At 64.7% G+C, this 56,053-nt stretch carries 55 protein-coding genes (1 of these 55 cut by a window edge); 23 read left to right on the top strand and 32 right to left on the bottom strand.

Features of this window, described 5'->3' with window-relative positions; all coding sequences use genetic code 11:
• Positions 1 to 317: 317 nt before the first annotated feature.
• The 4 genes from M7H45_RS06510 to argC all read right to left on the bottom strand — a co-directional run bounded on the left by M7H45_RS06510 (position 318) and on the right by argC (position 2,973).
• Complete coding sequence (locus M7H45_RS06510) at positions 318 to 770, bottom strand: phasin family protein (protein ID WP_298215438.1); 453 nt, start codon at positions 768 to 770, stop codon at positions 318 to 320.
• Positions 771 to 854: 84 nt separating this feature from the next.
• Complete coding sequence (locus M7H45_RS06515) at positions 855 to 1,358, bottom strand: TetR family transcriptional regulator (protein WP_298215439.1); 504 nt, start codon at positions 1,356 to 1,358, stop codon at positions 855 to 857.
• Between the two features lie 158 nt (positions 1,359 to 1,516).
• Positions 1,517 to 2,068, bottom strand: a complete 552-nt coding sequence (locus tag M7H45_RS06520; protein ID WP_298215440.1) for a gamma carbonic anhydrase family protein — start codon at positions 2,066 to 2,068, stop codon at positions 1,517 to 1,519.
• Entirely contained in the window at positions 2,065 to 2,973 is a 909-nt protein-coding gene (argC, locus tag M7H45_RS06525; RefSeq protein WP_298215441.1) for an N-acetyl-gamma-glutamyl-phosphate reductase, read from the bottom strand. The genes M7H45_RS06520 and argC overlap by 4 nt, the downstream gene beginning before the upstream one ends.
• Before the next feature lie 71 nt (positions 2,974 to 3,044).
• Here argC and secB point away from each other — a divergent pair, with 71 nt between their 5' ends.
• Complete coding sequence (gene secB / locus M7H45_RS06530; RefSeq protein WP_298215442.1) at positions 3,045 to 3,554, top strand: protein-export chaperone SecB; 510 nt, start codon at positions 3,045 to 3,047, stop codon at positions 3,552 to 3,554.
• A gap of 12 nt (positions 3,555 to 3,566) precedes the next feature.
• Here secB and M7H45_RS06535 read toward each other — a convergent pair whose 3' ends face one another.
• Complete coding sequence (locus M7H45_RS06535; RefSeq protein WP_298215443.1) at positions 3,567 to 4,181, bottom strand: TlpA disulfide reductase family protein; 615 nt, start codon at positions 4,179 to 4,181, stop codon at positions 3,567 to 3,569.
• Between M7H45_RS06535 and argH the strand changes: the two genes are divergently transcribed.
• Genes argH through lysA form a run of 3 tightly spaced genes read left to right on the top strand, consistent with a single transcriptional unit; the run spans position 4,165 to position 7,021 of the window.
• Positions 4,165 to 5,577, top strand: a complete 1,413-nt coding sequence (gene argH / locus M7H45_RS06540) for an argininosuccinate lyase (protein WP_298215444.1) — start codon at positions 4,165 to 4,167, stop codon at positions 5,575 to 5,577. The genes M7H45_RS06535 and argH overlap by 17 nt on opposite strands.
• On the top strand, positions 5,574 to 5,699 hold the full coding sequence (locus M7H45_RS06545; RefSeq protein ID WP_298215445.1) for a lipoprotein: 126 nt from the start codon (positions 5,574 to 5,576) through the stop codon (positions 5,697 to 5,699). The genes argH and M7H45_RS06545 overlap by 4 nt, the downstream gene beginning before the upstream one ends.
• Entirely contained in the window at positions 5,699 to 7,021 is a 1,323-nt protein-coding gene (lysA, locus tag M7H45_RS06550) for a diaminopimelate decarboxylase (protein ID WP_298215446.1), read from the top strand. Before M7H45_RS06545 ends, lysA begins: the two co-directional genes overlap by 1 nt.
• Here lysA and rnd read toward each other — a convergent pair.
• Positions 7,002 to 8,198, bottom strand: coding sequence for a ribonuclease D (gene rnd / locus M7H45_RS06555; RefSeq protein ID WP_298215447.1), 1,197 nt, complete (start codon positions 8,196 to 8,198; stop codon positions 7,002 to 7,004). The two genes, lysA and rnd, sit on opposite strands and share 20 nt — an antisense overlap.
• A 71-nt stretch (positions 8,199 to 8,269) precedes the next feature.
• Between rnd and aspS the strand changes: the two genes are divergently transcribed.
• On the top strand, positions 8,270 to 10,057 hold the full coding sequence (gene aspS / locus M7H45_RS06560; protein WP_298215564.1) for an aspartate--tRNA ligase: 1,788 nt from the start codon (positions 8,270 to 8,272) through the stop codon (positions 10,055 to 10,057).
• 51 nt (positions 10,058 to 10,108) lie between these two features.
• Here aspS and M7H45_RS06565 read toward each other — a convergent pair whose 3' ends face one another.
• Positions 10,109 to 10,600 carry a hypothetical protein gene (locus M7H45_RS06565; protein WP_298215448.1) on the bottom strand — a complete coding sequence of 164 codons (492 nt, stop codon included), beginning with the start codon at positions 10,598 to 10,600 and terminating at the stop codon, positions 10,109 to 10,111.
• A 159-nt stretch (positions 10,601 to 10,759) separates the two neighbouring features.
• On the opposite strand from M7H45_RS06565, the gene pstB reads away from it, so the two are divergent.
• The 3 genes from pstB to phoB are packed head-to-tail and all read left to right on the top strand — an operon-like array spanning position 10,760 to position 13,011.
• Positions 10,760 to 11,563, top strand: coding sequence for a phosphate ABC transporter ATP-binding protein PstB (gene pstB, locus M7H45_RS06570; protein WP_298215566.1), 804 nt, complete (start codon positions 10,760 to 10,762; stop codon positions 11,561 to 11,563).
• An 18-nt stretch (positions 11,564 to 11,581) separates the two neighbouring features.
• On the top strand, positions 11,582 to 12,301 hold the full coding sequence (gene phoU, locus M7H45_RS06575) for a phosphate signaling complex protein PhoU (RefSeq protein ID WP_298215449.1): 720 nt from the start codon (positions 11,582 to 11,584) through the stop codon (positions 12,299 to 12,301).
• A gap of 2 nt (positions 12,302 to 12,303) precedes the next feature.
• A complete protein-coding gene (phoB, locus tag M7H45_RS06580) occupies positions 12,304 to 13,011 on the top strand; it encodes a phosphate regulon transcriptional regulator PhoB (protein WP_298215450.1) in 708 nt (235 codons plus the stop codon).
• A gap of 3 nt (positions 13,012 to 13,014) precedes the next feature.
• Here phoB and M7H45_RS06585 read toward each other — a convergent pair whose 3' ends face one another.
• From M7H45_RS06585 to M7H45_RS06595, 3 genes are all read right to left on the bottom strand, one after another.
• The gene (locus M7H45_RS06585; protein ID WP_298215451.1) at positions 13,015 to 13,395 is read right to left on the bottom strand and encodes a response regulator transcription factor; all 381 of its coding nucleotides are present in this window, start codon (positions 13,393 to 13,395) and stop codon (positions 13,015 to 13,017) included.
• An 89-nt stretch (positions 13,396 to 13,484) separates the two neighbouring features.
• Positions 13,485 to 14,591 (bottom strand): FAD-binding oxidoreductase, encoded by a 1,107-nt coding sequence (locus M7H45_RS06590; RefSeq protein WP_298215453.1) that lies wholly within the window; start codon positions 14,589 to 14,591, stop codon positions 13,485 to 13,487.
• Positions 14,581 to 15,351: an alpha/beta fold hydrolase gene (locus tag M7H45_RS06595; protein WP_298215455.1), complete on the bottom strand. Its 771-nt coding sequence runs from the start codon at positions 15,349 to 15,351 to the stop codon at positions 14,581 to 14,583. The genes M7H45_RS06590 and M7H45_RS06595 overlap by 11 nt, the downstream gene beginning before the upstream one ends.
• A 66-nt stretch (positions 15,352 to 15,417) precedes the next feature.
• Here M7H45_RS06595 and M7H45_RS06600 point away from each other — a divergent pair, with 66 nt between their 5' ends.
• The 5 genes from M7H45_RS06600 (at position 15,418) to M7H45_RS06620 (ending at position 20,676) form a co-directional block, all read left to right on the top strand.
• Positions 15,418 to 16,629 (top strand): O-antigen ligase, encoded by a 1,212-nt coding sequence (locus tag M7H45_RS06600; RefSeq protein WP_298215457.1) that lies wholly within the window; start codon positions 15,418 to 15,420, stop codon positions 16,627 to 16,629.
• Positions 16,626 to 17,612 (top strand): YncE family protein, encoded by a 987-nt coding sequence (locus M7H45_RS06605; RefSeq protein WP_298215459.1) that lies wholly within the window; start codon positions 16,626 to 16,628, stop codon positions 17,610 to 17,612. Before M7H45_RS06600 ends, M7H45_RS06605 begins: the two co-directional genes overlap by 4 nt.
• 4 nt (positions 17,613 to 17,616) lie before the next feature.
• The gene (locus M7H45_RS06610; RefSeq protein WP_298215461.1) at positions 17,617 to 18,396 is read left to right on the top strand and encodes a hypothetical protein; all 780 of its coding nucleotides are present in this window, start codon (positions 17,617 to 17,619) and stop codon (positions 18,394 to 18,396) included.
• A gap of 78 nt (positions 18,397 to 18,474) precedes the next feature.
• The gene (locus M7H45_RS06615; RefSeq protein ID WP_298215462.1) at positions 18,475 to 19,437 is read left to right on the top strand and encodes a sterol desaturase family protein; all 963 of its coding nucleotides are present in this window, start codon (positions 18,475 to 18,477) and stop codon (positions 19,435 to 19,437) included.
• Positions 19,438 to 19,449: 12 nt separating this feature from the next.
• Entirely contained in the window at positions 19,450 to 20,676 is a 1,227-nt protein-coding gene (locus tag M7H45_RS06620; protein ID WP_298215463.1) for an argininosuccinate synthase, read from the top strand.
• A 12-nt stretch (positions 20,677 to 20,688) separates the two neighbouring features.
• On the opposite strand, the gene M7H45_RS06625 is transcribed toward M7H45_RS06620, so the two are convergent.
• On the bottom strand, positions 20,689 to 21,117 hold the full coding sequence (locus M7H45_RS06625; RefSeq protein ID WP_298215465.1) for a GFA family protein: 429 nt from the start codon (positions 21,115 to 21,117) through the stop codon (positions 20,689 to 20,691).
• Positions 21,118 to 21,390: 273 nt separating this feature from the next.
• On the opposite strand from M7H45_RS06625, the gene recA reads away from it, so the two are divergent.
• Both recA and alaS read left to right on the top strand, forming a co-directional pair.
• A complete protein-coding gene (gene recA / locus M7H45_RS06630; protein WP_298215467.1) occupies positions 21,391 to 22,437 on the top strand; it encodes a recombinase RecA in 1,047 nt (348 codons plus the stop codon).
• A 52-nt stretch (positions 22,438 to 22,489) separates the two neighbouring features.
• Positions 22,490 to 25,117: an alanine--tRNA ligase gene (gene alaS / locus M7H45_RS06635; RefSeq protein WP_298215469.1), complete on the top strand. Its 2,628-nt coding sequence runs from the start codon at positions 22,490 to 22,492 to the stop codon at positions 25,115 to 25,117.
• Positions 25,118 to 25,129: 12 nt separating this feature from the next.
• On the opposite strand, the gene M7H45_RS06640 is transcribed toward alaS, so the two are convergent.
• From M7H45_RS06640 to fusA, 3 genes are read right to left on the bottom strand one after another with little or no spacing between them, the layout of a single operon-like run.
• On the bottom strand, positions 25,130 to 26,458 hold the full coding sequence (locus tag M7H45_RS06640; protein WP_298215471.1) for a DUF2142 domain-containing protein: 1,329 nt from the start codon (positions 26,456 to 26,458) through the stop codon (positions 25,130 to 25,132).
• Positions 26,459 to 26,509: 51 nt separating this feature from the next.
• A complete protein-coding gene (locus M7H45_RS06645) occupies positions 26,510 to 27,814 on the bottom strand; it encodes a hypothetical protein (protein WP_298215473.1) in 1,305 nt (434 codons plus the stop codon).
• A 3-nt stretch (positions 27,815 to 27,817) separates the two neighbouring features.
• The gene (fusA, locus tag M7H45_RS06650; protein ID WP_298215475.1) at positions 27,818 to 29,899 is read right to left on the bottom strand and encodes an elongation factor G; all 2,082 of its coding nucleotides are present in this window, start codon (positions 29,897 to 29,899) and stop codon (positions 27,818 to 27,820) included.
• A gap of 152 nt (positions 29,900 to 30,051) precedes the next feature.
• Between fusA and M7H45_RS06655 the strand changes: the two genes are divergently transcribed.
• Positions 30,052 to 30,777, top strand: coding sequence for a DUF1345 domain-containing protein (locus M7H45_RS06655; protein WP_298215476.1), 726 nt, complete (start codon positions 30,052 to 30,054; stop codon positions 30,775 to 30,777).
• 88 nt (positions 30,778 to 30,865) lie between these two features.
• Complete coding sequence (locus tag M7H45_RS06660; protein WP_298215477.1) at positions 30,866 to 31,180, top strand: hypothetical protein; 315 nt, start codon at positions 30,866 to 30,868, stop codon at positions 31,178 to 31,180.
• Between the two features lie 12 nt (positions 31,181 to 31,192).
• On the opposite strand, the gene M7H45_RS06665 is transcribed toward M7H45_RS06660, so the two are convergent.
• From M7H45_RS06665 to M7H45_RS06675, 3 genes are all read right to left on the bottom strand, one after another.
• Positions 31,193 to 31,615 (bottom strand): hypothetical protein, encoded by a 423-nt coding sequence (locus M7H45_RS06665; protein ID WP_298215478.1) that lies wholly within the window; start codon positions 31,613 to 31,615, stop codon positions 31,193 to 31,195.
• A gap of 126 nt (positions 31,616 to 31,741) precedes the next feature.
• Entirely contained in the window at positions 31,742 to 32,356 is a 615-nt protein-coding gene (rpsD, locus tag M7H45_RS06670) for a 30S ribosomal protein S4 (RefSeq protein WP_298215479.1), read from the bottom strand.
• A 113-nt stretch (positions 32,357 to 32,469) separates the two neighbouring features.
• Positions 32,470 to 36,744, bottom strand: coding sequence for a Hint domain-containing protein (locus M7H45_RS06675; RefSeq protein WP_298215481.1), 4,275 nt, complete (start codon positions 36,742 to 36,744; stop codon positions 32,470 to 32,472).
• A gap of 96 nt (positions 36,745 to 36,840) precedes the next feature.
• On the opposite strand from M7H45_RS06675, the gene rnr reads away from it, so the two are divergent.
• From rnr to M7H45_RS06695, 4 genes are all read left to right on the top strand, one after another.
• A complete protein-coding gene (gene rnr, locus M7H45_RS06680) occupies positions 36,841 to 39,069 on the top strand; it encodes a ribonuclease R (protein ID WP_298215483.1) in 2,229 nt (742 codons plus the stop codon).
• On the top strand, positions 39,066 to 40,589 hold the full coding sequence (locus M7H45_RS06685; protein WP_298215484.1) for a S41 family peptidase: 1,524 nt from the start codon (positions 39,066 to 39,068) through the stop codon (positions 40,587 to 40,589). Before rnr ends, M7H45_RS06685 begins: the two co-directional genes overlap by 4 nt.
• A gap of 60 nt (positions 40,590 to 40,649) precedes the next feature.
• The gene (gene rpmG / locus M7H45_RS06690) at positions 40,650 to 40,817 is read left to right on the top strand and encodes a 50S ribosomal protein L33 (protein WP_048877824.1); all 168 of its coding nucleotides are present in this window, start codon (positions 40,650 to 40,652) and stop codon (positions 40,815 to 40,817) included.
• 70 nt (positions 40,818 to 40,887) lie between these two features.
• Positions 40,888 to 42,186, top strand: coding sequence for a putative zinc-binding peptidase (locus M7H45_RS06695; protein ID WP_366145521.1), 1,299 nt, complete (start codon positions 40,888 to 40,890; stop codon positions 42,184 to 42,186).
• Positions 42,187 to 42,191: 5 nt separating this feature from the next.
• Here M7H45_RS06695 and thiL read toward each other — a convergent pair whose 3' ends face one another.
• The 9 genes from thiL to rpiB are packed head-to-tail and all read right to left on the bottom strand — an operon-like array spanning position 42,192 to position 49,268.
• Positions 42,192 to 43,124 carry a thiamine-phosphate kinase gene (thiL, locus tag M7H45_RS06700; RefSeq protein ID WP_408832600.1) on the bottom strand — a complete coding sequence of 311 codons (933 nt, stop codon included), beginning with the start codon at positions 43,122 to 43,124 and terminating at the stop codon, positions 42,192 to 42,194.
• Complete coding sequence (nusB, locus tag M7H45_RS06705; protein WP_298215485.1) at positions 43,124 to 43,597, bottom strand: transcription antitermination factor NusB; 474 nt, start codon at positions 43,595 to 43,597, stop codon at positions 43,124 to 43,126. Before nusB ends, thiL begins: the two co-directional genes overlap by 1 nt.
• The gene (ribH, locus tag M7H45_RS06710) at positions 43,594 to 44,076 is read right to left on the bottom strand and encodes a 6,7-dimethyl-8-ribityllumazine synthase (protein ID WP_298215487.1); all 483 of its coding nucleotides are present in this window, start codon (positions 44,074 to 44,076) and stop codon (positions 43,594 to 43,596) included. Before ribH ends, nusB begins: the two co-directional genes overlap by 4 nt.
• 9 nt (positions 44,077 to 44,085) lie before the next feature.
• A complete protein-coding gene (gene ribB, locus M7H45_RS06715; protein WP_298215489.1) occupies positions 44,086 to 45,222 on the bottom strand; it encodes a 3,4-dihydroxy-2-butanone-4-phosphate synthase in 1,137 nt (378 codons plus the stop codon).
• Positions 45,223 to 45,279: 57 nt separating this feature from the next.
• Positions 45,280 to 45,894, bottom strand: a complete 615-nt coding sequence (locus M7H45_RS06720) for a riboflavin synthase (protein WP_298215491.1) — start codon at positions 45,892 to 45,894, stop codon at positions 45,280 to 45,282.
• 10 nt (positions 45,895 to 45,904) lie between these two features.
• The gene (ribD, locus tag M7H45_RS06725) at positions 45,905 to 47,020 is read right to left on the bottom strand and encodes a bifunctional diaminohydroxyphosphoribosylaminopyrimidine deaminase/5-amino-6-(5-phosphoribosylamino)uracil reductase RibD (protein WP_298215493.1); all 1,116 of its coding nucleotides are present in this window, start codon (positions 47,018 to 47,020) and stop codon (positions 45,905 to 45,907) included.
• Complete coding sequence (nrdR, locus tag M7H45_RS06730; RefSeq protein WP_298215494.1) at positions 47,017 to 47,499, bottom strand: transcriptional regulator NrdR; 483 nt, start codon at positions 47,497 to 47,499, stop codon at positions 47,017 to 47,019. The genes ribD and nrdR overlap by 4 nt, the downstream gene beginning before the upstream one ends.
• Before the next feature lie 12 nt (positions 47,500 to 47,511).
• The gene (gene glyA / locus M7H45_RS06735; RefSeq protein ID WP_298215495.1) at positions 47,512 to 48,810 is read right to left on the bottom strand and encodes a serine hydroxymethyltransferase; all 1,299 of its coding nucleotides are present in this window, start codon (positions 48,808 to 48,810) and stop codon (positions 47,512 to 47,514) included.
• Positions 48,807 to 49,268, bottom strand: a complete 462-nt coding sequence (rpiB, locus tag M7H45_RS06740) for a ribose 5-phosphate isomerase B (RefSeq protein ID WP_298215497.1) — start codon at positions 49,266 to 49,268, stop codon at positions 48,807 to 48,809. Before rpiB ends, glyA begins: the two co-directional genes overlap by 4 nt.
• A 112-nt stretch (positions 49,269 to 49,380) precedes the next feature.
• Between rpiB and hemB the strand changes: the two genes are divergently transcribed.
• Positions 49,381 to 50,376, top strand: coding sequence for a porphobilinogen synthase (gene hemB, locus M7H45_RS06745; RefSeq protein ID WP_298215499.1), 996 nt, complete (start codon positions 49,381 to 49,383; stop codon positions 50,374 to 50,376).
• Between the two features lie 3 nt (positions 50,377 to 50,379).
• On the opposite strand, the gene M7H45_RS06750 is transcribed toward hemB, so the two are convergent.
• Positions 50,380 to 51,087 (bottom strand): squalene/phytoene synthase family protein, encoded by a 708-nt coding sequence (locus M7H45_RS06750; protein ID WP_298215500.1) that lies wholly within the window; start codon positions 51,085 to 51,087, stop codon positions 50,380 to 50,382.
• A gap of 48 nt (positions 51,088 to 51,135) precedes the next feature.
• Between M7H45_RS06750 and M7H45_RS06755 the strand changes: the two genes are divergently transcribed.
• Positions 51,136 to 51,735 (top strand): superoxide dismutase, encoded by a 600-nt coding sequence (locus M7H45_RS06755; RefSeq protein WP_298215502.1) that lies wholly within the window; start codon positions 51,136 to 51,138, stop codon positions 51,733 to 51,735.
• A 122-nt stretch (positions 51,736 to 51,857) separates the two neighbouring features.
• On the opposite strand, the gene dnaN is transcribed toward M7H45_RS06755, so the two are convergent.
• The 5 genes from dnaN to M7H45_RS06780 form a co-directional block, all read right to left on the bottom strand.
• Positions 51,858 to 52,982: a DNA polymerase III subunit beta gene (gene dnaN, locus M7H45_RS06760; protein WP_298215504.1), complete on the bottom strand. Its 1,125-nt coding sequence runs from the start codon at positions 52,980 to 52,982 to the stop codon at positions 51,858 to 51,860.
• 108 nt (positions 52,983 to 53,090) lie between these two features.
• Positions 53,091 to 54,509, bottom strand: a complete 1,419-nt coding sequence (gene dnaA, locus M7H45_RS06765) for a chromosomal replication initiator protein DnaA (RefSeq protein WP_408832617.1) — start codon at positions 54,507 to 54,509, stop codon at positions 53,091 to 53,093.
• Positions 54,510 to 54,885: 376 nt separating this feature from the next.
• Entirely contained in the window at positions 54,886 to 55,158 is a 273-nt protein-coding gene (rpsT, locus tag M7H45_RS06770; RefSeq protein WP_298215505.1) for a 30S ribosomal protein S20, read from the bottom strand.
• A 105-nt stretch (positions 55,159 to 55,263) separates the two neighbouring features.
• Positions 55,264 to 55,608, bottom strand: coding sequence for a cupin domain-containing protein (locus M7H45_RS06775; RefSeq protein WP_298215506.1), 345 nt, complete (start codon positions 55,606 to 55,608; stop codon positions 55,264 to 55,266).
• On the bottom strand, positions 55,605 to 56,053 hold the 3' portion of the coding sequence (locus M7H45_RS06780) for a hypothetical protein (RefSeq protein ID WP_298215507.1). 235 nt of this gene lie beyond the right edge of the window; only the last 449 of its 684 coding nucleotides appear in the window; the start codon falls outside the window, past its right edge; it ends in the stop codon at positions 55,605 to 55,607. Before M7H45_RS06780 ends, M7H45_RS06775 begins: the two co-directional genes overlap by 4 nt.

The following is a 56,053-nucleotide window of genomic DNA, read 5'->3' on the forward strand; positions in this document are numbered from 1 at the left end:
AAACGCCACCAGCGTATCCCTTCCCAGCCTATGCAATTGTCAAAGAACCAAACCAAAAACAAAACGGCGGAATAAAACCCCGCCGTAAAGGCCAAATAGTCTAACCAACCAGCCACCTAATTACAAGACTAAAGCAGCCAGCAGTGAACGGGCTTCTAGCGCCGAGCGGTTCCGGCTGTCAACGGAGCGTCATCTTCCCTTCACGTCCCAAAAACCTAAGGGTTCCGCGGGTTTGCGCTTCAAACTCATCTAGCTATGCATTATGCGCATGGCTTTTGCCGTGTTTCGTAAGGGTTGGGGCGTCCGGAAGCTTGGCCTTATTCTCCCCGCTTTTCCAACAACGTCTTCATCTCACTCATCGCCTCGGAGATACGCTGGTTTAATTTGCCCAATGCTTCCGTATTGGATTTCTGGATGAGTTCGCTCAATTCCTTGGTATTCGCCACAGCCGTCTCGTAGGCTTTCTTCAAAAGTTCAGTCTGGCGGACGGCGCGGTTGGAAGATCCCTCGGTGGAGGAAAGCTCCTTTAAAGTTTTAGACAAACCCGCCATCGTCTCCTGCATGATTTCCATATGGCGCCGCGCCACCGCCTGGGCGCCTTCCAGTGCCGCCCGGTTAGCTTCCGTCAAGGCTTCGATGTTGCGTTTATAAGCCGTGAGCACGGCCTCCATATCCGGCATGGCGGGAAGTTTCATTCCGGTCAAAATCTTTTTGATATCGAATTCTGGCCTAGGCGCCTGCGGCCCGGTTTCCTCGGTTTTTTCGCTCATGCTCGTACCTCCAGGAGTTGAATGCGCAAATCCTCTACAAATTCCGCTCCTCGGCCATGCGTTTGATCAATTGCCGGGCGAAACCTAAACGACCGCGGGCGGCTCCTGCATGGCCACCTCAGGGTTCGTGGCCGCAGAAGGACCGGGCGTGAACCGCAGCGCGAAACGCTCCGCCCGGACCAAAGCTTTATCCACCGCTGCCATGGTAGCTGAAAGGTCGGCGCTCTCGTCCTTGTCCCAAGCGCGCAATCCATATAGCCAAACGGCAAGCAACCCCCGCTTGCGTAACGCCCCTTTTATGCCTCCAGCCTCCACCCCTGCGGCTTCCAGCAGCCACCCCATCGAGGCGAGATTCATTTCCGTCAGCGCCAAAGCGAGAGGCGGGCAAAACGGCAAAACCCGCAACAGCGCCCGCACACCAGGGCGGCGGCTCTGCAAATAATCGAATCGCAGCATGATCAGGTCGAAAAGCCGGTCCCGCACGCTACCCGCGCCCGAGGCATTCGCTAGCGCCGACGCATCCGCCAAACGGCCAAATTTCTTTAAAATCGCGCCTGTACAAGGAAATAAGAAGCGGGCGCGGGCCAAATCAAGCCCGCCGTGGCGGGCCGCGGCGGGCGGAGACACCGATAACCATCCCGCCTCCGCCCCCAGGGCGAAAGCGGCATCTATAAGAGCGGCTTCAAATTCCTGGTCGGTCATGATTGCTCAAATTTAGTGCTCCTCTGGCTCCATTTCCAGGAAATTCATGAGACACCCCGCAGCGCATGCGCATAATGCGCGGCGAGTTGCTGATAATGCTCGGCTGTCCCGTCCCAGCGGGCGCGCTCCTCATCGCTCATCACCCGCACTAGCCGGGCCGGGGAGCCGGCCCATAATTCCTGGCGGCCGATTCGCTTGCCCGGCGCCAATAATCCCCGCGCGCCGAGCAACCCGCCCTGTTCCACCACCGCCCCGTCCAACACGGTCGCCCCCATCCCAATAAAGGCGCGGTTTTCCAGCCGGCAGGCATGAATAATGGCCGCATGGCCGATCGTGACGTCCTCGCCGATGATGGCGGGATGATCACCATGGTCGACATGAACAATGGTCCCATCTTGCACATTGCTGCGCGCCCCCACGATCACCGGATTGGTGTCACCGCGCAACACGCAGTGGAACCAGATATTCGCCCCCGGCCCGACACGCACATCCCCGATCAGCACGGCAGTCGGGGCAATCCAGGCGGTCGGGTCTATTTGGGGCGCCAAATTGCCCAAGGCGTAAAGTAGTCCGCCTGGGCGTTGCATATCTTTCATGCCTCCCTCCTCAGCATTAATTCAATGTTCTGCACCGCGGCCCCGGAAGCGCCCTTGCCCAGATTATCCAGCCTGGCGATGAGCAGAACCTGCCCCGCCGCCTCGTTGGCGCAAATGAAAATCTCAAGCATATCGGTGCCATTCAGCTCCTGCGGGTCGAGATTGGCCGTCCATATATCCCGCTGCACGCGCACCGCCTTTGCCCCCGCGTAATAATCGGCATAGGCCTCCACAAGCCGGGCCGGGCTACTTGCGCGGGAGAGCGTATCAAGAAACAGCGGCACGCAAACCAGCATGCCTTGAGGAAAATGGCCGACGGACGGCACGAATAAAGGCGGTCGCGCCAAGCGGGCATAGCGCGTGATCTCGGGTAAATGCTTATGCCTCAACCCAAGGGCATATAGCTCGAAAGCCGGGCCGCCCTGCGCCTCATGCGCTGCGATCATCGCCTTGCCGCCGCCGGTGTAACCGGAAACGGCATTGATGCTCACCGGGGATTTGGCTTCCATCAGGCCGAGGGCGGTGAGGGGGCGCAGCAGGGCAATCGCCCCGGTCGCGTAGCAACCCGGGTTGGCCACCAGCCGCGCGGCGGTGATGAGCTCCGCCTGGCCCGGCGCCATTTCGGCAAAGCCATAGACCCAGCCTTCCGCCACGCGATGGGCCGTACTGGCGTCCAAAATCCGCGCCCCCGGCGGCGCGAGAGCCACCGCCTCCCGCGCCGCGTCATCAGGCAGGCAAAGCACGGTGATGTCGGCCGCGCTCATCGCCTCGGCCCGCGCTTCAGGATCCTTGCGGCGAGATTCAGGCAGCGTCAGGAGGATGAACCCGCCCGTTTTTTCCAGCCGTTCCGTAATGCCAAGGCCGGTGGTGCCAGCCTGCCCGTCAATGAAGATGCGCGCGCTCATGGCCGCTACTCTTATCATGGCGGTACCGCCATGCTAGGCCATGCCGCACCTTGCAACAGGGAAATTGAGACATGTCCGAACAAGCCGGCCTGCCGCCGCAACCGCTGCTCCTCAACATCCAATACACCAAGGATTTGTCCTTCGAGGTGCCGGGGGCGCCCGCCATTTTCACTCAGTTGCGGGCCCAGCCGCATGTCAACCTCAATCTCGACGTCCAGGTCCGCCGGCTGGAAGAGGGTCAGACAGTGTTCGAGGTGACGCTCGTCATCCGCGCCGAGGGAACGACCGTCGCGCCGAAATCCGCCGGCGGCACAGAGGAAAAGCCGCCGGTGGTCTTCATCGCCGATCTTTCCTATGCGGGCGTGTTCACGCTGAACAGCATCCCTGAAAACCAGCAGGAACCCGTGCTTCTGGTGGAATGCCCGCGCCTGCTCTTTCCCTTCGCCCGCAATATTCTCGCGGATGTGACTCGGGATGGCGGCTTCCCGCCCGTGCTCCTCGGCCCCATCGATTTTGTCGGTCTCTGGCAGCAGCGGCGCGCCGGGGCGGCCATGGCCAACGGCCCGGCCGGCACCGCCTGAAACGATCTAGTTTCAGGATTGCATGAAACCGTCCTGATTCGGCTCGCCCTTCCCTGCCAGGCGGCGCAGAAACGCGATCACGCCTGGCGTGTCCCAGGCCGCGGCGCCATCCAGCCGCGCCACCATCTTCCCAGCCGGATTGACGATGAACGTCACCGGAATGCCATTGGTCTGCAACCGGTCGAGCGCCTGGCCCGAAGGATCAGCCAGGACTGGTAGGGTGGTGATCTTATGCGCCTTGAAATAAGCCTCTACAGCCCCGGTGCCGGTAACGTCGATCGAGATGGGCAAAACCAGCCCCCCAAAGGGTTTCAGTTTCGGCGCCAGCGCCGCGAAGCCGGGCAGCTCCTCCTTGCAAGGGGCGCACCATGTCGCCCAGATATTCACCAGTAGCACATGGCCTTTATAATCCGCGAAGCTGAGGTTTTTGCCGCTTCCGTCCTCGAACGTGAGCGCCGGCGGGTTTATGGGGGGAAACGTCTGCCAGCCGGTGGAGGCGTCAGCTAATCCATCCTCCGCCGGTTGCGCCCCGGCGCGATTGCCGAAGACGACGCCCAGGGCTAAGGCAGGAGCGGCGACGATGAGGGTCCGCCGAGGAAACAAGGGGCGTTTGCGCGTGAGTGACAAGGGCGTTTCTCCTACTAAAGATAAATTGCAGTGGGGTGGGCGTTTTGCCGCCGGCCCCGCCGAGGTTATGCGCGCCATTAATGCCTCGATCGGCTTCGACGCCAAGCTTTGGCGGCAGGACATCGCGGGCAGCCAGGCGCATGCTGCCATGCTCGCCGCCCAGGGCATTATCAAGGCGGAGGATCAGGCCGCCATCCAGGCGGGGCTGGCGGAAATCGGTGCCGAGATCGAGGCGGGGGTCTTCCCGTTTTCCGAGAGCCTGGAAGACATCCACACCAATATCGAGGCGCGGCTGACCGAGCGGATCGGCGAGGCCGCGCGGCGTCTTCATACCGCGCGTAGCCGCAACGACCAAGTGGCCACGGATTTCCGCCTCTGGGTCCGGGAGGCCATGGACGCCATCCTGGCCCGCATTCGCGAGCTGATGAAGGCTCTCGCGACCCGCGCCGCCGAGCACGCCGCCACCGTCATGCCTGGCTTCACGCATCTGCAAACCGCACAGCCGGTGACCTTTGGCCATCATCTCCTCGCTTATGTGGAGATGCTCTCACGGGATGCGGGACGGATCAAGGACGCCCGCGCCCGGCTGAATGAATGCCCGCTGGGCGCGGCGGCGCTCGCCGGCACCTCCTTTCCCATCGACCGTTTCATGACGGCCGCGGCGCTCGGTTTCGACCGGCCCGCCGCCAATTCACTCGACGCCGTCTCCGACCGTGATTTCGCCCTCGAGTTCCTTTCCGCCCTCTCTATCTGCGCCATGCATCTCTCCCGCTTCGCCGAGGAGATCATCATTTGGTGCTCGCCGCCCTTCCGGCTCATTACCCTGTCGGATGCCTATACCACCGGCTCCTCGATCATGCCGCAGAAGCGGAATCCGGACGCGGCGGAACTCGCCAAAGCCAAGACCGGGCGCATCTACGGCGCGCTGATGGCGCTGCTGACGGTGATGAAGGGCCTGCCGCTCGCTTACGCCAAAGACATGCAGGAGGATAAGGAGCCGGTTTTCGATGCCGTCTCCTCGCTTGAACTCTGTCTCGCCGCGATGACGGGTATGGTGCTGGACATGCGGCCCGACACCGCGCGCATGGAAGCGCTGGCGGCTTCCGGCTTCTCCACCGCCACCGACCTCGCCGACTGGCTTGTGCGAGCGCTTAAAATGCCCTTCCGCGACGCGCATCACGTCACCGGCTGCCTCGTTCGCCTGGCAGAGAGCCGGGGGGTGGATCTGCCGGAACTGAGCCTGGCGGAGATGCAGAGCGTGGAGCCGCGCATCACCGCGGATGTCTTTGATGTTCTGACGGTGCGGGCCTCGGTGGCTTCCCGCGCCTCTTATGGCGGCACCGCCCCCGCCAATGTAGCCGCCCAGGCGGCGCGCTGGCTGGAGATACTCGCATGAGACTGCTTTTGGCGCTGCTCTGCCTCATCATGCTCGCGGGTTGCGGCCGCCGCGGCCCACCCTCTCCCCCCGGCCCGCCGCAAGACATCACATATCCCCGCACCTATCCGCCGCCACAATAATGGCCGATATACTGCCCACCGGCCCCGAGCCGGAACTTGAAGATCTGCTGGCGGCGCGTCCCCAATTACGCATGCACGGCCAGGATGGACTCTGCCTTGAGGACGTGCCCCTCAATGCCATCGCCGACCGTTACGGCACGCCGGTCTGGGTATACGGCGCCGGCACCATGCGCGCCCGTCTCGCCGCCCTGCGCGCGGCCTTCGCCGCCGAAGCCCTGCCCGTCGATATCCATTACGCGGTCAAGGCCAACGATCATCTCGCCATCCTCAACCTGTTCCGCAGCCTTGGCGCGGGCGCGGATATCGTCTCCCTTGGCGAGTTCCTGCGCGCCCGCCAGGCTGGCATCGCCCCGGCGGATATCGTCTATTCCGGGGTGGGCAAATCCGCCGCCGAGCTGGAGATGGCGCTAGCGGCGGGAATCGGCCAGATCAATGCGGAAAGCGCGGAGGAGGTTGAGATGATCTCCGCCATCGCCGCGCGCGCGGGGCTGACGGCTTGCCTCGCCTTGCGCATGAACCCGGATGTGGATGCGGGCACCCATGCCAAGATCACCACCGGCCTCGCCGATAATAAATTCGGCATCGCGGCGGCGGAAATTCCCCCTCTCTACGCCCATGCGGCGCGGCTGCCCGGGATCCGGATGACAGGCATTGCCGTGCATATCGGCAGCCAGATCCTCTCCACCGAACCCTACCGCCTCGCCTATGGCAAAGCGGCCGGGATGATCCGCGCCCTGCGCGCCGCGGGGCAGACCGTGGACTCGCTGGATCTCGGTGGCGGGCTCGGCATCGGCTACCGGGACGAGCCGGGGCTTACTCCCCGCGCCTTCGCCGCCATGGCGCGGCAGGAGATTGGGGGGCTGGATGTACGGTTGATGATGGAGCCGGGCCGTTTTCTCACCGCGCCCGGGGGAGTGCTCCTCGCCTCGGTCATTTTGGAAAAACGCGCGGCCAAGCGATTCGTGGTGCTGGATGCGGCCATGAACGACCTGATGCGGCCGGCCATGTACGAGGCTTGGCATGGCATCCTGCCGGTGGGGGCCGCCGCCTTCCAATCGCCACGCGGCCCGGCCGATGTGGTGGGGCCGGTTTGTGAAACCGCCGACATCTTTGCTCAAGACCGCGCATTGCCGGAATTCAAGCCCGGCGCGCGTGTGGCGCTGCTGGATGCCGGGGCCTATGGCGCGGTGATGAGCAGCAACTATAATGCCCGCCCACGCGCTGCGGCCGTGCTCGTGCATGGCGGTCAATTCCAGCTGATTACCCGCCGCCAAAGCCATGAGGCGCTCTGGGAAGATGAGATCATCCCTGCCCTGGATTGACGCCCGGCCGCGGCGCAAGCTCGACGATCTTGATCCGCTTGCCTTGCGCCGAAAGCGCGATGTCTCCCCGGATCAGCCGCAGCGCCGTCTCACCGAACATCTCCCGCCGCCAGCCCTCAAGCGCCGGGTTGGGGGCGGTCTCATCCATGGCCAGCGCCTCCAGGTCCTCCCCGCTCGCCACCAGCCGGGCCGCGACATTGTGCGTCTCGGCCGTCGCCGCCAGCAGCACTTTCAGCAGCGCCACCAAAGCGGGGGAGGGCTTGGGCGCGTCGCGCTGGCGCTCCGGCTGGGGCAACCCCGCCTCCGGCGCCGCCTTCGCCTCGGCGATGACCGCGAGCAGCGACGCGCCTGACTTGCCTTTGGCGAAACCGGGCGAAACCCCGCGCGCCTTGGCCAAGGCCTCGGCGGTCTCCGGCGCCAAGGAGGCGATCTCGGGGATCTGTTCATCCTTCAGGAGCCGCCCGCGCGGCAGATTCAGGCGCTGGGCCTCATGCTCCCGCCAGGCGGCGATGGAGCGCACCAGCCCCAGCTGGCGGCGGTTTTGCGAGCGAAGCCGCAACCGCTCCCAAGCCTGTTCAGGCTCCACCCGATAGGTTTCTGGCCGGGTCAGCAGGGCCATCTCCTCCGCCACCCAGTCCAGACGCCCCTCTTTTTCCAGCCTCGCCCGCAATCTCTCGTAAACCTGGCGCAGATGCGTCACATCCGCGGCGGCATAGGCGATCTGCGCGCGGGAGAGCGGCCGCGCCGCCCAGTCGGAGAAACGATGCGCCTTGTCGATATGCGCGCCGGTCAAGGCCTGCACGAGCGAATCATAGCCGACCTGGTCGCCGAATCCGGCCACCATCGCCGCCACCTGAGTGTCGAAAAGGGGGGTGGGAACCGCGCCGAAGAGCTGCAAAAAAATTTCGACATCCTGGCGGCAGGCATGGAACACCTTCACCACCTCCGGTTTGGCCAGCAAGCGGCCGAGCGGCGCCAGATCCATTCCCTCCGCCTGGGCGTCGATCACCGCGACCTCGGCCGCCCCGGCGATCTGCACCAGGCAAAGCTCGGGATAATAGGTTCTCTCCCGCATGAACTCGGTGTCCACCGTCACGAAGGCCTCATTTTCCAGCCGCGCGCACAAGGCCGCCAGCGCCGCGGCGCTGGTAATGAATTCAAGTCTATCTCCGTTCATGCCGTTCCCTTTAGAGCCGCTCCGGCTTGACAGGAAGGAGGTCCAAGGCTCTTTCGCGCCGCATGGAACAAATTCACCCCTATCGCACCCATAACTGCGCCGCCCTCAGAGCAGCCGATATCGGCCGGACCGTCCGGCTCTCCGGCTGGATACACGCCAAGCGCGACCATGGCGGGCTTTTGTTCATCGATCTGCGTGACCATTACGGCATCACCCAATGCGTTTTTCCCGCCGGGTCCAGCGCCTTCGCCGCGGCGGAGGCGGCGCGGGTCGAATCCGTCATCACCATCACGGGCGAGGTGGTGGCCCGCGCCGAGGGCACCCGCAACCCCAAACTGCCGACGGGCGATATCGAATTACGGGCGGAAACGCTCACGCTGCAAGGCCCGGCCGAGGTGCTGCCGCTGCAAGTCGCGGGCAATGAAAACTATTCGGATGAGCTGCGGCTGAAATACCGGTTCCTCGACCTGCGCCGCGAGCCTGTGCATCGCAACATCATGCTGCGGGCGGGGGTGATCACCAGCATCCGCCGGCGGATGATCGAGGCCGGCTTCACCGAGTTCCAGACCCCAATTCTCACCGCCTCCAGCCCGGAGGGGGCCAGGGATTTTCTCGTTCCCTCGCGCAACCACCCTGGCAAATTCTATGCCCTGCCTCAGGCTCCCCAGCAATTCAAGCAATTGCTGATGGTGGCCGGGTTCGACCGCTATTTCCAGATCGCCCCCTGTTTCCGGGACGAGGCGGCCCGCGCCGACCGCTCCCCCGGCGAATTCTATCAGCTCGATTTCGAGATGAGCTTCGTCACCCAGGAAGACGTATTCAATACTATCGAGCCGGTGCTGCACGGCGTCTTCACCGAATTCGCCCAGGGCCGCGCCGTCACCCCGCCGCCCTTTCCCCGGATCTCCTACGATGAGGCCCTGCTCAAATACGGCTCGGACAAGCCTGATCTGCGCAACCCGTTGATCATCTCTGATGTCACGGAGGCGTTTCGCGGCTCCTCTTTCGGGTTGTTCGCGCGGATCATCGAGGGCGGCGGCATCGTCCGCGCCATCCCGGCGCCGGGCGCGGGCGGCAATCCCCGCTCTTTCTTCGATAGGCTGAACGAATGGGCGCGCGCCGAGGGCGCGGGCGGGCTTGGCTATATCACCTGGAACGAGGCGGGCGCGCAGGGACCAATCGCTAAAAACCTGGACCCCGCCCGGGCCGAGCGCATCAGGGATGTTTGCGGCTTGGGCACGGGCGATGCGGTGTTTTTCGCCGCCGGCAAGACGGAGGCCGCCGCCAAATTCGCAGGCGCGGTGCGCACCCGGCTCGGCCACGAACTGGGCCTGATCCGGACGGGTGACTTCAAATTCTGCTGGATCGTCGATTTTCCCATGTATGAATATGACGAGGAGGAGAAAAAGATCGTCTTCTCCCACAACCCCTTCTCCATGCCCCAGGGCGGGCTGGAGGCGCTGCTTACCCAGGACCCGCTGACCATCAAGGCGTTCCAATACGATATCGTCTGCAATGGCATCGAGCTATCCTCCGGCGCCATCCGCAATCATCGGCCCGATATCATGCTCAAGGCTTTCGAGATCGCGGGCTACGGGGCGGACGAGGTGGAGGCGCGGTTCGGCGGGATGCTCAACGCCTTCCGCTATGGCGCGCCGCCGCATGGGGGTTCGGCCCCCGGCATAGACCGGATCGTGATGCTGCTGGCGGATGAGCCCAATATCCGCGAGGTCATCGCCTTCCCGCTCAACCAGCAAGGCGAGGATTTGATGATGGGCGCCCCTGCCCCGGTCCCGCCCGAGCGGCTGAAGGAGCTTTCCATCGCCGTGCTCCCGCCCCCCAAACCGTTGAAAAGCTGAGTCCCGCTCTGCTCATTAAAACAAGAGTGTTTTTCGTTTGACGAAACACTTCTAGATGGGCGCGGAAAGGATGCGCAGGAGGTCCCACGCCCCGCCAGGGTTGGTGGGGGCGCCCATCACATCACGAATCACCCAGGACCCGCCCGCCCGAATGAACACGTAATCCACTTCCATCGGAACGCCGCCGCTGATGAAACGGGCCAAGACGATCTCGCCGCCATTCTGGGTGTCGCGCACGGACAGAACAGGCCATTGACCGTTCAACTGCGCATCCTGCCCGGCAATCACCGGGTCGAAATCGATCCGGCACACGCCGCCCTCCCGCGCCTCGCATTGCCGGTCCCGCGAGATCAAGCCTTTCAGGCGCGGCTCCGCATGCGCAGCTATGGCCAGCAGACCATCATTACCTAAAGCGTCATCATCAGCCACGTAAGGGCGATACAGCGCCATCACGATCTTGGCGGGTCCCGCTATGTCCGCTGCCCGGGCCGGATTCCAGCCCAGCAGGGCGAGCAGTGCGTAAACGCCCAATTTGTCCGCCATGGCGCGCCTCTCGTCTCGTTAAGGCCTCAACCTTAGGTGTGAGCGAGAAATTCCGCGAGATTTTAAATTTTGCCTGTCATGGAAGCTTCATATTAACGTCATCGCATTGTCACGGAACGCGTCCTAAAGGATGCCCGCATGGAAATAGCGAGACGCAATATGCCGCCGGAAACCGCTTTGCCCGCCGCCCTGCATCAGGCCCCGGGAGCCGAGGCGCGCGTTTCCATCCGCGACCTGAATTTCTATTATGGCGAGACGCACGCGCTGAAAAACGTCTCGATCGAGTTTCCCGACCGGCAGACGACGGCGATGATCGGTCCGTCCGGCTGCGGGAAGTCAACGCTGCTCCGCGTCCTCAACCGCATGTACGATCTATACCCAGGCCAGCGCGCCGAGGGCGAGGTCCTGATGGGCGGGGAAAACATCCTCGCCCCGGGCATCGACCTCAACCGTTTGCGCAGCCGGGTCGGCATGGTGTTCCAGAAGCCGACCCCCTTTCCCAAATCCATCTACGAGAACGTCTTGTTCGGCGTGCGCTTGCACGAAAAACTTTCCAAGGCGGCGGCGGCCGAGCGGGTAGAGTGGGCACTAACCCGCGCCGCTCTCTGGAACGAGGTGAAGGACCGGCTGAACAGCTCCGCCATCGGTCTTTCCGGCGGGCAGCAGCAGCGGCTATGCATCGCCCGCTCCATCGCCGTGCGGCCGGACGTGCTGCTGCTCGACGAGCCGACCTCCGCCCTCGATCCTATCAGCACGCTCAAGATCGAGGAACTGATCGACGAGCTGAAGCGGGATTTCTGCATCGTCATCGTCACTCATAACATGCAGCAAGCGGGCCGGTGCGCCGATCAGGTCGCCTTCTTTTATCTGGGCGAGCTGGTCGAGGTCGGAGCGTCCAGCCAGATCTTTACCGCCCCGCGCGAGCGCAAGACCCAGGAATACATCACCGGCCGGTTCGGCTGACGGAGAGACACGAGTTCCATGCCCGACGAACCCAAACATATCGTCTCCAGCTTTGAGGCCGACCTCAAGAAACTCCGCGACATGATCGCCGCCATGGGCGGGCTGGTCGAGCGCGCGGTGGCGGAGGCCTCCGCCGCGCTGCTGAACCACGATCCGGAAATCGCGTCGCGCGTGATCGAGAACGATGCCGCCATCGACGCCGAGCAGCATAAGATCGAGCAGTTCGCCGTGCGGCTGCTGGCGCTGCGCCAGCCCGTCGCCGATGATCTGCGCCAAGTGGTGCAGGCGCTCAAAGTGGTCAACGATCTCGAACGCATCGGCGATTACGCCGCCAACATCGCCAAGCGCAGCATCGTCATCAGCCAGGTCGCCACTAATTTTCCTCTCGCCGGGTTGGGGCAGATGGCGCATCTCGTGCAGCAGAACCTTAAGGCCAGCATCGACACGGTGGGCGAATCGGACCCGCAAAAGGCCATCCAGGTCTGGCGCGCGGACCAGATGGTGGACGACCTTTACAATACGATTTTCCGTGAACTCATCACCTACATGATGGAGGATGCGCGCAATATCTCGACCTGCACGCATCTGATGTTCGTGGCCAAAAATCTTGAGCGCATAGGCGATCACACCACCAACATCGCTGAACTCACCTATTACGCCATAACGGGGGAAAACCTGCCGGATTTCCGGCCCAAGGGCGACCACACCGCCACCTATATCCACACCGCGCCCAACTGAGCATGTCCGAATCAAACAGACCCTATATCCTCATCGTCGAAGACGAGGCGCCGCTGGTGACCTTGCTGCGCTATAATTTGGAAAAAAAAGGATTCAGGGTCGAGGATGCCGGCGATGGCGGCGAGGCTCTGACCCGCATCACCGAGACCCCGCCCGACCTTCTCCTGCTCGACTGGATGCTGCCCACCATGTCCGGCATCGAATTATGCCGCCAGCTTCGCCGCCGCCCGGCCACACGCGGCCTGCCGATCATCATGCTCACAGCCCGCGCCGAGGATCAGGATGCGGTGCGCGGGCTGGATACCGGCGCCGATGATTACATCACCAAACCCTTCTCGACGGAGGCGCTGATCGCCCGCATTCGCGCCCTGCTGCGCCGGGCGGGCTCGGTGCCGCAGAAAAGCAAGCTCAGCTTCCATGATATCTCGCTGGACCCCGCCTCTCATCGCGTGCAGCGCAACGGCCGCTCCCTGCATCTCGGACCCACCGAATTCCGGCTGCTGGAATTTTTTCTGCGCCATCCCAAGCGGGTCTTCTCGCGTGAGGACGTGCTGAACGCCGTCTGGGGGCGCGACATTCATGTCGAACCCCGGACCGTGGACGTGCATATCCGCCGCCTGCGCAAGGCGATCAACGCGCCTGGGGAAATCGACGTGGTGCGGACCGTTCGCGCGGCGGGCTATGCGCTCGATTTGGAGGATGCAGCCTGAAATTCAGCTGGTACGGGTAATCTGCCCGCGCCGGGCCAGCCCTTCCACCCGCGCCAGCAACTCGGAAAAGGCGAAGGGCTTGGCCAAGTAGTCATCTCCCCCGGCGCGCAGCCCCGTCACCTTGCTGGAGGCCTCGCCGAGACCCGAGAGAATCAGCACCGGCGTATCGATCCGCTGTTTGCGCAGACTGGTGAGAACGTTCAGCCCATCGCCATTTTCCGGCAGCATACGGTCGAGGACGATCACGTCGAATTGCTCGCTGGTGGCGCGTGCCTGCCCGGCGGTGGCGTTGTCGGTGTGGATGACGTTATGCCCCGCTTCCCGCAACCCCTTGATGACGAACCCCGCTACGTTCTTGTCGTCCTCGATCAGCAAAATCCGCAATTCAGCCCTCCCTATGTATCCCGCCTGCCGATGACATGGATACTTGGCAATGTTTTTGGGGAGTTCAATGCCCGATGAGAGCGGATCGTTCAACGGAAGCGCATCGGATCGATGGCCGGCAGTAGGCTGGCGGCGGGGCCGGGGTCCTCACCCTTGATCAAGGCGGCGATCAGGGCCGAGGCGGCGGGCACCGTCTGGATGCCATACCCTCCCTGCCCCACCGCCCAGAAAAATTCTTCCGCGTCACGGTCGTAGCCAAAAGCGAGAGAGCGGTCGGGGGTGAAGGTCCGCAATCCCGCCCAGCTATGCTCGACCCGCCGAACCGGAATCGCCAGCGCCTGCTGCATCCTAGCGATTCCCACGGCGATATCGAGTTCGTCCGGCTGCACGTCATGCGGCACGTCCGGCGTTTCGTCACAGGGCGTCACCATCAGCCGGGTCCCCCCCTCGGGCCGGGCGTACCATAAATGCGCGGCCGATTGCACGACCGGCCAGCTCCCCACCTCATACGGACCGGCCGGGATGATCGCCGCGGTGCGGCGGCACGGCACGAGGCCGAGCGGCGCGAGGCCCGCGAGTTTCGCCACCTCGTCGCCCCAGGCTCCGGCGGCGTTCACGACGATGCCACCGGTCAACATCGCCCCGGTCGAGGTTTCCACCCGCCAGACACCCTCGCGGCGCTCGATCCGCCCCGCCCGGTGGCGCAGCAAAATCTGGCCCCCGGCCTGGCGTAACCGGCGCAAATAAAATTGATGCAGCCCGGCGACATCCATATCGAACGCATCCGGCTCCAGCCCGGCGCGGTGGGCGAATCCCTCGATCAAGGCCGGGCACAGCGCCTTGGCCTCGGCGAGGCTGATTTCCCTTACCCCCAGGTCGAGTCCGATCAGCCGGTCGAGCTCGGGCTCCTCCGCCGGCGGGGCCAGATAGAGGATGCGCCGGTCCACCGCCAGCCGGTCCGTGCCGATATCGGCGGGCGGGTTCTTAAAAAAATCCCGCGAAAGCCCTGTGAGCACCCGCACGTCCGGCGGCCCGTAATTACGGATCCAGATGGCGGCGGAACGGCCAGTGGTGTGGTAACCCGCCTGCTCCTCCGCCTCCACCAGCGCCACCCGGTGCGTCGGGGCCAGTTGCGCCGCGATCGAGGCGCCGGCGATACCCGCGCCGATCACGATGACATCCCACTCAGCCCGCATCGGTAAAAAACTCCCGCAATGCCGCGATCACCTCGCGCGGTTTATCGGCATGCAGCCAATGCGCCGCGCCGGGGATACGCCGGATGACCGCCCGGGGAAAGCGCGACAAGATCTCCGGCTCCGCCGAAGGCGGAACATAATCCGAATCGCCCCCGCAAAGAAACAAAGCGGGGGCCGGATAGGGGCGCAGCCCCGGCGGGTCGTCCCACCGGAGAAGCTCGGCCATGTTATCCGCGATTTCGCGCAGCCCCATCCGCCAATGCGGCGCCTCGCCCAGCACCAGATTATTAAGCAAAAAGGCCCGCATGGGCGCGGCTTTCACCGTTTTAGCTAGGGCCGCATCCGCCTCTCCCCGGGTCAGGCCGGGGGTGAGCGGCAAAGCCAGCATCGCCCGCACGTAATCATCATATTCATGGCTGTAGGTCAGCGGCGCTATATCCAGCACCGCCAGCCGCGTCACCATCTCCGGCCGGGTCAAGGCCAGCATCATCGCCGTCTTACCCCCCATGGAGTGGCCGACAACCGCCGCCCTGGCGATGCCTCGCGCCGCCAGCGTCTCGGCCACGTCCTCCGCCATCAGGCGGTAGCTCATCTTCGCCGCGTGCGGGCTATGCCCATGATTGCGCAGATCCATGGCGAGAACCCGGAACTGCGTGGACAAGGCCCGGCTGAGAACCCCCAGATTGCGCGCCGTGCCAAAAAGCCCGTGCAGCAGCACCAGCGGCGGGCCGCTCCCAGCCTCGATGACATTCAAAATCATGCCGCCATCTTGCGGCCCATTGAAAAAATCACAAGCGCCTCCGGTGGAAACCGGCTATGAGTGGTTATGTTGCAATTTCTGGTTGCATTGGGGGCGGCCCTGGTGCTTGCGCTCACCTTCGTCCGTCCGGACCTTTGCCTCTGGCTCTGGGTGCTGGTTCTGGAAACCTCGCCCGATAGCTGGGGCATGGCGCTGCTAGGGCGGGAGGAAATGATCGCGCTGGTCAAAGGGTTCGGAGTCATGCTGGCTCTCGCCTTGGCCTGCCGGTACGGCGCGCGCTGGGACAAATTCAATCCCGCCCTCGGTTTCGGCGCGGTCTTTCTCGCCGGGCTGGTCCACGGCCTCTACCCCGGCCTGGGATTGCCCGAATCCCTGCGCTCGCTCATTGGCTCCGTCGCGCCCTTTCTGTTCGGCTTCGTGCGTTTGCCCCCCGATATCATCCGGGCGGCGCGGCATGCGCTGCTCGCCGGGCCGCTGGCATGCATCGGCCTGGGCGCGCTGCTGGTTCCCCTGGGCCTATCCTCATTCTGCGCCTGGCAGGACGGAGCGCTGCGCCTGGGCGGCAGTGGCGAGCCGCCTTTCCTGGCCGCTTTCGCCCTCACCGCCCTTTATGTGACGCTGGATTTACACCTTGCCGCGCCGCGTCCGCGCTGGGTGGCGCTGGCCCTGCTCTATCTTCTCATCATTGCCCTCACCGGCGCGCGCGTGCCGCTGGCGCTGGGGTTCGCGGCGTGCGGCTATGTGCTGCTCATGCGCGGCCGGGTGATGGAAATCGCGGCGGCGGGCGCCGCCGGAGCCCTGGCGTTGATTGCGGCCACCCCGCTCAGCTTCGTCCGCGCCATCGCCCTCACCCGCCTCGGCGAGGCGACGGACCTCTCCAACCGCAACCTCATCTGGCCCGATTTCACCGCCGCCTTCGCCCGGTCGCCCTGGCTGGGCTGGGGCCTCGGCGCAGGCAAGCTGGTCGTGCCGCTCGACGCGCCTTTATCCCGCCTCCTTGGCACCAATGCCGCGCATAACGAATATCTCCGCCTCGCCGTCGAGGCCGGGCTGCTCGGCTCTGGGCTGCTTCTGACCCTTTTCATTCTCTGGGCGCGGCGCGGCACCCGCGCTTTGCCCCCGCCGCGGCGGGGATTCATCCGGCTGGTTTTCCTGCTGTTCGCCCTTCACTCCGCCACGGACAACACGCTCATCGCCACCACCAGCTCAGCCTTGTTTCTTTGGTTCGCCTGTATCTTCGCAGAGGCGGGAAATGGGACTAGAGGAGCGCCACCATGATCACCCGCCGCCTCGCCCTCAGCCTGCCCATGGCTCTCGCAGCCGCGCCCTCCGCGCATGCACAGGCCGCCCCGCCGCTGGCCTTTGCCCTCAATTCCGCCGCGGGCTCGGTCACCATCATCGATATGAAAAGCCGCCAGCCTCTCCGCACCGAGCCCACCTTCCGCGAACCCAGCCATTGGGCGCTCACCCGCGACCGCAAAACTCTGCTGGTCTGCGATGCCGGCGGCAACGGCCTGTTCATGTTCGACCCCCGCACCGCCGCGCCGCTCGGCCACCGCCGCATCGCCGACCCGTACCAGCTCGGCTTCACCCCGGATAACAAATATCTGGCGGTCAACGCGCTGCGGCTGAATTTCATCGATTTCTACGACGCCGCCACCCTTGCCCTGGTGAAGCGCTTCGAGGCGGGGCATTGGCCAAGCCATCTGGATTTCTCGCCCGATTCGCGCTGGTCCTTCCATTCGCTGCAAAAATCGAATTCCCTCGTTTCCATCGACCTCGCCACGCTCTCCCAGCGCTGGAGCGTGCCGGTGGGCGATACTCCGGCCGGTGTGCTCTGGCACCGTGGCAAAATCCTGGTCTGCATCATGGGGGCGCGCGGCTTCGTGGAGGTGAATCCGGAAAACGGCCGCATCACCCGCCAAATCGTCACCGGGGACGGCGCGCATAACATCTTCATCGATACGCGCAGGAACGTGTTGTATGTCTCCAACCGGGGGCCGGGCCGCACCGGTCTTACCGCGCTCGACCCCGCCAGTTTCGAGATTCTGCGCGACTATCCCATTTCCGGCGGTCCCGACGATATCGGCATCGACCCGCAAGGACGCATATGGATCTGCCTGCGCTTCGCGGAAGCCGTCGCCGTATTGGACCCGCAAACCGGCGATTATACGACCATCCCCGTGGGGCGCTCGCCGCACGGCATTTTTCTCAACACCATGCTGCGCGAGCCGGGACTCATCACGGCCGAACGTATCTAGGGGGATGCTCTTTCCTCCCGGCGCCTATTTGCGGCTCGTCAAGCGCCCTGGGGTTGAGCGGGCGGGGCGGCAGCTTCTCACCGATGACGCCTTGACCTGGCTGCTTCTCGCCGCCACCGCCCGGCCCGCCAGCCCGCGCCTCCTGGCCGGGGCGCTTTGCTGTTTCGCGGGGTTCTGGGCGGCATACGAGCTTGGCTATTGGGATAATGACCGCTGCGCCGCCCGCTATGAGGCCAAGCCGGTGCTAGGCCCGGCTTTTCCCTCCCTGCCCCGGCATTTTCCTGCCCAGGCGCTGGGCTTCGCCCTGCTGTTCAGCCTCGCCGGGCTGGGGCTGCTGGATGCGCGCCCGGCCCAGGCCGCCCGCTGGGCGGGGCTGCTCGCGGCTTTGGGCGTGATCTATGCGCTTTATAACCGCCTGGATAAAACCAGCCGCGTCTTTCTCTATCCCGGTTTGCAGGGCTGCCGCTCCCTGGGCCTGCTGGCCGTGCTGCCGCTGGGACCCGCCGGGCTGGCGGCTGGGGCGGCGCAAGCCATCGCCCGCTGGCTCGGCTACTGCCTCTACCGCTTCCGCCCAGCGGCAAACGGCGCCTGGCCGGACATCCCCACCCGGTTCCTGCACCTTCTGTTGCTGCTTTTTTTCGGGGCGATTCTGCTCGCAACCCCGGCCAGAGCCGTTTTTTTCTCCTGGCCGGCCCTGGCGCTGCTGGCCCAGGCGGTTTTTCTGGCCCGGCGCGACCTCCGCGCCGCCTGGCGCAACGCCCGCTGGCTGCCCGCGGCGCGTTGAGGCGCTCTCTTATGGCGGCGGCGGCCAAAAGGGCTTATACACAATTTGCGGGGCCATTCTTTCCGGCAGGCATCAAGCATGAATCTCGACCGTCTCTTTTCCCATCTCGCCGGCTTTATGGATCAATATCTCGTCCTGCCGGTTCTCTTCCATCTGCACTGGATGGCCTGGGATGATCTTGCCTTCGACTGGTGCCTGATCTGCGTCTATGGGCTGTTCGCCGTGCTCGTGACGTACGCCGTCTGCCTGCCGCTGGAACATTGGCGGCCAGTGGAGCGCTGGCAGAACCGCAAAGCGGTGCTGGTAGATGTGTTCTATACCCTTCTCAACCGCGTTGGGGTGGTGCCCATCGTCACCTTCGTCCTGTTTTATCAGGCGCAAACCTGGTCCACCGCCCTGCTCGTGCGCCACGGCTTCATCCCGCCGACGCTGGACTCCCTCGTTCCCGGCCTGTTTGGCCACCCGCTGCTCACCTTCTGCCTTTATGCCCTCATTCTCGACTGCGCCGATTACTGGCGGCACCGCCTCTCCCATGCCTTCCGCTGGTGGTACGCCCTGCATTCCCTCCATCACGCCCAGCGGCAGATGAGCTTCTGGTCGGATGACCGCAACCATCTACTCGACGATGTCATCGCCTTTTTCTGGTTCTTCGCCATCGGGCTGGCGATCGGCATACCCCCCCTGCAATTTCCCATCCTGCTTCTTGGCCTCAAATTCATCGAGAGCGTCAGCCACGCCAATATCCGCCTCTCCTATGGCCCGCTGGAATGGCTGGTCGTCTCGCCCCGTTTCCACCGCTTTCACCACGGTCTGCGGGCGGCGGGACGGCAAAGCTGCAATTACGCCTCGGTATTTCCCATCTGGGACATCATCTTCCGCACCGCCGATTTCCGGAATGAATATCTCCCCACCGGCGACGCCCGCGCGCCCGAGGCGCTGGTGACCGGCGGCTATCTGGCCCAACAGGCTGCGGGGTTGAAATTGTTCTGCCAGGCCCTTGCAAAAAGCTGGGCGAGCCTTGGCATAGGCCGCGCGGCGTAATAAGCCCGCGCCATGGAACAGAGCGTCAAAAAAGTCGTCCTTGCCTACTCAGGCGGGCTGGACACCTCCGTCATTCTCCGCTGGCTGCAAAACACCTATCATTGCGAGGTTGTGACATTCACCGCCGATCTCGGACAGGGCGAGGAACTGGAACCCGCCCGCAAGAAGGCCGAAATGTTCGGGGTCAAGCAGATCTTCATCGAGGATCTGCGCGAAACCTTCGTCAAGGATTTCGTCTTTCCCATGTTCCGCGCCAACGCGCTGTACGAGGGCCAATATCTGCTCGGCACCTCCATCGCCCGGCCGCTCATCGCCCAACGTCAGATCGAGATCGCCGAGCAGGTAGGGGCGGACGCCGTTGCCCATGGCGCCACCGGCAAGGGCAACGATCAGGTACGCTTCGAGCTTGGTTATTACGCCCTCAACCCAAACATCCGCGTCATCGCCCCCTGGCGGGAATGGGATCTGACCAGCCGCACCCGGTTGCTTGAATATGCCGAGGCGAACCAGATCCCCATCACCAAGGATAAGCGCGGCGAGGCACCGTTCTCGGTGGACGCCAATCTCTTGCATTCGTCTTCCGAGGGCAAAATCCTCGAAGATCCCGCCATCGCCCCGGATGAGATCGTCTATCAGCGCACCATCTCACCCGAGGCGGCGCCGGACAAGGCGACCGAGATCAGCATCGACTTTAAATGCGGCGACGCGGCCGGCCTTAATGGAGAGGCGCTTTCACCGGCCACTCTCCTCACCCGGCTCAACGAATACGGCAGGGCGAACGGCATTGGCCGTCTCGATCTCGTCGAGAACCGCTTCGTTGGCATGAAATCCCGCGGCGTGTACGAGACGCCGGGCGGCACCATCCTGCTCGCCGCCCACCGCGCCATCGAGAGCATCACCCTAGATCGTGAGGCCGCGCATCTCAAGGACGCGCTGATGCCGCGCTACGCGGAGCTGATCTATAACGGCTTCTGGTTTTCGCCGGAGCGGCGAATGCTGCAGGCCGCCATCGACGCCTCGCAAAGCTCCGTCACCGGCACGGTACGGCTGAAGCTCTACAAGGGCAACGTCATCGTAACGGGGCGGGAGAGCCCCCACTCGCTCTACAATACCCGCATGGTGACCTTCGAGGACGATGCCGGCGCCTATAACCAGCAGGACGCGGCGGGCTTCATCAAGCTCAACGCCCTGCGGCTGCGCCTCGGCGCGGCCATCGGCAGACGGGGCGGCGCGCTATAGCCGCGCCGCCGGCTATTCTGGCATCACCTCGCCGGACCCGCCCGTCTCGGCGGCGAAATCCTTGAACTTCGGCAGGCCGTCCTTTATCCGCAGCACGGCCTCCGCATAATTCACGTGCAAGGCGGGCTCAAAGGTCAGGTCCGGCAGGGTGGCCGCGTAAACATCCACGAGCCCGAGCGCCGGATGCGCCGCCATCAGATGCCCGCCGCAGCGGCGGCAATATTTTCGTTCGCTCTTGGGCGTCTTGGCGAAAGTGGCGATCTCCTCCTCTCCTTGGGTGACCCTCACCGCCTCGGGTTTCCATAAGGTAAAGGCGTTCACCGGCCCGCCCGACCAAGACCGGCAGGAGCGGCAATGGCAATATCCCATCACCTCCGGCGTGCCTGTGGCCTCCAGCTTGACCGCGCCACAAAAACATTCTCCCTGATAAGCCCGGCTCATGAACGCCTCCACTTCTCTTTAATTCGGTCCAGCATAGCGGGAGCCTCCCTGCCTTGTCACTCTTACTTGCGAAGCGAACAAAAAACGAACTGTTTATTAATAAACGTGTTGCTATTTTGTTCTCGTCCTGCCAGATTAACTGAGACAAATCCACTGGCAAGGTCAGGAAAACACGCTATGGTTGCAACCACCACCAACAGAAAACCGCGTTTGACAGAGACGGAGTCGATGTTGGACGTTGCGGAGGCACCTCTCATGGCGACTGTGACATCTATGGCGAAACCTGACCTCGAAAAAAACAAGGCGCTGGACGCCGCGATGGCGCAGATCGAGCGCGCCTTCGGCAAAGGCTCCATCATGCGCATGGGCGCGCGCGGCGGTGCGGAGGCGGTGGAGGTCATCTCTTCCGGCTCGCTCGGGCTGGATCTGGCGCTGGGGATTGGCGGGCTGCCGCGCGGGCGGGTGATCGAGATTTACGGCCCGGAAAGCTCGGGCAAAACCACCCTCGCCTTGCATGCCGTGGCCGAGGCGCAAAAGCGCGGCGGCGTGTGCGCCTTCATCGATGCCGAGCACGCGCTCGACCCGGTCTATGCCCGCAAGCTCGGCGTGGATGTGGATAATCTGCTGATCTCCCAGCCCGATACCGGCGAGCAGGGGCTGGAAATCGCGGATACGCTCGTGCGTTCCGGCTCCATAGACGTGCTGGTGATCGATTCGGTGGCGGCGCTCGTCCCCCGCGCCGAGCTGGAAGGCGAAATGGGCGATGCCCATGTCGGCCTCCACGCCCGCCTGATGAGCCAGGCCCTGCGCAAAATCACCGGCTCGGTGGCGCGCAGCAATACCACGCTGATCTTTCTCAATCAGATCCGGCTAAAAATCGGCGTGATGTTTGGCAATCCGGAAACCACCACCGGCGGCAACGCGCTGAAATTCTATGCCTCCATCCGCATGGAAATCCGCCGCACCGGCTCGATCAAGGAGCGCGACGAAGTGACCGGCAACCATACCCGCGTGAAGGTGGTAAAGAACAAGCTGGCCCCGCCCTTCCGCCAGGTGGAGTTCGACATCATGTTTGGGGAGGGGATTTCCAAGGCGGGCGAGTTGATCGATCTCGGCGTCAAGGCCGGGGTGGTGGAAAAATCCGGCGCCTGGCTCTCCTATGACAGTCAGCGCATCGGCCAGGGGCGGGAAAACGCCAAGCAATTTCTGCGCGACAATCCAAAAATCGCCGAGGCGATCGAGCGGCGGATCCGCGAGCAGGCGGGGGCGATCGCCGATGCGTTGATGACCGCCGGAGACGGGGAGGATGGCGAGGATTAAGCCCGGCCCGCGCGGGCTTGGCGAAAACCCGCGCGCCCTGTAATCCAGGCCCATGGTCACCAGCAACGATATCCGCGCCACCTTTCTCAATTATTTTGGCCGCAACGGCCACCAGATCGTGCCCTCCGCCCCGCTGGTGCCCCGGAACGACCCCACCCTGCTGTTCACAAATTCCGGCATGGTGCCGTTCAAGAACGTCTTCACCGGCCAGGAGAAGCGCCCCTATCTCCGCGCCACCTCCGCCCAAAAATGCGTGCGCGCCGGCGGCAAGCATAACGATCTCGACAATGTGGGCTACACCGCCCGCCATCACACCTTCTTCGAAATGCTGGGGAATTTTTCTTTCGGCGATTATTTCAAGGAAGAGGCGATCTTCCATGCCTGGACGCTGCTGACCAAGGATTTCGGCATCGATGCCGGACGGCTGCTCGTCACCATCTACCATACCGATGACGACGCCGCCGCGCTGTGGAAAAAAATCGCGGGTCTGCCGGAAGGGAAGATCATCCGCATCCCTACCGATGATAATTTCTGGCGCATGGGCGATACCGGCCCCTGCGGCCCCTGCTCAGAGATCTTCTATGATCACGGCCCCTCCATTCCCGGCGGCCCGCCCGGCTCGCCGGATGAGGATGGCGACCGGTTCATCGAGATATGGAACCTCGTCTTTATGCAATATGAGGAAGGCCCGCCCGGCACGCGCTTGCCGTTGCCGCGCCCGTCCATCGACACCGGCATGGGGCTGGAGCGTTTCGCCGCCATTCTGCAAGGCAAACACGACAATTACGATACCGACACGTTGCGAGCGCTGATTCTTGCCTCCGCCGAGGCCAGCGGCCAGGAACCGGATGGCCGCTTTAAAATCAGCCACCGCGTGGTGGCGGACCATCTGCGTTCCTCGGCCTTTCTCATCGCTGATGGCGTCCTGCCTTCAAATGAAGGCCGCGGCTATGTGCTGCGCCGGATCATGCGCCGGGCGATGCGGCATGCCCACATGATGGGCGTGCGCGAGCCGCTGATGTACCGGCTGGTTCCTGCCCTCACCCGCCAGATGGCCCAGGCCTACCCTGAACTCAACCGGGCCGAGGCGCTGATCACCGAGACCCTGCAGCTAGAGGAGAACCGATTCCGCGCCATGCTGGATCGGGGTATTTCCCTGCTGAGGGAAGAAGCGGCGCAAATCCCGCCGGGTGGCGCTTTGCCCGGCGCGGTCGCCTTCAAACTCTACGATACGTTTGGCTTCCCCCTCGACCTCACCCAGGATGCGCTGCGGGAGGAGGGCAAGAGCGTGGATATCGCCGGGTTCGAGGCCGCGATGGCCGAGCAGCGCGCCCGCGCCCGCGCCGCCTGGTCCGGGTCCGGTGAGGCGGCGACCGAAGCCATCTGGTTCGAGCTGAATGAACGTCTGGGCACCAGCGAATTTCTCGGCTATTCCACGGAGACCGCCCAGGGCAGCATCACCGCCCTGGTGGTGGACGGCCAGCCCAGCGATGAGGCGCTGCCCGAACAAAGCGTCAATGTCATTCTCAATCAAACCCCGTTCTATGCCGAGAGCGGCGGCCAGGTGGGGGATACCGGTTTCATCATCGGGCCGGATGATCTGCGTATCCGCATCGATGATACCCAGAAGAAGGCGGGCGGCCTCATCGTCCATATCGGCCAAATCGAGGCCGGGACCGCGCGCGTCGGCCTGCCGGTAACGGCGCGGGTGGATCACGTGCGGCGCGGCCGCATCCGCGCCCATCATAGCGCCACCCACCTGTTGCATGAGGCGCTGCGCCGCACCCTCGGGCCGCATGTCACGCAAAAGGGCTCGCTCAACGCTCCGGACCGGCTGCGTTTCGACATTTCCCAGCCCCGCCCGATCACCCCGGATGAATTGACCCAGGTCGAGCGCGAGGTGAACGCGCATATCCGCGAGAATGCGGAGGTGACCACCAGGCTGATGACTCCGGAGGAGGCCGTGCGGCTCGGCGCTATGGCGCTGTTCGGGGAAAAATATGGGGATGAGGTACGGGTCGTTTCCATGGGCGGCGGCGATGAGCGGAAATCCGCCTGGTCGATCGAGCTTTGCGGCGGCACCCATGTGACGCGCACCGGTGATATCGGGCTGTTCCGCATCGTCTCGGAGGGGGCGGTCTCCGCCGGGATTCGCCGCATCGAGGCCGTGGCGGGCGAGGCCGCGATCTTGGAGATGGAGGAGGAAGCCCGGCTGCTGGCCGAGGCGGCGGCCACCGTCAAGGCGCCGCCGGCCGAACTCCCGGCGCGGATCAACCAGTTGCAGGAAGATAAAAAGCGGCTCGAACGCCAGATGGCGGAATTGCAGAAGAAACTGGTTCTCGCCACGGCGGCGGAGGCCGAGGATGTGGGAGGCGTCCGCGCGATCCTGCGCAATGTCGGCGACATCGCCGCGAAGGAGCTCCGTCCAATCGCCACGGATTTGTTGAAGCGCTCGGGCGCGGGGGTGGTGGCGCTCGTCTCCACCGCCGAGCAAAAAACCGCCATCATCGTCGCGGTGGCGGAGGCGCTGCCCCTTAACGCGGTGGAGCTGGCGCGGGCGGCGGCGGCGGCGGGCGGCCAGGGTGGCGGCGGCAATAAATCCGTGGCTCAGGCCGGGGCGCCCAGCGCCGCCCAAGCCAATGCCGCGCTTGCCGCCATCAGGACGCATCTCGCCAGCTGAAACCGCCTGGGCTCAGCTGGGCCACCAGAAGCGCAGGAACACCCCGCGCAGATAAAACAGATTGGCCAGCGGCATGAGGCCATAAAGTAGCCAGCGCGAGAGCCAGGGCAAGGCGAACCGCCGGTTCCAACCCGGCCCGGCCCAGGAGGCGGCGGGGGTGAGACAGAGGAGCAAGGGGATAAAGTAGCGCCCGAGCAGCCCCTCGATATTCGTTTGTCCCACCTCGTCCCAGGTGAGATAGGTGGATAGCGCGACCCCCGCCCCGGCCGCTCCCACCGCCAAGCCCAAGAGGGCGAGCCGCCACTCCCAGCGCCGCGGCAGGCTCGCGACGTAGAGGCTTGCCGCCAACAACCCCGTTCCCAGCACCAAGGCATAAACCCAGCGCGGCAGGGTCGCCTCGATCCAGCCGACAGTGCCGACCGCGCCGGCCATCAGGCTCGGCCCGCCCTTTATAAAGGTCGCCGCGAATAGGCGGGGGATCAGCCCAGGATGAAGAAACAGGTAGTGCAGTTGGCGGCTAGGCGAAACATCGCCATGCCGCACGGGGGTCACCAGCGGGCGCAGGCCGAAGACGCACCAGGCGAGCACCGTGGCCAAGCCCAGCAGCACAAGGAGAGCGGCAAACCGGCGGCGCGGCCGCGCCGCCAAAATCAGCGGCAAGGCGAGCAAGGGCCAGTATGGGGGCTTGGCGCTTACAAACACGGCCAGCAATGCCGTCGCGCCGCTCAATTCCCGCTGCCGCTGTTCCCGCGTAAGCAAGGCGCCGGCCAGCGCCGCGCACATGATGAACGGTCCATCCTGAGACAGAGACCCATAGAGACCCGTCACCTCGGGCAGGCTCAAACAAAACAGCAGCCAAGGCCGGGCGGAGGGGGCGCAAATCCGCAGGGCGAACGCCGAGAGGGCGACGCAGATCAATCCGGAAGCGAGCCGGGCGATATAAAACGCTTGCAGCACGCGCAGGTGCAACTGCCGGGTGAAAGTGAGGGTCAGAGCGGCGGGCAGGTAAAATTGCGGTGGGTAAATCACCGTATTGGGAAAATTGGCCGCCACCACCTCGTCGCGCCATCTCTTCTGAAAGCTGAACCGCAAATGCTGCAATGTCGCACGGGCGGCGGGGTCGAAACGCAAAGCGTCGAAACCGTACCCGAAATTCACCACCGGTTCGGCCAGCATGCCGCCCGCCTCGCCATGTGGGAGACGCTCTCCTATCAACCCGCCTTGGGAAATCTGCACGGCGCGGAAGAAATGATTCGTCTCATCCGCGATCATGAAGGGCGGGTTGAGCAAAGCCGCCAGAATGACAAAAAAAGCAGCGAGGCGGAAATACGTCCTAGCCATACGCCGCCTCCATTCACAACCTTATATAATATAACGGAGGAAAAATGACAATTAAAAGTTGTAAAATGCGCTGCGGTCCGGCGGGGGTAGAGTCATAACCCAGCCAGCGGGCCAAACGTGGAGAACCATTTGCGGGTTGTGCCGCCACTGCGCGATCTGCCCGGCCCAATCCGGGCCCTCCGCGAACAGCTCTGTCCCGGCGCGGAAATCCCGCAGGGCGGTGAAAATCCCCAGGCAGAGCGCGGCCACGCAGAAGGCCCGCCGCAGGCCGGAGGCGGCGCAGGCCCCGCCGGTAAGGATGAGCCCCGTGAGCACCATCGGGGCGAAGGCATAACGCTGACCGCCAATTACATCCATTAAATGGATAAAACCGCCTCCGATCGCTTTGTCGAAAGAGATGAAGGAGAATAAAATTTGCGCCCCCAGCAGGAGCGACAAAGCAGGGGCATGACGCCGGCAGCCAGTGATGATCCAGATCAGTGCCGCGTAAAAAAGAAAGACGATCAGCAGGCCGGGCCAGAGAAAGCCATGCCCGGCATATTGGCGCAGCATCCAGCCGCTCAACAACAGGGCGGCGCGGAAACCCGCGAATTCCAGCGTGACGACATGCAGGCTGACCGCCGCGCACAGCTCCGGCAGGCTCAGATTTCCGTCCCGCAAAGGCTGAGGGTAGGCGAAGAACAGCGCCGCCTGAATACAGAATCCGGCGAAAACGATGCTTCCCAGGGCAATATCAGCCTTTCCCCGGGTCACGGCGGCACGCAGCAAGAAGAGGGGCATGAGAAAGGTGGTGGCGGGGCCAGACAGGCTGGCCAGCCCCAGCACCACTGCGTCAAAGAGGAGCAGGCGGCCCCGCCGGGCCGGAGCGGCTAGAATTAGCGCGGCGGCCAGTGCTAGATGAAACTGACTGGTGATGGTGTTGAGCCAGACCTCCCCGGTGACGGGCGGAAGGGCGCAAAGCGCCACCGCCACCAGGCAACCCAGCCAGGAGCGCCGCCAGGGAAAATCATGGGTTAGGATGATGCCGGGCGGGAGAGCCTGCACGCAAAGGGCGATCAAACCGGTGACCAGCGGCGCGTGGGCGATGCCGCCCAGCCGCAGCGCCAACCACGTGCCAAGCGCCGGCACCAAATTGATATAATCCGGCAATACCGCGAACCAGGCCCGCCACCAGGGCAGGTTCATGGCGTTACGGAAATAAAAAACCCCCTCTTCCGCCCAGAACCGTCCGCCTTGCTCCGCGATATGGGGCAGCCGGGCCAGCACCAGCCCGGCAAAGCCCGCCAGCAGGGCCAGCCGGTAAAATCCCGGCAAAGAAAACGGCGCCTCGCGGCGCCGTTTGATGAGAGACGCCAAGCCTTACGCGCTCTTGGCCATGATCTCGTCCGCCACGTTGCGCGGCACCGGATCGTAATGGTGGAACTGCATGGTGAAGCTGGCGCGGCCCTTGGTCATCGAGCGCAGCTGGGAAATATAGCCGAACATCTCCTTCAGCGGCACATGCGCGCGCACGATGACGGTGGAACCGGAACTCTCCTGGTTCTGGATCATGCCGCGGCGGCGGTTGAGGTCGCCCACCACGTCACCCACATGGTCGTTGGGCGTCGTCACCTCCACATCCATGATCGGCTCCAGGATCACCGGACCAGCCTTTTTCATTCCCTCGCGGAAGCAGGCCTTGGCAGCGATTTCGAAGGCCAGCGCGGAAGAGTCGACATCGTGATACTTACCATCGATCAGGGTGAATTTGAAATCCACGGTCGGGAACCCGGCAAGCACCCCGGTATCCGCCTGGTTGCGGATGCCCTTTTCCACCGCCGGGATATATTCCCGCGGCACCGCGCCGCCGACCACCTGATTCTCGAACAATATGCCAGAATTACGCTCTAGCGGCTCGAAAGTGATCCTGACCTCGGCATACTGGCCGGAACCGCCCGATTGCTTTTTGTGGGTATAGGTCTCGGTGTGGGTCTTGCTGATGGTCTCGCGGAAGGCCACCTGCGGCGCGCCGATATTCGCGTCCACGCCATATTCACGCTTCAGCCGGTCCACGATGATTTCCAGATGCAATTCGCCCATGCCGGAGAGAATGGTCTGGCCGGTTTCCTGGTCGGTGCGCAGGCGCAGGGAAGGATCCTCGGCCGCCAGCTTCTGCAGGCCGATCGTCATTTTCTCCACGCCTTCCTTGGTCTTGGGCTCGACGGAGATGTCGATGACCGGCACAGGAAAAGCCATGCGCTCCAGCACCACCGGATCCTCGGCGGCGGCGAGCGTATCGCCCGTGCCGGTATCCTTGAGGCCGACGAAGGCGACGATATCGCCCGCCGAAACCTCCTGGATTTCCACGCGCTTATCCGCATGCATCTGGTACATGCGGCCAATCCGCTCCTTATGGCCCTTGGTGGTGTTCAGCACCGTATCGCCGGATTTGAGCGTGCCCGCATAGACTCGCACGAAGGTCAGCGAACCGTATTTGTCGTTGATGATCTTGAAGGCGAGGCCGGCGAAGGGCGCTTTGGGGTCGGCCTTGATCCGCCGCGCGTTCGGGTCCTCCTCCTGCCCCTCCTCCGGGGCAACCTTGATGCCAGGCACGTCCACCGGGCTCGGCAGGTAGTCCAGCACCGCGTCCAGCAGAGGTTGCACACCTTTGTTTTTGAAGGCGGTGCCGCACAGAACGGGGCGGAAGGCGCCGGTGATGGTGCCGGTTTTGATGGCGCGCTTCAGCGTCTCGACCGAGACATCGCCCTTGTCGAAATACTCCTCCATGCCCGCGTCATCGACGGAGAGGGCGGTATCCAGCAGGGTCTGGCGAGCCTCCTTGGCCTTCTCCAGCATATCGGCCGGAATAGGCTCGTCATGAAATTTGGCGCCCAGTTCGCCGCCTTCCCAAATGATCGCCTTCATCTCGACGAGATCCACGACGCCCAGGAAGCCGTCCTCGATGCCGATGGGCAATTGCAGCGGCAGCGCGACGATATCCAGCTTCTCCTTCAGCGTGTCGAAGGCGCGGTAGAAATCGGCGCCGGTGCGGTCCAGCTTGTTGATGAAGATGATGCGCGGCACGTTGTAACGGTCGGCCAGACGCCAATTGGTCTCGGATTGCGGCTGTACCCCCGCCACGCCCTCGATGATGAAAATCGCGCCGTCGAGCACACGCAGGGAACGGTTGACCTCGATGTTGAAATCGATATGGCCGGGCGTGTCGATGATATTGATGCGGTGGTCCTTCCACTCGCAGGTCACGGCCGCGGAGGTGATGGTGATGCCGCGCTCACGCTCCTGCTCCATATAATCGGTGGTGGTGTTGCCGTCATGCACCTCGCCGATCTTGTGGGAGACGCCGGTGTAGTAAAGGATACGCTCCGTGGTGGTGGTTTTCCCCGCGTCGATATGCGCGGTGATCCCGATATTCCGGATCTTGCTAAGGTCGGTGGTCGCCATCAATGCCTCCACGGGCGTCTAAAAATAAAGGTCAAACAGATATGGCGCCGCCCTGGGGTCAGGCCGCGCTGTCCGCCCGGCTTTTGGGCCAGAGCGCGGCATTTGGCAACCCCTTCTCTCGGGCGGCTGGCTCTGCCCCGAGGGGTAAATGATTGATCTCAAGCGCGCCGGATATAATATCGGCGGGGCAGGAAGGTATTCTACGCATGGTGATTGTCTCCCCCTTCGCCCGGATCTACCGGATCCTCCGCGCCCGGCCTTTTTTCACCTTTGGCTACTCGCTCGGGCTGATCAGCTACGGCGCGCTCACCCCGGTCCATTCCATCGCCATCCGCGCGGTGTTGGCCTGGGACATCGGCAGTTTCTTCTATCTGGCCCTTACGGCAGTCATGTTTCTGCGCGACCTCAACCGGGACATTAGCCGCGACGCCAAAGCCCACCAGGAGGGCGAGGAATCGATGTTCACCCTCACCCTGCTCGCCGCCATCATGAGCTTCGCCTCGCTTTTCCTGTTTTCTCAGGCAGCGGAGCGCAAGAGCCATGAGGGCGCGTTTCTCGCCTTCGTCATCATCACCCTCGCCCTTTCCTGGCTGGTGACGCACATCACCTTCGCCTTCCGCTATGCGCATGAATATTATTCCCGCGACCTCGGCGGGCCGGAGATCGACCGGGGGATTGATTTTCCCAATGATGACAAGCCGGATTACCTCGATTTCGTCTATTTCGCCTTCGTGCTCGGCATGACGTTCCAAGTCTCGGATTGCGATATCACCGCCAAGAAAATCCGCCGGCTGGCGACGCTGCAAGGGCTGATCGGCTTTCTGTTCAGCACCGTCATCGTGGCCCTTTCCGTCAACACGGCGGCCTCCTTGATGTAGAGGCCGGCATGGCGCGGTTGCGGCAACACCGCTTGCCTATGGCGGAGAGGGGCGCGATGCTGGCGAACCCCCCTTGGAGTCGCCTCATTTGAACCGACTGCCCATCGCGTTTCTCGCCAGCCTCGCCGCGTTTCCCGCCTTGGCGCGGCCAGACCCGACACCGCCGCCCTCGGGCATCGTCGTGCATTTGTTCGGGCCGGATGCCGGGGTGGCGAAACCCTCACCCTCGGCGCCATCCGCGCCAAATGCCGCCGCGCCCCAAGGCCCGGCCGCTTCCGCCCCCCAGGCCAGTCCGGCAACGCCGGAGCCCAGCATAGGGGATATTCTTCATGAGATGTTCGTCACCGGCGACCCGGCGCAGGAAGCGAAACCCCGCTTCGCGCCCGGGCGGGCCGGCGACTAACCAAGCCTTAAATCAGTCCCGGGCGCGCAGCGCGTCGGCCTGCGCCTCGATATGCTTGGCGAAATCATCCAGCCGCCAGGCCTCGATATCGTAAAACGTCACATAACCGCGATGCTTCACGTCGATCTCGTCGAAATGGTCCATGACCGGCTTGAAATTGGCGGCCTTGGCCTGGGCCAAGGTAAGATGTCCGTCATGGCTGGTATTGGCGGCGTAGAAATCGATGAGCATCTGATCGGGACCAAACATGCCCTTATGATGCCAGCCCTTGCCAGCCGGCGTCATCATCGGGCCGGAGTCCATCATGCCGCCATCCATCATCCCCGGCGGCGCGGGCGGCGGGGCGGACCCGTTATCACTGTCATTATCGGTGGCCTGGGCCAAAGCCAGACCAGGGGCGAAAGCCAGAACCGAGGCTAATACGAGACGGCGCATTTCACATCACTCCATTAGGTTGGGAGAGGCTTAAATGCGGCGCGCTTGTAACGCCATGATCTTCCGCAAGTAACAAAATAAAAACGGCGCCCGGAAGGGCGCCGCCAATGGGAGAAAGCGGAAAGCTCAGCGCGAGTAGAACTCGACCACCAGATGCGGTTCCATCTGCACCGGAAACGGCACATCCGCCAGCTTGGGCGCGCGCAGGAAACGGCCCTTCATGGCGCGGTGATCCACCTCGATATATTCGGGCACGTCGCGCTCACCGCTCTGGGCCGCGTCCAGCACCACCGCGAGCTGCTTGGATTTCTCCCGCACCTCGACGACATCCTCGTCCTTCACCAGATAAGACGGGATATCGACCTTCTGGCCGTTGATCATAACATGGCCGTGGGAGACAAGCTGGCGCGCGGCGAACGGGGTCACCGCGAATTTCATCCGGTAGACCACCGCATCCAGCCGGCGCTCGAGCAGCTCAATCAGGTTTTCCGAGGTATCGCCCTTGCGGCGCACAGCTTCCTCGTAATAGCGATGAAAGGATTTTTCCGAGATATTGCCGTAATAGCCCTTCAGCTTTTGCTTGGCCATCAGCTGGACGCCGTAATCTGAAGGCTTTTTGCGGCGCTGGCCATGCTGGCCGGGGCCGTATTCCCGCTTGTTCACCGGGGATTTGGCCCGGCCCCATAAATTGACGCCCAGACGGCGGTTGATCTTATACTTGCTCTCGGTGCGCTTGGTCATGGCGCATAACCTTTCTTGTTGGAATGACGCCAGTAGTCCTCCCACCGCTTTCGCGGCGAAAAGCGGGCGCGGGCGACCACCGCCCGTCCACGTTCCCGGCAATGAAGCCGCGTTTAAAGTTTCGGGCGGGGCGCGTCAATGGCCGCGCCGGCGCGGGGCAGCCAGCTTAACGGTAAGGCGGCGATGGGCAACCGGACTTGCCGCCGCGGGGCGGCAAAGGCAATATCCGCGCGCGCGCCCATCCAGAGTCCGGCATCGCCCGGCGCGCGCGGCAGCCACCCAGCGCCCGGGCGCAGCCCCCGCGCGGCGCCCAGGCAGAGGCCAAGCTCCCGCCGGTCCTCGGAGTCCGGGTCCGTGTCGGCCGGGGCGGTGGCCGGGCAGAGAAGGGTAAGGCCGGGCACGGGCCGGGCAAAGTGGAAGCTCGCGTAACGCCGGCCGGATTGCAAACTAATCTCCGGCAGCGCGCTTTGCCCCGCCGCCACCGCCCGCAAACGCGGTACATAGCCCGCGGCGAACCCCGCCGCCAGCGCGGTCTCGTGCAGCCGCCGCCGCACCGCCGCCAGCCGCGCCCCGCTGGTGACCGTGGGGGCATAAGGGCGCGCCGCCGGGCTGCGCCGCCCCAGCTCGTGAGACAGCCCGGCCCGGTTGCCGCTGCAGAAATAGGATTCGCAGTCTAGCCCCTCGGCCAGGAGAATTTCGTGCCGGTCAAGTTCCACATGGTAATAGGTCATGGCCGGCGCGGCCTCGTCACGCCGTATGGTCGCGCCATTGACCAGATGGCTCACGGGAATCAACACCCCCCCGGCATGAACGCAATGCAAGGGTGAGAGCCGCAGCGTCCGGGCGGGCTTGCCCGGACCGAACGCCCCGGGCGATACGATGACCGGCTGTCCCATCCTCGCCACGCCGGCAGCGAGGTCAAGCGTGCGCCAGCCGATCCAGCGCACCGGCCGCCGCTCCCCCCGGGCGGTGATGAGCGGATCGCCCGGGCGCAGGGTTTCCACCAGGCGGTAGCCATCGGGCGTCAGCAGCCTGGTGCCCCGCGCGAAACAGGGCAGCTCCCCGCCCAAAGTGATGAGCGCGCCGCCATTGCCATCGGCACCGACCTGGAGCGATGCCTTCGCCGACCCCAGGGTCTGTATGCCGAATTGCGCGATGGTGGCGCCTTGATTGTTCAATACCACCACCTCGCCACCGCTTTGCAGGGAGACCAGCCCGGAGGCGACGCCCACCAGATCCACCGCGTCGTAATCCGTCATGCCGGTGATGCCGGAGAGGCCCGCCCCTACATCGTCCAGCACCAGCAGCGCCGAGCCGCCCGCGAAGCCCACGGGCACACCCACGAAATTATTGGTGGAGATTTCCAGCGTGGAGAAGCCGTTGATTTGCAGAGAGGCCTGGCCGCCTATGCTTCCAGCTGAGAGCAACAGCCGCCCGCCACTGGCCTCCACCACCCCGCTATTGAACAATTGCCCGGCGGCGATGACGCCCTGCCCCGTCAAGGTCCCCGCGGCCTGAATCAGCCCCGCCTGAAGGGAACCGCCCGCGAGGCTGCCGTTCTGGAGGATGATCGTACCAGAGGCCGATATTTGGCCGGCATCCGTGAGCGTCCCGCCAGACTGAATGAAATCGCCTGCCCGCAAGGCGGCGTCCACGCCGACCGTGAGGCTGCCGCCGGCAAGAAGCTGGGCCTGGCCGGAAATGCTCATCCCGGCCAGGCCACCCACCTCCAGCGTGCCGGATCCCGCATAGCTGGCGGCGGTGAGAGCGGCGCTTCCGGCCAAAGTCATCGACCCCGAATTGCTTATGCTCCCTAGCGTGGCGGTGGCGGTTCCATAGGCATCGAGCGTGCCGCTCGCCCCCACGGTGAGGGCCGAAGCGGCGAGCGTGCCCGTCTCGTAGATCGCGGCCGCCCCGCCCGCCCCTGCCAAAATGGCATCGGAGACGCTGAGGCCGCCCATCACCGCCAGGCTGGCCCCGCTGCCGCCCGCGCTGGCCATGACGAGATTGCCGGTGATGCTGGCGCTGTCCGTCAGCACCTCCAGCGCCCCTGCTCCGCTGGCGTCGCCAAGCGTGACCCCGCCTTGCAGGCTCACGCTCGCCGCGCCTCCAAACACGGCGTTACCGCCACCGTCGACCTGCATCGCCGTACCGGACATACCGCTGGCGAAGAGATCATCGTTAAATTCCACCTGCCCCGCGACCAGCACGCCCCCCACCGCATAGGGCGTTGTCGCGTTGTACAACGATCCGCTGCTGCCGAAGCTGATCAGCTCCGCTTCCGTGAAACCTCCTCCGGAATACCCGTTCACCGTGCCGGCATGGCCAATGGCGACGCCGCTGACCAGGCTGTGCAGCCCGGCCAGCGTCCCCGTGCCGCTGCTCACGGTGATGACGTCCAGCATGCCCGTGCCGATATAGCTGACCATGGCCAGATCCGCGTTCATCGCGGCGAGGTTGGGGGCGGTGAGAATGATGGAACCGGCGGGGGTCTGCGCCCCGGTGGTAAGCTTACCATGCGCAGCGGAAAGCGTGAGGGTGAGGCTCATCGTCGTGGGCGCTGCGAGAACGAGGCTCAAACCCGGCACCGGTTGCGCCACGCCCGCGCTGGCCGCAAAGCCGCCGTAATAGCTGATGGCGGGAGAATAGCCGTGCAGCACCACATCCGCGTCGCCGCCAGCGTCGAAGCTGGCAGCGGGCATCAGCCCGGCGGGAATATTGGCGAAGAGCGTATAGCTTTGCGAAAGGCCATTCTCGTCCGTCCCGGAGACGACGAAGGAAGAGCTCCCCGCCAGGGTGTTGATGTTATGAACGCTAAGCCCGGTCAGCCCGGGAAAGATCAGCTCATCGCCGAGGCCGAAGCCTGTCACCGTACCGGAGAAATCGGCCGGACCCTTGATGACGAAGGCACCGCCAGTGCCGCCGAGCGGGTCGGCCCATTGACCCGTTATGGGCGCGCTGCCCGCGCCGAGAAAATTCAGCGTTACCCCGCTCTGCACCGTAAGCGGGGTGGTGTCGAAAATGCCAAACAGCGAATCGTCCGGCCCCAGCACCATCACCCCGCCGCCCGCCACGTCGAGATTCACCCCGGCGGCAACCAACCCGGCATCGATCTCCAGCGTCTCGCCCTGCAAGGCGAGGATGGTGCCAGTGCCGTCGATCATTCCGGATTCCGAGAAATCGCCCACCGCCAGAGTGCCGCCGCCCTCCAGCACCGCGCCGGCGCCCAGGCTCAGCCCCTCCTCGTAATCATTCCGCGCCCCGGTATCCACGTTCAGGCTGCCGCTAAAATCCGCGAGCGCGCCGGGGTTCAGCGCCAGCTCGCCGCCCAACAGGGCCGCGCCGCCCAACACCAGCTGGCCGGAAACCAGAACATCCTCCACACCGATCGTGCCAAAATCATAGCTCGTGCCGCTGAGCTGCGCGGAATTGTTATAAGGCAATTCTAGATCCGCCCCGGGGGCGATGGAAACGGCGCCGCCCGCCAGATTGCCCATGACCGATAAGAGCCCGGTAACATCCAGCGTGCCGGAGATCGTCTCCGGCCCGGTCATCAGGGTCTCGCCGCCCAGCTGGTAGGTACCGGGCGCGGCGGCTGGCCCCACGGTGTTGAGATAGATATTGCCCGAGGTCACGGCCCGGGGCAGCACGCCATCGTGATTCCACAGCGCGTAGGTGAGGTGCTGGCCCGAGGCGAGCGAGGGCCCGGCGAATTCCAGCGAGGTCAACAGGCTGTTGAGAAGACCGATCTCATTGGCGCTCAGGGTGAGCTGGATGGTGCCGGTGCCGATGCCTTGAGCGCTGATCCCGGAATTGGGATCATACTCCGGCAGGAGCAGCACCCCGGCGTTGAGCGAGAGCGTGAGTTGCAGCGTCTCCTCCGCGCCCAGCCCCATCGCCGCCAGGGCGCTGGCCGCGGGGTCGGCGGCCAGGAGATACGGCAGCCCCAGCGGCTGGTTGGGCGCCAGGGTCACCAATTTGACGGGGTTGACGAAGGCGGGGCCGGTTTGCGGCGCCAGGGACAGGGCGAAACCGCTCACCGCGTAACCGCCCTGATCATCTTCCGCCAAGATCGAAATCGTATCCGCGGCCACCCCGGACGGCTCGGAAATTTGCAGCGCCGCCAGGGCGGCGTTCACCTCGGAGAGCGAGCCGCTCAGCGTGAGCGTATTCGCGCTCATGGAGACGCCCGCGCCAAACGCATTGGCCACAGCGAGCGTCGCGGCCGGGTTCGCCGCTATCAGCTGCACCGTGATATTCGCGCCGGAATGACCATCCGCCACGGCGAGGCGGGCGGGCAAACCGGAAAGTGAGGAAAGGCCAGGCAGGCCCGCAATGGCGGACACCGTCGCGGGAACGTTGATATTGATGGCTTGAGTCACAACCACAAGTTACACGTTTCTTGATAACCAGCAACTGACAATTGCTGGTTGAACTTAGGAAATATCATTTTCCCCCGGGCGGTCCGGCCCCATACTGGGCGCATGAAAACCCGCCGCAAGCAAACCGCCAAGACCACGCCCGCCCAAGCCGGAGAGGGCCGCCTCTCCCTGCCCAGCCGCGCCGAGCTGAAGGAGTTTCTTGCAAAGGCCCCGGACAGCCAGCATTTGCGCGATGTGGCGCGCGCTTTCTCGGTGCCGCCGGAAGGCCGTAAGGCGCTGCGGGGGCTGATGAAATCCCTGGAAGAAAGCGGCCAGGCCGAACGCGCGGGGCGCAAGCGTCTCACCGAATCCGGACGCCTCGCCGAAACCGCTCTGGTCGAGGTGACCGGGATAGACCGGGACGGCGAGGCCATCGCCCGCCCCGTGGCATGGGAGGGGCCGGGCCGCCCGCCGGTGATATTCATGCAGCCGGAGCGGCGGGGGGCGGCCGCGCTCGCCCCAGGGGCGAAGGTGCTGGCGCGTCTGCGGCGAATCGGCGCGGATAAATATGAGGGCCGCACGCTGCGGCGGGTGGAGGGCGCGGCGGGCGGCATTGTCGGGCTGTTCCATGCCACGCCGCGCGGCGGGCGGATCGAGCCGGTGGACCGGCGGCAGAAAGGCGAATGGATAGTGCCGGATGGCGAGACCCTGGGCGCGGAGACTGGCGAGATCGTTCGCGCCGAGCCGCTGCCCGGCAAGGGTCTCGGCCCAAAGCCCGCCCGCGTGACTGAAAGGCTCGGCAATGCCAATGACGCCCGCTCCGTCAGCCTCATCGCCATCGCCCAGCACGGCATCCCCACCGAATTTCCTGAAGCGGCGTTGCGCGAGGCAAAGCGGGCGCGGCCCGTGGCGCTGGGCAGGCGGGAGGATTTACGGGATTTGCCGCTGGTCACCATCGATGGCGCCGATGCCCGCGATTTCGACGACGCCGTGTTCGCCGCGCCGGAACCGCATGGCTACCGGTTGGTCGTCGCCATCGCCGATGTGGCTCATTATGTGAAGCCTGGTTCGGCCCTGGACATGGAGGCGCGGCGGCGCGGCAATAGCTGCTATTTTCCCGACCGGGTGGTGCCGATGCTGCCCGAGGCGCTCTCCAACGGCCTCTGCTCGCTCAAGCCAGGCGAGGAGCGCGGCTGCCTGTTCGCCGAAATCCATATAGACGTGCACGGCAAAAAGCTGCGCCACCGTTTCGGGCGCGGGCTAATGCGCTCCCTCGCCCGCAAGACCTACGAGGAGGTGCAGGCGGAGTTCGAGGAGGACCCGGAGACCCATGCCGCCCTTTACGCGGCCTACGCGGCGCTGGCGGAGGCCCGCCATCATCGCGGCACGCTCAATCTGGACCTACCGGAGCGCAAGGTGACGCTGGGGCCGGACGGGCAGGTGCAGAGCATCGCACCCCGTCCGCGCCTCGCCAGCCATAAGCTGATCGAGGAATTCATGATCCTCGCCAATGTTTGCGCCGCGGAGGAGCTGGAGCGGCTGCGCCTGCCTTGCATGTACCGCGTCCACGCCCCGCCCGCGCCGGAAAAGCTGGACAATCTGCGACAATTCCTCGCCACACTCGGCATTTCCCTCAAAGCCGGGGATCAGCTGCATCCGCGCGATCTCGACGCCATTCTCCGCATGGTCGAGGACACGCCCCAGGCGGCGCTGGTGAACGAGACCATTTTGCGGTCGCAAAGCCAGGCCGAGTATTCGCCCGACAATATCGGCCATTTTGGCCTCGCCCTCGCCCGCTATGCCCATTTCACCTCACCGATCCGCCGCTATGCGGATCTGCTCGTGCACCGGGCGCTCATCAAGGGGCTAAAACTCGGACGCGATGGGCTGACCGAGGCGGAGATCGAAAGCTTCGCCGACACGGCGGAGCACATCACCGCCACCGAGCGCCGGGCCACCCTGGCGGAGCGTGACTCCACCGACCGCTACCTTGCGCTCTATTTGCAACACCGCGTGGGAGAGTTGTTCCCCGGCCGGATTTCGGGGGTGACGAAATTCGGACTCTTCGTCACTTTAACGGAAAGCGGGGCGAGCGGATTCTTAAGTATGGCGAGTCTGCCTGATGATCAGTGGGTTTTGGATGAGCGCGCCCAAACCCTGTCAGGACGCCGCAGCCGCGTTGTTTTCACCCTGGCTCAGGAGATCGTAATCCGGCTGGCGGAAGCGCGCCCGGTAACGGGCGGCCTGCTGTTCAGCCTTGCCACAGTTCCGGAAGGGCAAGCGGCGCGGCGCGGCGGCACCCGCAACACGTCGGGATCCGGCGCCAAGCCCAAACCAAAGCGGCGGCGGTGAGGCGCGGCGCAGCGTTTTTCCTCATCTGCTGTTGGCTGGCCTCCGCCATGGGCGGGCGGGCCGCCGCGGCGGGCGCGGGATTCGACGCGGGGATGACGGCCAGTGTCTGGTCGGCGGCGCTCGCCTATATCGCGCCGCGCGCCCTCACCCCCGTCACCATCCCGCAAATGACAATATGGGGCTTGAACGGGCTGGCGGCGCTCGATCCCAATTTCAACACCGTCTTCCAGGACGGGCAGGTTCGCCTTTACGGCCCGAACGGATTGTTATTTGCCTTACCCGCCCCCGCCGCGAATGACGCGAATGGCTGGGGGCAGGCCGCCGCGCGCATCGCCGCCGCCGCCTACGCCAACTCGGCCGCGCTGCAAAACGCCGGCACCCAGGAAATCATCGGCAATTTTTTCGATGAGCTGTTCAACCATTTCGATCCTTATTCCCGATATGAAAGTCCGGTGCAGGCCGCGCAGGAGCAACTGATGATCACCGGGCTGGCGGGAACCGGCCTCACCCTCGCCGCCGAGAATGGGCGGGTGGTGGTGGCGCAGGTGGCGGCGGACAGCCCCGCCGACGACGCCGGCATCCAGCCCGGAGCCGTGGTGCTCAGCGTCGATGGACGCGCCGCCTCCCCCGGCATGGTGGATGAGCTCAATGCCCGGATGAACGGTCTGCCGAACACGACGCTCGATCTCGTCATCGCCGACCCTGACGATCCGGCCGGCCGGCAGAGCTTTACCCTCACGCGGGGGTTCATCCCGCCGCAGACCGTGTTCGTGCAACCGCCGCTGGGGCATGGGATCGTTGAGATGAAGATCACCGGCTTCAACAAGGGCACGGGTGACCAGTTCGCCATGGCCCTGGCGCAGGTGATGAGCCAAAACGGGACGCTGGCGGGGCTGGTGCTTGATTTGCGCGGCAATCGCGGCGGGGTGCTGCGCCAGGCGGTGCTCGTGGCGGATTCGCTGCTGCAATCGGGCCCCATCGCCGAGACCAATGGGCGTGATCCGGACGCGGACCAGTTCTTCAAGGCCGAGGGAGCGGATTTGACCGGGGGCGCGAAACTGGCCGTGCTGGTGGATGGCCAGACGGCGAGTGCCGCGGAAATCCTCGCCGCCGCGCTTGCCGATGACGGCCGGGGCGTGGTCATCGGCTCGGAAACCCTGGGCAAGGGCCTCGTCCAGACCGTCACGGCCCTGCCGGATGGCGGTGAGCTTTATGTCACCTGGAGCCAGGTGCTCGCCCCGCGGGGCTGGCCCCTGCAAGGGCTAGGGCTGATGCCGCAGGTCTGCACCAGCAACGGCCCCGCCGCGCTGAAGGCGCAGCTCAACGCCCTCGCGGCCGGGCGAAACCTGATGGCGCCGGCGCTCTCACAGGCGCGGGCGATGCGCCCGCCCGTGAGCGTGGAGGCGGTGCTGGCGCTGCGCAGCCATTGCCCGGCGGCGATCGGCGGCGCCATGGACGAGGAGGCCGCCCAAGCCGTGCTCGCCAACAATGCCATGTATCAGGCGGCGCTGCTCCATTAACGTATCCTCTTGACGAAACCGGCCGGGCTGGGCCATACGGCCCGCTCTCGGAGATTGATCATGGCCAAGTCGAACGTCGTCCAAATCAAGCTGGTTTCCACCGCCGATACCGGCTATTTCTATGTCACGAAGAAGAACGCGCGTGCCCAGACCCAGAAGCTGGAGCTGAACAAGTACGACCCCGTCGTGCGCAAGCACGTGAAGTTCAAGGAAGCTAAAATAAAGTAATCCGCCGGAGCGGGTAATTCCGCTCCGCCGCGCCTATATGCCCTCAGTCCGATGAAGGGGGGCTTATCAGATGCAATTGTTCAGCTGCCAGTCCTGCGGCCAGGCGCTGCTGTTCGAGAATAATCTCTGCGAACGATGCGGGCATGAGCTCGGCTTCTGTTCAGAGAGTCTCTCTCTGCTGACGCTTGAGCCGAAAGGCAAGGTATTACGCCCGGTCAAGGGCGGGCGGGACTACCTGCGTTGCGCCAACGCCCAATATGGCGCCTGCAACTGGCTCATCGCCGTCCCCAAAAAGGGCAAACCAACGGAATTATGCGCGGCCTGCCGCCACAATAAAACCATTCCCGATCTTTCCGACCCAGCCAATCTCAAGCACTGGCAAGATATCGAGATCGCCAAGCATCGCCTCTTTTATACGCTCCTGCGCCTCGGCCTGCCGCATCCTGATCTCGCCGAAGACCCCGAGCATGGGCTCGCCTTCGATTTTCTGGCCGATCCTCCCGGCCCTGGCCCACGTATCCTCACCGGTCACGATGAAGGCTTGATCACCATCAACCTCAAAGAGGCCGATGATGCGATGCGCGAGAAATTCCGCACCGAGATGGGGGAGCCCTACCGCACCCTGCTTGGCCATTTCCGTCATGAGATCGGTCATTATTATTGGAACGTGCTGGTACGGGACGGCAAGCGGCTCCAGGCCTGCCGGGCCATGTTCGGCGATGATTCGCTCGATTACGGCGAGGCGCTGCAGAAACATTACGATGAGGGGCCGCCCGCGAATTGGGCTGACCACTACATCTCCGCCTATGCCACCACCCATCCCTGGGAGGATTTCGCCGAAACCTGGGCGCATTACCTTCATATCGTCGACACGCTGGAGACCGCCGCCGCCTTCGGCCTGCGCATCCATCCCCGGCGGACGAAAGAGGAAATGCTGCAAGCCGATATCGACTTCAGCCCCTATAAGGTCGAGCACATATCCCAGCTCATCGACGCGTGGCTTCCCCTCACCTTCGCGATGAATTCGATCAACCGCTCCATGGGGCATGCGGATCTGTATCCCTTCATCATCTCGCCGCCGGTGATCGAAAAACTCGGCTTCATTCACGAGCTCGTTCATGGCCGGGTGCCGCAAGACCAGCCGGAGGCGCCGCCCGCTGAGAGCGCCGCGCCCAAACAAGCCCAGGCCACCCCCAACCCGCCGCCATCGGACCCGCCAGCGCCGCCCGGGCCCTCGCCCGTTCCACCGCCGGTGGAACCGCCAGGACCAGATATCCAACCTCCGATCCAGGAGCCGCCGGCGGAGCTTCCCCCTTCGGAGATGCCGCCGCCCCAGCCTCCGGGAGCGCCGCCTCCCCTCCAGGCCTGAGATGATCAGAAATGCTTCCACCCCGGCGAGGCGAGGTCGAGCGGGGCACCATTTGGTCCCACCACCCTCACCCCCGCGCCGGGGCGGAACACGCCGATGCGCGTGACGGGCAAGAGGCCGCACGCCGCGCGCAGGGCCTCCCCACGTTCCGGTGGCACGGCGAGCAATAATTCGTAATCATCGCCTCCGGTCAGGCGCGGCGCCAGATAATCCGGCCCCAGCGCGGCGGCGGCGGGCGAGGCGGGCACGCGCCCGGCCCAAAGCTCCGCCCCCAGGCCCGACCCCTCGCAAATATGGCCGAGATCCTGAACCAGACCATCCGAGACATCGATGGCGGCGGTCACCAGGCCGGCCAGAGACAATCCCAGCCGCGGTTCCGGCAGCAAAGAGCGCCGGGTCAGGTCGCCGGTGGGGTCGGCCAGCGCGCCGCGCCGCGCTTCCAGCCCCAGCGCCGCGTCCCCGATGGTGCCGGTAACCCAGATTTCATCGCCTGCCCGCGCCCCGTTGCGCGGCAGCGCCTCACCCGGCGCGACCGTGCCGATCAGCGTCGCGGTCAGGGAAATATCCACGCGGGCGGAGGAGGAATCGCCACCCATGAGCCGGATGCCAAAGCGCCGCTGGTCCTCTCCCAGCCCCGCCGCGAACCGTTCCAGCCAGTCTTCTCCCAGCGAGGCCGGCAGGGCGGTGGTGAGCAGATAGCCGAGCGGCGCGGCGCCCATCGCCGCCAGATCAGAGAGATTGCGGCGCAGAAGCTTGCGCGCGATGAAGGCCGGATCGTCATGGGAGAAAAAATGCACGCTCTCCAGCATCTGGTCCACGGTGAGCACCAATTGCCGCCCCGGCGGAGGCATGAGCAAGGCGGCATCGTCCTTGAGTCCCAGCCCCGCCTCGCCCGCCAGCGGCGCGAAAAACCGGGCGATCCGGGCGAACTCATCCATCAGCGAGCGGAGGAGAATTCCGCCGGACGGAGCAGATGCGCCAGCCTGTCCAGCACGCCGTTGAGCAGGCGCGGCTCATCGCCGGAAAAAAACCCGTGCGCGACATCGAGATATTCATTGAGGACCACCTTGGCCGGGGGGCCGTCCGGCATCCATAATTCCGCCCCGCCCGCGCGCAGCGCCGCGCGCAGCACCGGGTCTAGCCGGGCCAGCGGCCAGGCTTCCGGCAGCGCCTGGACGATCATGCCATCCACCACGTCCTGCTGCTGGGCGGCGGTGCGGACGATGCGGGTGAAAAGAGGCACGTCCGCCTCGGGGACGCGGCCTTCCTCCAGCCCGCCTTGCCAGGGCAGCGCTCCCAGACGGTGGCGGACGAATTGATCGATCACCGTCTCCGGACTCATCTGAGCATGCTCGGCCTGGTAGAGCGCCTGCACGGCGGCGACGCGCGCCAGGGTGCGCGGGCGGCTCATGCGGGGTGGAACCGGCGCTTGAGCGCGATCTGCCTCAGGCAGGCCACGGCGGCCTCCGCGCCCTTATTCGCCCCGGTCTCGCGGGAGCGGGCATGGGCCTGGGCGAGCGTATCCACCGTGAGCAACCCAGTGCCGAGGCAGAGACGCCCGGCCACGGCCACGTTCATCAAAGCATCCATGGCGGCGGCGCAGACGAATTCGTAATGATCCGTCTCACCCCGGACGACGCAGCCAAGGGCGATATAGCCGTCGAACGGTTCCCGGCCCCCGGCCGCGATGGCCAGGGCCTGAGGCAATTCGAAGGCCCCCGCGACCTCGACGATCTGGAGTTTTGCCTTGACCTGAACGAAAATCTCCCGGGCGGCGTTCAGCATGCCATCCACCACCTCGCGGTAATAGGGCGCGCTGATGACGAGGATATGCGGGGGCGCGCCCGGCACGGGCGGCGCCACGGGCAAGGGCGCGTCTGCGGTGCTCATGGCCGGGCCTTATTTCGGAAGGGCGCCGGCCAGGCCGCGCTGCTCAACAACGTTCAGCCCGTACCCGTCCAGCCCGATGATATGGCGCTTGTGATTGGAAAGCAGGATCATGGTCTTGACCCCGAGATCGAGGAGGATCTGGGCGCCGATGCCGTAATCGCGCAATTCCTGGGTGGCGGCGGGACCATCCAGCAGCGCCCGCAGCCCGGCGGACATCGCCTTCTGCCGCGTCTCGCGCACGATGACGACGACGCCGCGCCCGGCCCTGCCGATCTCGCGCATCGCCTCGTGCAAGGCTTCCATATGCCCGCTGCCCAGCACGTCGCCGAGCAAATCCATGCCGTGCATGCGCACCAGCACCGGTTCCGGCCCCGAGATATCACCCTTGAGGAGAGCCAGGTGCTCCAGCCCGTCCACCTTGCTCTCAAAGACGATCATCCGCCAGGAGCCGCCATCCCGGGCGGTGACATTGCCCTGCTCGGCGCGCTTGACCAGCTTCTCGTTGGTGCGGCGGTAGGCGATGAGATCGGCGATGGTGCCGAGCTTGATGTTATGGCGCTGGGCGAAGGCGACGAGTTCCGGCAGCCTTGCCATTGTGCCGTCATCATTGATGATCTCGCAGATAACCCCGGCGGGGATCAGCCCGGCCAGACGGGCGATATCAACCGCCGCCTCGGTATGGCCGGCGCGCACCAGCGTGCCGCCCTCCCGCGCCATCAGCGGGAAGATATGGCCGGGCGAGACGATGTCATTGCGGCCCAGCTCGGGATTGATCGCCACGGCGACGGTGCGGGCGCGGTCGGCGGCGGAAATGCCGGTGGAGACTCCCTCCTTCGCCTCGATGGAGATGGTGAAGGCGGTCTCATGGCGGGTGCCGTTGGCCTGGGTCATCAGCGGCAGGCCCAGTTGCTCGCACCGCGCCTTGGTCATCGCCAGGCAGACCAGGCCGCGCGCATGCTTGATCATGAAATTGATCGCGTCCGGCGTCGCGAATTGGGCGGGAATCACCAAATCGCCCTCATTTTCACGATCCTCGTCATCCACCAGGATGAAGATGCGCCCGGCGCGCGCCTCCTCGATGATTTCCGAGGCCGGGGAGATGTAATCGTGCAATCCCGCCGTGGCCAAATCCTTCAAGCCGTCCATGATCAGCGTTCCTTTTCCCGCCGGCTGGCCCAGGGGGCGCGGCGGCTCAGAGTTCCTTCAACCCTTCTTAAATCCAAGCTGGCGGGCGAGATAGCGCGCCAGCATGTCGATTTCCACATTTACCCTATCCCCGGGCCGCAGGGCTGAAAAATTGGTGTTGGCGGCGGTGTGGGGAATGATGTTCACGCCGAACCGCGCGCCCTCCACCTCATTCACCGTAAGGGAGACGCCGTTCAAGGCGATGCTCCCCTTGGGCGCGACGAAGGGGGCAAGCTCCTCCGGCAGCTCGAACACCCAGCGCGTCGAGCCGTTTTCGGGCGTGGCGGAGACGATCTCCGCGAGACCATCCACATGGCCGGAGACGAGATGGCCGCCCAATTCATCGCCCAGCCGCAGCGAGCCTTCCAGATTGACCAGCGTGCCCGGCGACCAGCCGCCTAGCGTGCTGCGGGCCAGGGTTTCCGCCGAGACCTCGACCGCGAACCAATCCTCTCCCGCCTCCACCACCGTCAGGCAGACTCCGGAACAGGCGATGGAGGCGCCCAGCCGCTTCTCCGCCCCGCGCCAGACGGCATTTTCCGGAGTGGCGATGGTGAACCGCGCGTCACGGCCCTCGCCGATCGGGGTGACGGCCTGGACCGTGCCGACGCCTGTGATAAGTCCGGTGAACATTTCAGATCCCTTAAATGGCGATGGAGGATGGCGTTTCAAAGCGCCGGAAATGGCTGAGCAGATCCTCGCCCAGCCGCTCACTGGCGACGAGCCGGAAACGCGGCGCCTCCGCCAGCGCGGCGAGGCCGAAGCCCTGGGCGGCGGGGTAACCGTCGCCGCCAATGACGCAAGGGGCGTGGAACCAGGCGAGCCGGTCCACCAGCCCGGCCCGCAGCAGGCCCGCCGCCAGCGTGCCGCCGCCCTCCGCCAGCACGCGCGTGAGGCCGTGCGCGGCCAGCGCGCGCATCCCCGCCGCCAGATCCACCCCGGCGCGATCCGCGGGGAGTTCGATCAGCCGCGCTCCCGCCCCGGCCAGCGCCTTGGCCCGCAGCCGGTCCGCCCCGTCACGGTGGAGAATCCAGAGGGGGTCGCGCCCGGCACTCCGCACCAGCTGAGAGAGGAGCGGCGTGCGCAGATGGCTGTCCACAACCACCCGCACCAGCGGCGCGGCGCGAAACCCCTCGATCCGGCAGGTGAGTTCCGGGTCGTCGGCCAACACCGTGCCCACCCCGGCCAGCACCGCGTCGTGCCGCCCGCGCAGCCGGTGCGCGGCCAGCCGGGCACGCCCTCCGGTGATCCATTTCGATTCGCCGGCGGCGGTAGCGATGCGCCCATCCAGAGAGGTGGCGAGCTTCAGCCGCACCAAGGGCCGCCCGGCGCGCTGCACCAGGGCGAAGCCGGAGATCACCGCCTCGCATTCCGCCCTCAGCACGCCCGCGCTCACTTCCACCCCGGCGGCTTCCAGCCGGGCGAGCCCAGCCCCGTTCACGCGGGGATGCGGGTCCCGCGCCCCGATAACGGCGCGGCGAATGCCCGCTTCGATCAATCTTTCAGTGCAAGGCCCGGTTTTTCCGGTAAAATTGCACGGCTCCAGCGTGATGTAAGCCGTGCCGCCACGCGCCCGCTCTCCCGCCATGGCCAGGGCGGCGGCCTCCGCGTGCGGCCGCCCGCCCGGCGCGGTAAAGCCGCGCCCCACCACCATTCCATGATTGACGATCACGCAGCCGACGGAGGGGTTCGGCGCCGTCTGCCCCAGCCCCCTGCGGGCCAGGGCCAGGGCGGCGCGCATATGCGTCTCATCGCTCATTCGCCGGAGGGGTCCGGCCGGGCGAGCGGCGCGCCCTCCATGTCGCCTAAAAATGTTTTGAAATCATCGGCTTCTCTGAAGTCTCGGTATACCGATGCGAAGCGGACATAGGCCACCGCGTCGATCTCTTTCAGCGCCTCCATCACCGCCGCGCCAATCGCGGTGCTGCTCACCTCGCCCTCTCCGCTCGCCTCCAGCTTGCGGACGATCCCGTTGACGATCCGCTCCTGCCGTTCCTCATCCACCGGGCGCTTGTTGAGCGCGACACGGATGGAGCGCGCCAGCTTGTCCCGGTCGAAGGCGACGCGGCGGCTGTCGGATTTCACTACCGTCAATTCCCGCAACTGCACCCGCTCGACAGTGGTGAAGCGCTGCCCGCAGCCGGCGCAGAAGCGGCGGCGGCGGATGGCGGCGCCATCCTCCGTTGGCCGGCTATCCTTCACCTGGGTATCGGCGGCTCCGCAATAGGGGCAACGCATCCGCTCTCCGCATTACCTGTAAATGGGGAAACGGGCGCAGAGCGCCTTGACCCGCCCCCCTACCGCCGCCTCGGCGGCGGCGTTGGTCCCGTCATTGGAGCGGGCGAGGCCATCCAGCACCTCGCCGATCATCCGCCCCACCTCCTTGAACTCGTCAATGCCGAAACCGCGGGTGGTGGCGGCGGGCGTGCCGAGGCGAATGCCGGAGGTGATGGCGGGCTTGGCGGGGTCGAAGGGAATGGCGTTTTTATTGGCGGTGATATGGGCGCGCTCGAGCGACGCCTCCGCCGCCTTGCCGGTGGTGTTCTTGGGCCGCAGATCCACGAGCATGAGATGGCAATCCGTGCCGCCGGTGACGATGGCAAGCCCCTCCGCCGCCAGCGCCGCCGCCAGTGCCCGGGCATTGGCGAGGACGGCCTTTTGATAGGCGGTGAAATCCGGGGTCAGCGCCTCGCCAAAAGCCACCGCCTTGGCGGCGATGACATGCATCAGCGGCCCGCCCTGCAGGCCGGGGAAGACCGCTGAGTTGATCTTCTTGGCGATCTGCTCGTCATTGCACAGCACCATGCCGCCGCGCGGGCCGCGCAGCGTTTTGTGGGTGGTGGTGGTGACGACATGGGCGTGCGGCAGCGGCGTGGGGAAAATCCCCGCCGCCACCAGCCCGGCGAAATGGGCCATGTCCACCATGAAATACGCTCCCACCTCATCCGCCACCGCGCGGATGCGGGGAAAATCTATGGTGCGGGGATAGGCGGAGCCGCCGGCGATGATGAGTTTGGGCGTATGCTCGCGCGCCAGCCGCTCCAGCTCCTCGTAATCGAGCAAGCCATCCTCCCGCCGCACGCCATATTGCACGGCGTTGAACCATTTGCCGGAGAGGTTGGGGGCGGCGCCATGGGTGAGATGCCCGCCCGCCGCGAGCGACATGCCGAGAATGGTGTCGCCGGGCTGGAGCAGGGCCAGCAGCACCGCCTGGTTGGCCTGGCTGCCGGAATTGGGCTGGACATTGGCGAAGCCGCAATCAAACAGCTTGCAGGCGCGGCTGATGGCGAGGCTCTCCGCCTCGTCGGAGGGGCCGCAGCCGCCATAATAGCGTTTGCCGGGATACCCCTCCGCGTATTTATTGGTGAAAACCGAGCCCTGGGCGGCGAGGACGGCGGCGGAGACGATATTCTCGGAGGCGATCAGCTCGATGCCGTCCTGCTCGCGCGCCAATTCGCGGCCGATGATGGCGGCGAGTTCCGGGTCCACCTCCGTCAGAGGCGCGGTGAAAAAGCGGTGCAAACGCGGGGCGAGGGTTTGGTCGTTCATGGCGCAGGCTCCGTGATCCGGGTGAGCTTGGCGAGGCGGCGCTCATGCCGCCCGCCCTCGAAAGGGGTGGCGAGAAAGGCGCGCAGAATGTCGAGGGCCACCTCCTCACCGATGATGCGCGCGCCCAGCGCCAGCACGTTGGCGTTGTTATGGGCGCGGGTGAGGCGAGCGGTGGTGACATCATGCGCCAGCCCGCAGCGTATGGCGGGGTGGCGGTTGGCGGCGATGGACATGCCTATGCCCGTGCCACAGACTAGAATGCCGAAATCCGCGCGGTTTTCCGCCACCGCGGCGCAGACCGCCTGGGCGTAATCCGGGTAATCGACACTGGCCGGACCGTCCGTGCCGTAATCCTGCACCTCATGCCCGGCCTCCACCAGCGCGGCCGCCAGCCGGGTTTTCAGCGCCACACCGCCATGGTCGGCGCCCAGGGCGAGAATCAGGGAACGGGAGGTCATGCCGGTTCTGTATCATGGCCGGGCCGGGCATGAAACCATGCCTTGCGGCATTGCTGGACCTGGAGACACTCCCCCCGTCGCGCCGGCGGTTGGTTTGGGCTAGAAGCGCGCCATGCTGACCCCGAATTTTCCCCGCACGCGGCTGCGCCGCAACCGTTTCGACGAGGCGACGCGCCGGCTGGTGGCCGAGCACAAGCTCGCCACGGATGACCTCATCTGGCCGATCTTCATCCGCGAGGGCGGCGGCCCGCCAGCGGAAATCGCGGCGATGCCGGGCGTGTACCGGTTCGGCCTCGAGGATCTCCCCCGGCATGTGGAGGAGGCGGCGCGGCTCGGTATCCCCGCCATCGCGCTCTTTCCCGTGACGCCGGCCGAGCGCAAGGACGCCGAAGGCGCCGAGGCGCTGAACCCGGAAAATCTCATCTGCCGCGCGGCGAGGCGGCTCAAGGCGGCGTTTCCGCAAATCGCCCTGGTGGGGGATGTGGCGCTAGACCCCTATACCGATCATGGCCATGACGGGGTGGTGCGCGACGGTTACGTGGCGAATGACGAGAGCGTGGCGGTGCTCTGCCGCCAGGCGGTGAACCAGGCGGAGGCGGGCATCGACATCATCGCTCCCTCCGACATGATGGATGGCCGCGTCGGCGCCTTGCGCGAGGCGCTGGATGCGGAAGGGCTCATCCATACCCGCATCATGAGCTACGCGGCCAAATACGCCTCGGCCTTTTACGGCCCGTTCCGCGAGGCTATCGGCAGCCAGGTCGCGCTGAAGGGCGACAAGAAGACCTATCAGATGAACCCGGCCAATTCCGACGAGGCGCTACGCGAGGTGGCGATGGATATCGCCGAGGGCGCGGATATGGTGATGGTCAAGCCCGGCCTGCCCTATCTCGACATCATCCGCCGGGTGAAGGACGGATTCGGGCTGCCGGTCTTCGCCTATCAGGTCTCGGGGGAATACGCCATGATCGAGGCCGCCGCGCGCAATGGCTGGCTCGACCACGACAAGGCGATGATGGAGGCGCTGCTCTGCTTCAAGCGGGCGGGCTGCTCCGGTATTCTCACCTATCACGCCGTGCAGGCGGCGCGGCTTCTGCGCCAGGGCTGAGCGTTACACCCTGCCGGTAAGGGCGGCGCGCACTATGGCGAGCCGGTCCAGCGTGCCGCGCGGGCGGGGCGCGGGATGGCGCAGATCCCGCCTCACCAGCGCGGCGGGAGCCCAGGCGGCGAAGGCGGCGCGCGGCGGCCGCGCCGCTAGCAGCGCCAGCGCCTCCTCTTTCAAAACCGCCGCGGGGGTGCCATCCGCCGGCAGCAGGGAGCGCCCCTGCCGGGCGAGGAAGGGCGCCGCCCGCAATATCCCGGCAATCGCGTAGGCGGTGCCCAAATCCTCGATGGCGGCGCTATCCTCGCCGAGAATTTTCCCGGCGGCCCGCGCCAGCCGCCCGCCCGTGCTCCGCGCATAGGCGAGAAAGGCGGCAAGATCGGCCGGGCTGTCCTCCGCCTCCGCCGCGCGCGCGCCGACCAGCGCCAGCAAATCCTCGCGGGGCAGATCCCCCGCCGCCAGGGCCGCCGAAAGCGGCGTGGCTAATTCATGCGGCTTTTCAATCCCTTCCACCACCTCTCGCCACCATTGCAGACGAATCAGCGCCAGCACCGGGTTGCTCGCCACCTCCCGTGCCCGGGCGAGTTCATGATTGAAAAGATACAGCAAAGCGAGTCCTCCCCGCCGTGCGGGCGGGGCGAACAGCGTGGCGAAATACCGGTCCGGATCGGCCCGGCTCAGGCGACGCAAAAGCGCCGCGTCGCTTGACGCAAGCATGAACACTCCATAGCTAATCGTCGCGGCGAAACAATTGGAGAGTTAAACATGGCGTTCGAACTGCCTCCCCTCCCTTACTCCACCTCCGCTCTGGCCAGCGCGGGCATGTGCCAGGAAACGCTGGAACTTCACCACGGCAAACATCACCAAGCCTATGTGACCGCGCTTAACGGCTTCGTCGAAAAAAACCCCGAGCTTCAGGGCAAGTCGCTCGAGGAAATCGTTAAATCCACCTATAACAAGGCGGATATGGCACCGGTTTTCAATAATGCCGGCCAGCATTGGAACCATATCCTGTTCTGGCAGCATCTTTCCCCCACCGGCGGCAAAATTCCTGGCAAGCTGGAGAAGAAGATCAAGGAAGACCTCGGCTCCGTCGACGCCTTCAAAGAGGCGTTCAAGGCGGCGGCGATCGGCCAGTTCGGCTCCGGCTGGGCTTGGCTGGTGCTAGCGCCGGACGGGAAGCTGAAGATCACCAAGACCCCGAACGGCTCCAACCCGCTCGCCACCGGCGAGGGAGAGGTGCTGCTGGCCCTCGATGTGTGGGAGCACAGTTATTATCTGGATTTCCGCAATCGCCGCCCGGATTACATCACCAATTTCTTGGAAAAGCTGGCAAATTACGAATTCGCCGAATCCCGGCTCTAACCTCTATTTCCCGCGTCCCGCCTTGGGTTGGACGCGGGCCCCTGGCGGGCCCCGCCTCGCATGCCAGCCTCCCCGAGAGGCCGGACCAGCCAATCACGCAACCAAAACAAGCGCCAGATTCGTTATACCCGCATGGGCATCAGCACATAAATGGCTGAGCTGTCATTCTGGTCTCGCACGAGAGTCGGCGCGGCACCATCGGCGAAGGCAAATTCCACTTTTCCTTTGATCTGCTCGGTCACGTCCGAGAGATAGCGCGCCTGGAACCCGATTTCCAATGGTCCGGCCTGATATTCGACCAGATCGCCTCCCAGCTCTTCAGAGGCGGAACCTTGCTCGGCCGAGGCGGCGGAGATCACCAGCAGCTCTTTGGCCAAAGATAATTTCACCGGGCGGTTGCGCTCCGCCGAGATCGCCGAAACCCGCCCCACCGCGTCGTTGAAATCCTTTTTCTCAACGCGCAAGATTTTGTCGTTTCCGCGCGGGATGACCCGGTCGTAATCCGGAAAGGTCCCGTCAATCAGCTTGCTGGTCAGCCGTAGCCCGCCCAGGGTGAAGCGAATGCGCGTCTCGGAGAGCGCCACCTCCACCTCGCCGCTCGCCTCATCCAGAAGCTTGCGCAATTCCGTCACCGTCTTGCGCGGCACGATGATGCCCGGCATGCCCGCCGCCCCCTCCGGCAGGGCTTCCTCCACCCGGGCCAGACGGTGGCCATCCGTCGCCACGGCGCGCAGCGCCGGTCCATCCTCGCCCTCGGCGGCGTGGAGATAGATGCCGTTGAGATAATAACGGGTCTCCTCGGTGGAGATGGCGAAGCGCGTACGGTCGATCAACCCGCGCAGTTCCGCGGCGGGCAGGATGAAATGATGGGTGAGCTTGCCGGCGTCCAGCTTGGGAAAATCGTCCACCGGCAGCGCGACCAGATGCGTCGTGTAGCGCCCGGCCCGCAAGGTCAGCTGGGCCTCGCCCCCGCCATGGTCGAGTTCGATTATCGCGTTATCCGGCTGGCGGCGGACGATCTCATAAAGAGTGGCCGCCGGGGCGGTGATCGCGCCGTCGCGGATGGTCTCGGCGGGCACCTCCTCGACCAGGCCGATCTCGAGATCGGTCGCGGCGATGGTCAGGCGGCCCTCCCGCACGGAAAGCAGAACATTGGCGAGAATGGGAATGGTGTTGCGCTTTTCCACCACGTTCTGCACATGGGCAAGAGATTTCATCAGCGTGGCGCGATCGGCCTTGAACTTCATGACACCCTTCCAGACACTACCGAATCCCTGAATTTTTTGGACCGATTCGGGTTCCAGACTAGCAAGGGGACCATCCGGTGGAAAGCCGCGACCGAGCGAAACCGGCCTTCAAGTTTCAAGCATGCGCCGCAGCAGCTCGATATCCTCGGCAAAGGCGGCATCCCGCTCCGCCAGCTCGGTCACGCGGGCGACGGCATGCATGACCGTGGTGTGGTCACGGTTGCCGAAATGGCGGCCGATATCCGGTAGGCTCTTGGAGGTGAGCTGTTTGGCCAGATACATCGCCACCTGACGGGGGCGCGCCACATTCTGCGCCCGCCGGGCAGAGGACATCTCCGCCAGGCGAATGTTGTAATGCTCGCAGACCCGCTTTTGAATTTCTTGGATCGAGATCTTGCGGTCATGCGCCTTCAATACGTCGTGAAGAACCTCGTGCGCGGTATCCAGCGTCACCTGCCGGCTGAAAAGATTGGCATGTGCCACCAGCCGGTTGAGCGCGCCTTCCAGCTCCCGGTTATTGCTGGTGATCTTGCGCGCCAGGAATTCCAGCACCTTGGCGGGAACCTCCACCCCGGCGCGCTGCGCCTTGGCCTCGAGGATGGAATAACGCAGCTCGAAAGTGGTGGCATGGAGATCGGCGACCATGCCGCAGCCCAGCCGGGTCCGCAGCCGGTCCTCCAGGCCCGAGAGATCGGAGGGGGATTTATCGGCGGAGATGACGATCTGCTTGCCCGCGTCGACTAGCGCATTGAAGGTATGGAAGAATTCTTCCTGGGTATTGTCCTTGCCGATGAGGAATTGCAGATCGTCGATCATCAGCACATCGACGCTGCGCAGCTCGTTCTTGAATTCGAGGGTGGATTGCGACCGCAGGGCGCTGATAAAACGGTACATGAACCGCTCGGCCGACATATAGGCAACCGAGACGGCGCGGCCGCCGCCAGGCCGGGCCGCCAGCTCCCAGGCGATGGCATGCATCAGATGAGTCTTGCCCAGCCCGACGCCGCCATAGAGAAACAGCGGGTTGAACCCGGGGGTGGCTGGAGCCTCGGCCACCCGGCGGGCGCAGGCATAGGCGAATTCGTTGGGCTTGCCGACCACGAAGGTCTCGAAGGTAAAGCGCTGGTCGAGGGCGGAAACCGGCTCCTGCCGTTTGGGCGTGGCGGCAAGGGCGGGCTGGGCCGGCTCGGCGAGGTCCGGCGCGGCCGGACGGGCGGAGGGGGCGCCGGCGCGGAACTCCACTCGCTTCACGGCCGGGTTCACCTGCCGCCAGAACTCGGCGATCAACTCGCCATATTCCTTGTTCACCCAGTCACGCAAAAAGCGGGTGGGCAGCATGACCACCGCCTCATCTCCCGCCAGCCCGGCGAAGCTCACCTGTTTCAGCCAAGTGCGGTATTCGACCTCGCCGACCTCGGCGAGTAGGCAGGCCCGCACCCGGGCCCACTGCTCGGCGAGCCGTGTCTCATTCTGCCAGGACACCGCCAGGGATGCGCCGTTGCTCTTGTCCGAAGACCCGATCTCCAGATTCATACCCATGCCGATTCGCTTACCTGTCAAATGTCATGTCTTGCCGCCCCTGAATACAACCTCTAATTGAGATGTCTTCAAAAAATGAGACGGAGCGGAAACCGTAATTGAGGCTCGAAGACTACCTTCAAACAGAGGCTGGGGCAAGCAGAGTGAGTCTGTGCCGGCACGGCCAATCCACTGACCCTCTTTTTTTTTCCTATAAAATCAATACTTTATTTTATGCTAAATTGTTTGTCGGCAGAATCCCGCTCTTTTGGAACAAACATCTGTCCCCTCAAACAGAAAAACCATCACCTCGTTGTAATACAACAAGATGACGGCGAGATAGGCTGTCTTAGAAAAAAAACTCGACGGCCGGCGCAGCGCTACCTTAGGGTGTGGCGGCGATAGCTTTCACCCGCGCAGAAAGCCGGGACAGCTTCCTGGAAACGGTATTGGCTTTGAGCACACCCTTGCTGGCGGCGCGCTGCATCTCGGGTTGTGCAGCGCAAAAAGCGGATTGCGCGGCCTCTTTATCTCCCGCGGCTACCGCCTCCTCAACCTTCCGGATAAAACTATGAACGCGGGATTTGCGCGCCTTGTTGCGCGCCGTGCGTTTCAATGTCTGGCGGATGCGTTTCTGAGCAGATGCGATATTAGCCATGATATCCGAATAAATGATAGTGAGCGCGCCCTCTATCGCGGCCTTTGCCTCGCGTCAAGCGGTGAGGCCTCGCCGCCACGGGTGGGAGGCATGCGCCGCGGCCGCTTATTCCTGGATGACCCATGCCTTGCGCATGGGTGAGAGCACTTCCCAAGTACCCGTGAAGCCAGGTTCGATGACGAAGCGGTCCCCCGGCCCCGCCTCGATCCTGCGGCCGTCATCGACTTCGATGACGCAGGCGCCGGAGAGCATTTCGATATACTCCCATTCCGTATAAGAAATGCGCCATTTGCCCGGGCTCGCCTCCCATTCGCCGGCGGCGAGGCGGCGGGCGGCGTTCTCGTACAAGACGAAGGTGCGGGTTTTCGGAGAGCCGCTGACCAGCCGGTCCGCCGCAACATCTTCCCATTCCGCTATGCCGGGGCGCGGTAAGAGGGAAAGCCGGCTCATTGCGCCGGGCCGCCCAGAGCGTTAGCCCCGGGAAGAGAGGTGGGGGTAGCGCCGCCGGGGGCGGCGGGCGGCGCGGGAAGCGGGGTCGCCTGAACCGCTCCGCCGCCGGCGCTGGCCGCTCCAGCCCCAGCCGCGCCGGCATTGGTCCAGGAGAGCCAGTTCGGCAGATTATGCTGGATTTGATATTGCAACTGCACATTCATCTGGGTCATCAGCGTCTGGGTGAGGTTATAGAGCGCGGCGCGCAGCGCATCCTTGTCGCCGGCATCCGGGGCGGTCTGGCTGGCGGTCACGCTGGCCTCGGTAAAGCCGGTGGCGCGCCCGTCCGCGCTGGCGAGGTTGATATCCACGACCATCGCCCCGGTCAGGTTGCCATTGACCTTATCAACATAGGCGGTCTGCACCGTCACCGTCGCCGTGCCGGGCTGGCCCGCGGGCTGCAGCC

Source organism: Acidocella sp., from assembly GCF_027352905.1.
Lineage (GTDB): Bacteria > Pseudomonadota > Alphaproteobacteria > Acetobacterales > Acetobacteraceae > Acidocella.

Excerpts from the sequence above, each read along its gene's own strand:
- M7H45_RS06510 (WP_298215438.1), bottom strand. The coding sequence starts at position 770 with ATGAGCGAAAAAACCGAGGAAACCGGGCCGCAGGCGCCTAGGCCAGAA.
- M7H45_RS06520 (WP_298215440.1), bottom strand. The coding sequence starts at position 2,068 with ATGAAAGATATGCAACGCCCAGGCGGACTACTTTACGCCTTGGGCAAT.
- argC (WP_298215441.1), bottom strand. The coding sequence starts at position 2,973 with ATGAGCGCGCGCATCTTCATTGACGGGCAGGCTGGCACCACCGGCCTT.
- secB (WP_298215442.1), top strand. The coding sequence starts at position 3,045 with ATGTCCGAACAAGCCGGCCTGCCGCCGCAACCGCTGCTCCTCAACATC.
- M7H45_RS06545 (WP_298215445.1), top strand. The coding sequence starts at position 5,574 with ATGAGACTGCTTTTGGCGCTGCTCTGCCTCATCATGCTCGCGGGTTGC.
- lysA (WP_298215446.1), top strand. The coding sequence starts at position 5,699 with ATGGCCGATATACTGCCCACCGGCCCCGAGCCGGAACTTGAAGATCTG.
- rnd (WP_298215447.1), bottom strand. The coding sequence starts at position 8,198 with ATGAACGGAGATAGACTTGAATTCATTACCAGCGCCGCGGCGCTGGCG.
- M7H45_RS06565 (WP_298215448.1), bottom strand. The coding sequence starts at position 10,600 with ATGGCGGACAAATTGGGCGTTTACGCACTGCTCGCCCTGCTGGGCTGG.
- pstB (WP_298215566.1), top strand. The coding sequence starts at position 10,760 with ATGCCGCCGGAAACCGCTTTGCCCGCCGCCCTGCATCAGGCCCCGGGA.
- phoU (WP_298215449.1), top strand. The coding sequence starts at position 11,582 with ATGCCCGACGAACCCAAACATATCGTCTCCAGCTTTGAGGCCGACCTC.
- phoB (WP_298215450.1), top strand. The coding sequence starts at position 12,304 with ATGTCCGAATCAAACAGACCCTATATCCTCATCGTCGAAGACGAGGCG.
- M7H45_RS06590 (WP_298215453.1), bottom strand. The coding sequence starts at position 14,591 with ATGCGGGCTGAGTGGGATGTCATCGTGATCGGCGCGGGTATCGCCGGC.
- M7H45_RS06595 (WP_298215455.1), bottom strand. The coding sequence starts at position 15,351 with ATGATTTTGAATGTCATCGAGGCTGGGAGCGGCCCGCCGCTGGTGCTG.
- M7H45_RS06600 (WP_298215457.1), top strand. The coding sequence starts at position 15,418 with ATGTTGCAATTTCTGGTTGCATTGGGGGCGGCCCTGGTGCTTGCGCTC.
- M7H45_RS06605 (WP_298215459.1), top strand. The coding sequence starts at position 16,626 with ATGATCACCCGCCGCCTCGCCCTCAGCCTGCCCATGGCTCTCGCAGCC.
- M7H45_RS06610 (WP_298215461.1), top strand. The coding sequence starts at position 17,617 with ATGCTCTTTCCTCCCGGCGCCTATTTGCGGCTCGTCAAGCGCCCTGGG.
- M7H45_RS06615 (WP_298215462.1), top strand. The coding sequence starts at position 18,475 with ATGAATCTCGACCGTCTCTTTTCCCATCTCGCCGGCTTTATGGATCAA.
- M7H45_RS06620 (WP_298215463.1), top strand. The coding sequence starts at position 19,450 with ATGGAACAGAGCGTCAAAAAAGTCGTCCTTGCCTACTCAGGCGGGCTG.
- M7H45_RS06625 (WP_298215465.1), bottom strand. The coding sequence starts at position 21,117 with ATGAGCCGGGCTTATCAGGGAGAATGTTTTTGTGGCGCGGTCAAGCTG.
- recA (WP_298215467.1), top strand. The coding sequence starts at position 21,391 with ATGGCGAAACCTGACCTCGAAAAAAACAAGGCGCTGGACGCCGCGATG.
- alaS (WP_298215469.1), top strand. The coding sequence starts at position 22,490 with ATGGTCACCAGCAACGATATCCGCGCCACCTTTCTCAATTATTTTGGC.
- M7H45_RS06640 (WP_298215471.1), bottom strand. The coding sequence starts at position 26,458 with ATGGCTAGGACGTATTTCCGCCTCGCTGCTTTTTTTGTCATTCTGGCG.
- fusA (WP_298215475.1), bottom strand. The coding sequence starts at position 29,899 with ATGGCGACCACCGACCTTAGCAAGATCCGGAATATCGGGATCACCGCG.
- M7H45_RS06665 (WP_298215478.1), bottom strand. The coding sequence starts at position 31,615 with ATGCGCCGTCTCGTATTAGCCTCGGTTCTGGCTTTCGCCCCTGGTCTG.
- rpsD (WP_298215479.1), bottom strand. The coding sequence starts at position 32,356 with ATGACCAAGCGCACCGAGAGCAAGTATAAGATCAACCGCCGTCTGGGC.
- rnr (WP_298215483.1), top strand. The coding sequence starts at position 36,841 with ATGAAAACCCGCCGCAAGCAAACCGCCAAGACCACGCCCGCCCAAGCC.
- rpmG (WP_048877824.1), top strand. The coding sequence starts at position 40,650 with ATGGCCAAGTCGAACGTCGTCCAAATCAAGCTGGTTTCCACCGCCGAT.
- M7H45_RS06695 (WP_366145521.1), top strand. The coding sequence starts at position 40,888 with ATGCAATTGTTCAGCTGCCAGTCCTGCGGCCAGGCGCTGCTGTTCGAG.
- thiL (WP_408832600.1), bottom strand. The coding sequence starts at position 43,124 with ATGGATGAGTTCGCCCGGATCGCCCGGTTTTTCGCGCCGCTGGCGGGC.
- nusB (WP_298215485.1), bottom strand. The coding sequence starts at position 43,597 with ATGAGCCGCCCGCGCACCCTGGCGCGCGTCGCCGCCGTGCAGGCGCTC.
- ribH (WP_298215487.1), bottom strand. The coding sequence starts at position 44,076 with ATGAGCACCGCAGACGCGCCCTTGCCCGTGGCGCCGCCCGTGCCGGGC.
- ribB (WP_298215489.1), bottom strand. The coding sequence starts at position 45,222 with ATGGACGGCTTGAAGGATTTGGCCACGGCGGGATTGCACGATTACATC.
- M7H45_RS06720 (WP_298215491.1), bottom strand. The coding sequence starts at position 45,894 with ATGTTCACCGGACTTATCACAGGCGTCGGCACGGTCCAGGCCGTCACC.
- ribD (WP_298215493.1), bottom strand. The coding sequence starts at position 47,020 with ATGAGCGATGAGACGCATATGCGCGCCGCCCTGGCCCTGGCCCGCAGG.
- nrdR (WP_298215494.1), bottom strand. The coding sequence starts at position 47,499 with ATGCGTTGCCCCTATTGCGGAGCCGCCGATACCCAGGTGAAGGATAGC.
- glyA (WP_298215495.1), bottom strand. The coding sequence starts at position 48,810 with ATGAACGACCAAACCCTCGCCCCGCGTTTGCACCGCTTTTTCACCGCG.
- rpiB (WP_298215497.1), bottom strand. The coding sequence starts at position 49,268 with ATGACCTCCCGTTCCCTGATTCTCGCCCTGGGCGCCGACCATGGCGGT.
- hemB (WP_298215499.1), top strand. The coding sequence starts at position 49,381 with ATGCTGACCCCGAATTTTCCCCGCACGCGGCTGCGCCGCAACCGTTTC.
- M7H45_RS06750 (WP_298215500.1), bottom strand. The coding sequence starts at position 51,087 with ATGCTTGCGTCAAGCGACGCGGCGCTTTTGCGTCGCCTGAGCCGGGCC.
- M7H45_RS06755 (WP_298215502.1), top strand. The coding sequence starts at position 51,136 with ATGGCGTTCGAACTGCCTCCCCTCCCTTACTCCACCTCCGCTCTGGCC.
- dnaN (WP_298215504.1), bottom strand. The coding sequence starts at position 52,982 with ATGAAGTTCAAGGCCGATCGCGCCACGCTGATGAAATCTCTTGCCCAT.
- rpsT (WP_298215505.1), bottom strand. The coding sequence starts at position 55,158 with ATGGCTAATATCGCATCTGCTCAGAAACGCATCCGCCAGACATTGAAA.
- M7H45_RS06775 (WP_298215506.1), bottom strand. The coding sequence starts at position 55,608 with ATGAGCCGGCTTTCCCTCTTACCGCGCCCCGGCATAGCGGAATGGGAA.